Origin of the sequence: Asticcacaulis sp. YBE204 (assembly GCF_000495855.1) — a bacterium.
Taxonomy (GTDB): Bacteria; Pseudomonadota; Alphaproteobacteria; order Caulobacterales; family Caulobacteraceae; genus Asticcacaulis.
Window position 1 is genome coordinate 284,911 of sequence record NZ_AWGF01000001.1, and the last position, 57,671, is coordinate 342,581.

Sequence of the window (57,671 nt, forward strand, 5' to 3'; positions counted from 1 at the left end):
CGGCGAAAAGGTCGATGCCCTCGATGTGTTCGACGCCCGCCGCATCGCCGGTCGTATTCTCGGTCAGGGCGATGTCGTCGCGCTGGTCGAAAAGGCCTCGCAGGAGCTTGACGCGGCCAAGGCCGAGCAGATGGCTAAGAAGCTGTCGAAGGGTCAGTTCGACCTCGACGATCTGGCCGAACAGCTCAAGCAGATGAAGCGCATGGGCGGTATGCAGGGGATCATGGGCCTGCTGCCGGGCGTGCAGAAGGTCAAGAAGCAGATGGACGAGATGAATATCTCGGACAAGATGTTCGACCGTCAGATTGCCGTCATCTCCTCGATGACCAAGATCGAGCGCAAGAAGCCCGACCTGCTCAACGCCTCGCGCAAGCGTCGTATCGCGGCGGGGGCGGGCGTCGAGGTGTCGGAAATCAACCGTCTGCTCAAGCAGCACCGCCAGATGGCCGACGCCTTCAAGATGATGGCGCGCAGCGGCGGCAAGGGCCTCGGCAACATGGCCAAGATGCTCGGTATGGGCGGCGGCCCGAACATGGCCCAGATGCAGCAGATGGGCAAAAAGATGCAAGGCGATCCGGCCGCCATCGGTGACAATCTCGGCGTCGATTTCGAGCGCCTGAAACAATTGGGGGCCGGTCAGATGCCGACCGATGTCCCCGGACTTCCTAAAGGGCTCCCCGGTTTGCCCGGTTTAGGTGGCCTTCCCGGATTGGGTGGCGGCAAGCCGCCCTTCAAAAAATAACAAACTGAATTCAACGAACAAAGGATCTTATCATGTTGAAAATTCGTCTCGCCCGCGGTGGTTCCAAGAAGCGCCCCTACTACCACATCGTCATCGCTGACGCCGCCGCCCCGCGCGACGGTAAGTTCATCGCCAAGGTCGGTTCGTATAACCCGATGCTGGCCAAGGACGACGCCAAGCGCGTGACCCTGAAGGTCGAAGCCATCGCCGACTGGCTCAAGAAGGGCGCTCAGCCGACCGACCGCGTCGCCCGTTTCCTGTCGAAGGAAGGCCTCGTGAAGTGGGAACACGGCAACAACCCGAAAAAGGGTACCCCGGGCAAGAAGGCTCAGGAACGTGCCGCCGAGCGCGCTCAGCGCGAACAGGACCGTCTGGACGCCGAAGCCGCCGCCCGTGAAGAAGCGGCTGCTGCCGCTGCCGCTCCGGTCGTTGAAGAAGCTGCCGCTGAAGAGCCTGCCGTCGAGACCCCGGCTGAAGAAGCCTAAGTTTCTGCGATTTGAAACCGAGAAAGGCCGGGGCTCACGCTCCGGCCTTTTTTCTTTGCGCTGCACGAAGGCTGCTCTTATTCATACTCCCCCACTTGTGGGGGAGGTGGATCGGCGAAGCCGAAACGGTGGGGGGCCTTGCGGTATTTCCACCTGACTTAGCAATCTTCCTATCGCCCGCTTATGGCGTCAGTGCTTATCTCCCGTTAAAGGAGTCCTCTATGCGTAAATACCTGCTTGCCCTTGCCGGTCTTACCGTCGCCACGTCCGCCGCAGCTCTGCCGGTCTATCTCGACGACCGCTCCACACCGCAATCCCTGATCCAGTCCTATTACAATGCTATCAATCGCGGTGAGTTGGCGCGGGCTTATACCTATTACGAGCGCGACTACCTGCCGGAGTTTCAGAAATGGGCCAAGGGCTACGAAAACACCCGCGAAGTCTGGGTCGTGACGGGCAAGGCGACCTCCGATCCCGGCGCTGGGAACATCTATTATAATCTGCCGGTCGCCGTGCAGTCGGTCAGCAAGGACGGCACGAAAGAGGTCTTCGCAGGCTGTTACGTGCTGCACATCACCAATTACGGGATGCAGATTCAGCCGCCCTATCAGCCGATGACGATCCGCAGCGGCAAGCTGGTCAAGACCAATAAGTCCGTCAAGCAGGCGGTGCCGAAAACCTGCCAACCTTGATTAAACGACGCGCCTCAGCTATCCCGCACGGATGACGCAAAAATCAAATCTCATCTTCATAGCGCAGGTCGGTGCCGTGCACGGCGTGCAGGGCGAATTCAAGCTGCTCAGCTTTATGGACGATCCGGTCAGCGTGCTGGAATATAGCCCGCTGCTATCGCAGGACGGAAAACCGGCTCTGGTTATCACCGCTGCCCGGGCACACAAGGGGCAGCTTCTGGTGCGCGCCGAAGAGGCCCCCGACCGTACGGCGGCGGAAAAGCTGAAAGGCCTGAAGCTGTACATCGACCGGGCGGAGCTGCCGGAGATCGAGGACGAGGACGACTACTATATCACCGACCTGCTGGGGCTTGAGGTGCGCGGAACAGACGGGTCTGTCCTGGGGCGCGTCAAGGCCGTCGAGGATTTCGGCGCGGGGGATCTGCTCGATATTCAGCCGAAGGGTGGGGCAAGTTATTATCTGATGTTCACCCGCGAAAACGTGCCGGAGGTGAATATCGCGGATGGCTATGTGGTGATTTCTCCGCCTGTCGAGCAGGTGGTTGAGGGCGAAGAAAAAGAGAAATAAACCACGGACGGCCACGGAAAGCACGGAAAAGCTGAGGCGTCTTTCTGCCCGAAGGGCCTAATTCATTTTGTGACACGCTTTGTCAAAGCGCTTCGCGCGAGATCATAAAGCAATGAATTTCCGTGCTTTCCGTGTCTGTCCGTGGTAAATTATTACTTCCTTTAAAGGAACATGCCGCCCGACGCTTCGATGCGCTGGGCGTTGATCCAGCCGCTGCGCGACGACAGGATGGCCGCGACCGCGCCGCCGATATCGTCGGGCAGACCCGCCCGTCCTAAGGCCGTATTGTGCGCCACGAAGGCGTTCATATCGGCATTGTCGCGGGTGCGACCGCCGCCGAAGTCGGTCTCGATGGCCCCCGGCGCCAGAATATTGACGGCAATGCCGCGCGCGCCTAGTTCCTTGGCCTGATAACGCGTCAGCACCTCCATAGCGCCCTTCATCGAGGCATAGGCGGCGTAACCCGGCACCGAGAAGCGCGACAGACCAGTCGAGATATTGAGAATGCGTCCTCCGTCGTTCATCAGCGGCAGCAGAATCTGCGTCAGAAAGAACGGGCCTTTGAAATGGATGTTCATCAACTCGTCAAACTGCGCCTCGGTCGTTTCGCTGAACGCCGCATGGATACCGATCCCGGCATTATTGACGAGGTAATCGAAGCGTTCGACGCCCCATGCCGTCAGGGTCTCTTTGACTTTGTCAGCAAAAGCCGCAAACGTGCCGACCGCCCCGACATCGAGCGGCAGACCGACGGCCTTGCGTCCCAGTGCCTCGATCTCGGCGACAAGGTTTTGGGCCTCGGTCAGGTTCGAACGGTAGGTGAAGAGGATATCGACGCCGTCCTTGGCCAGATGCAGGGCGGCGTTGCGCCCGATGCCGCGACTGCCGCCGGTGATGATCGCGATGGTCATGAGTGTCTCCTGTGTGTGATCCGATGAACACCTTATCCCGGTGATATTTTTGGATAAATCCGTCAGATTTGATTAGACTGTTCATATAAATGAACAATAATGTGCCCATGTTTCGTCTCGATGCCCTTCTGATGTTCACGCGGGTCGCCGAACTGTCGTCCTTCACCAAGGCAGCGGACAGTCTCGGTGTACCCAAGGCCACCCTGTCCACCGCCGTGCAAACGCTTGAGGCCGGGCTGGGGACGCAACTGCTCTATCGCACGACGCGGCGGGTGCAGCTGACTCACGACGGGCAGGTCTTTTACGAACGCGCCAAGGATCTGCTGGCCGATGCCGACGACCTGTCCGGCCTGTTCGAAACGGCGGCGGTCAGCGGGCGTATCCGGGTCGATATGCCGCTGGGCATGTCGCAAAGCCTGATCCTGCCGAACCTGCCCGCGTTTCTCGATCAGCACCCCGACCTGCGCATCGAACTGTCCTCGACCGATCGCTTCGTCGATGTGGTGCGCGAAGGGTTCGATTGTGTGATCCGGGTAGGGGTGCTTGCCGATTCCGGCCTGATCGTACGGCCTATGGGGCATCTGACCCTGATCAATGTGGCCAGTCCGGCCTATCTGGCGCGGTTCGGAACCCCACAGACACTGGACGATCTGAGTGGACACCGGCTGGTCCATTATGTCAGCCAGATGGGAGCACCACCCGACGGCTTCGAATACGTCGACGGCAATGATTATCGTTCGGTGCCGATGGACGGCGTGGTGACCGTGAACAATTCTCAGGCCTATACCCAGGCGGCGCTCAGCGGTCTGGGGATCATTCAGGCCCCGCGCATCGGCCTGTCGCAGTCTCTGACCGAGGGGCGGCTGATCGAAATATTGCCGGACCACCGGGCCGCGCCTATGCCAGTATCGCTGATATATCCGCAGAGGCGCAATCTGGCGCGCCGCGTCCGGGTGTTCATCGACTGGGTGGCCGATCTGATGAAGGGTTACGCGGGATAATCCAAACCCTGCAAACGGTTGTTCTGTAACGATGTTAGGCGATAGTTTCCTAATAAAGCCACATTGACGTTTGATAAGATTAACCCAATAGTGTTGTCTGTCTTGGGGGCAAGGGAGTTGTTATGAGCATGCGTAGGTTGATATCCGGTGCCGTTCTGGCCGTGTCCGTCGTGACTCTGACGGCCTGTACCACCGCGACTCCTTATCAGCCCGTTACGGGTAATCCGGCTTCGTCGATGGCGCGTGGCTATAGCGACCAGAAGATCGAGACCAACCGCTACCGTTTGAAATTCGCCGGCAATTCGGCGACCTCGCGTGAGACGGTCGAGGACTATATGCTCTATCGCGCCGCCGAGCTGGCGCTGGAAAACGGTTTCGACTGGTTTACCCTGTCGGGCCGGAATACCAAGGAAGATAAATCGACCACGACCACCTATCGTGATCCGTTCCGCGGCCCCTATTACGGCGGCGTGTTCTGGCGCTACTATCGCGGCCCCGGCTGGGGTCCGTGGGGGGCGTGGGAAGAAGACGAGACGACCTTCTACCGCTACGAAGCCTCGGCTGAGGTCATCCTCGGCAAAGGGCCCAAGCCGGAGGGCGATCCAAACGCCTATGATGCGCGTGAGGTGAAGCAGAACCTCGATGGGCGCATCGTCAGGCCCGCGGCAAGACAATAAAAAAGGGCTCCAGCTGGAGCCCTTTTTTCTATTCCATACCTTCCATTTTTACCGGCTTGAGGCGGCGGCGGTTCATGTGGTCGGAAGGGGCCTCGGTCTGATCGGGCAGTTCGCCCTTGTGATAGAACTTCTGCCACGCCTGTTTGATGGCGGCAGGGTCGCGGTTGACGAGGCTTTCGTTGAAGGCGGCACGGCTGGTCGACCAGGTCTCGAACTGCGCCTTGAGGTCCGGATCGGACTCGATCGGCTTGATGACCGGCTGAATGTCGTCGAGTTTTTTGTGCTCGACGACATTGATGAAACAGAAGGATTCGCCCTTCTCGAAATGCACGATACCGGGGCGCGTCATCTTCCAGTTCATGGTGAAGGGGAAGGGCAGCCAGTCGGTTTCGACGAGCCCCGTCAAAGGCACGATGCCGTCCTTGACCTGATTGGGCGCGCCTGACGCCCACAACGCCCAGCCGGGCGGCGTGCGGAACAGGTAGCCGGTATGGAAAGTCACGATGCCGTGGCTGAAATGGCTCTGCACGAAGTGGTCGACATAGGCGCCGGGACGGTCGGCCGTAATGGTAATGTCGGTCGCCAGATGGCCGCCGTTCCACTCGATGGTGATGTCTTCGGGGACGATGAGTTCCCAGCCCGTCGAATTGGCCATGGTCAAGGGCAGGCAACGATAGGGAAAGCGGTTGGCGAAGGCGTCCATCCAGTCGCGGTCGGTGCGGCCGGGGATGATTTCGCGCGCGCCGTTCTGCACGATAAAACATTCCAATTCCATTGCGCCAAGACCTCCTGTAAACGCCAAGCTTATGAACTCCGATAAGACCTTTTATACGCAAGCCACCCTGCTTCAAGCCCTAAACGACTGGGGCATCGCATCGCGTACACTGGAACACCCGGCGGTGTTTCGCGTCGGCGAGGGCGACGAGATCAAGGCGGCGCTGCCGGGGGCGCATACGAAGAACCTGTTCCTCAAGGACGACAAGGGTCAGCTCTGGCTTATCAGCGCCGAACAGCAGACCCAGATCAATCTGAAAGCCCTGCCGAAGCTGATCGGATCGGGGCGGTTGTCGTTCGGCTCCGAGGCGCGGCTACACGACGCGCTGGGCGTCAGACCGGGATCGGTGACGGCCCTGGCCCTGATCAATGACCCGGAGCAAAAGGTGAAGTTCATCCTTGACCGGCGTTTGCATGACGCGGAGATCGTCAACTTCCACCCGCTGATCAATACGGCGACGACGGCTCTGACGCAGGCAGAGTTCCGGCGGTTCCAGGAGAAATTGGGTCGAGATTATAAAGTGGTAGATTTCAGCAATTTAGCGCCGGGCTAATCACCTGCTCCAGGTTAAGGGTGCAGGGTCCGTGACCCTGCCCCTGCCCTCATCTTCACTTAATCAATCGATCCATTCGATGAAGGCGCGCACCGTGGTGACGGCGGCGGCGACATCGGCGGGCATTTCGGTCAGGGTCTCGGTCAGGCCGTAGAGGTCGGTGATGGCGTCGGGGGCTTTCGGCTCGAAACCTAAAGCTTCGGTGACAAAGGCCGGGAACTTGGCCGGGTGCGCGGTCGACAGGACGATTTGTGGGGCGTCGCCTTTGCGTTCCAGCGCGGCGGCTAGCGCTACGGCGGTGTGCGGGCAGATGACCTGACCATATTTTTCGTAGGCAAGCTTGATCGTCGCCTTGGTCTGTTCTTCCGAGACGGTCGAAGCCGAGACTTCGGCTTTCAGTGCCGCTTGCAGGTCCGCGGACAGGGTCACGTCGCCGGTCTGGGCGAAGTCGTTGAACAGGGTGCGCGTTACGTCGGCGTCGCGGCCCGAGGCTTCGAACACAAGGCGTTCGAAGTTCGACGGCGCCTGCACGTCCATCGATACCGAGGCGGTCTCGGTCGCCTGACGGCGGACATATTTACCGTTGTTGATCGCCTGATTCAACGCGTCGTTGCGGTTTACGGCGGCGTGCAGGTGACCGACATTGCCGCCGATCTTGCGCGCCACCCATCCCGCGAAGGCATCGCCGAAATTGCCGGTGGGCACGACGAATTCCGGCTTATCGGCACCCGTATGGGCGGCGGCGGCCAGATAATAGGGCACCTGACCGAGCAGACGGCCCCAGTTGATCGAATTGACCGAGGAAATCAGGCCCTGTTGCTTAAGGACGGGTTCCGACAACAGCGCCTTGACGATGCGCTGGCAGTCGTCGAAATCGCCTTCGACGCCGACGTTCAGCACGTTGTCGGCCTGAACCGTGGTCATTTGCAAACGCTGAACCGGCGAGACGCGACCGAGCGGATGGAAGACGACCAGCTTGACGTGTTCGGACCCGGCAAAGGCGCGCACGGCGGCGGCACCGGTATCGCCGGAGGTGGCGGTGACCAGAGTCAGCTTTTCACCGCGCTGCGCCAGAGCCGCGTCGGTCAGCGGGGCCATCATTTGCATGGCCATGTCTTTGAAGGCGTGGGTCGGGCCGTGATACAGCTCCAGCAGCCATAGATTGTCGTCGAGCTTAGTCAGCGGCACTTCACCGTTGCGCAGGAAGGCGTCTTCGGTGCGCTGGGCGGCGGCCTTGACGGCGTGGTCGCCGAGGACATTGACACCGAACAGGTTGAGCAGCTTCACCGTCAGGTCGCCATAGCCGCCCGCCGAGGCGCTTTTCAGGTCGAAATCCGGGGTCGGCCAGTGTTGCGGCACGTACAAACCGCCATCAGGGGCGAGGCCGTCAAGTAAAGCGCCCGAAAAGGTACGATGTTCGTTGAAGCCGCGCGTGCCGATATAGTTCATTTTGTTACCATTTCTTAAAAGCATTCAAACGCTTCTTGCATGAAGAGGCGTATGTCCGCTAATAGGCGCAGGTGTTGGCCTGCGATAAAACTGTCGCGGGGGGCCTATCATTTTAAGCGGCGTTAGAAAAGACTTTCATGACTTCGGGCGGCACAAAATCGGTGTTTCCGGCGCATCTGGCGGCGGCGAAGCGCGTGACGCTGAAGATCGGTTCGGCGCTGGTCGTCGATCCGGCGACGGGGGCCGCCGACATGGCGTGGCTGCGCGGTCTGGCCGCCGATGTTGCGGCGTTGCGCGAGGCCGGGGCCGAGGTCATGATCGTATCTTCCGGGGCAGGGGCCTTGGGGCGGCGTTATCTGGGGCTCAAGACGCGCAATTTGCCGCTCGACAAGAAACAGGCGGCGGCGGCGGCGGGGCAACCGATCCTGATGCGCGCCTGGGACGAGGTATTCTCCGAACACGGAATTAAGGTGGCGCAGGTTCTGTTGACGCGCGAGGATACCGAACGCCGGAGGCGGTGGCTCAATGCGCGCGAAACGGCGGAAACCCTTCTGACGCTGGGCGTCGTGCCGATTGTCAACGAGAACGATACGGTGGCGACCGAAGAGATAAAATACGGCGACAACGACCGGCTGGCGGCGCGGGCGGCCATGCTGGTACGCGCCGAAGCGCTGGTCCTGTTGTCGGATATCGACGGGCTATATACCGCCGATCCGCGCCATGATCCGTTAGCGGAACATATCGCCGTGGTCGATACGATCACACCGGATATCGAAGCCATGGCGGGCGGCGCGAATGTTCATGCGGGCGTCGGCACCGGCGGCATGGCGACCAAGATCGCCGCCGCGCGCATCGCCGGATCGGCAGGCTGTTCGACGACGATCATGAACGGTCAGGCGATCCGGCCCCTGTCGAAACTGGCCGAAGGCGCGCGATTCACCCTCTTCACGGCGCAGGGTTCTTCGGGCGTGGCCTATAAGGCATGGATCGCAGGGACGGTGGTGCCTGCGGGACAAATCCATATCGACGCGGGGGCGGCCAAGGCGCTGACGACGGGCAAATCGCTGCTGCCGTCGGGGATCAGCGCCGTCACGGGCATCTTCGACAAAGGTGACTCGATCGCCATCCTCAGCGACGGACGCGAAGTGGCGCGCGGCATTGCCGCCTATGGTTCCGACGACATCGCGCAAATCAAAGGTCGGGCGAGCAAGGACATCGAGTCGATCCTCGGCTATACATCTGGTGATGTTGTGATTCATCGCGACGATATGGTGATGGTTTGAATTATGATATCGCCTGTGATATCATAATTTATGAAGATCGTTTTAGATACCAATGTCGTGGTTGCCGCGATGCGAAGTACGCAAGGCGGTTCATCTGAGCTTTTACGTCAAGCCCGTAAGGGACGTATTCAGCTACTGGCCAATGTAGCGCTCGCGTTGGAATACGAAGCTATTTGTTTAATGCCAGAGCATGTTTTGGCGGCTCAGTTAAGCCGGGCGCAGGCAGATATCTTCGTCACTGCGGTCATCGCTATGTGCGATCCAGTCGAGACTCATTTTCTATGGCGTCCTCAGCTACGTGATCCCGCCGACGAGTTTGTTCTTGAAGCAGCGGTCAATGGCGGGGCAAGCGCGGTGATTACGTTTAACCAGCGCGATTTCTTGCCTGCTGCCGGACGTTTCGGTTTGGACGTTATGAAGCCTGTAGATCTTATTCGGAGACTAGCCCTATGACTCGCGCGATACCTACTTATCCGCTCCGACTGCCCGTATCGGTAAAGTTGGAGGTCGAACGTTTGGCCAAAGAAGACGGGACGAGCATGAATCAATTCATCGCTACCGCTGTCGCCGAAAAGCTGGCAGCCCTAACCACGGCGGCCTATTTCACAGATAAGCGCGCTAAAGCCGACTTTGGTACTTTCGACGCTTTGCTGGCGCGCGAGCATAGCGAAGCCTCGCGTGACGACGATCGGCTTTGACCTGGGCCATCAAGGCACGTAAAGCGTTCAGACTTCAAAAGGACGGATACCATGGACACCGCTGCCAACCTCGACCTGACCCATCTGATGACCGATCTGGCCGCCAAGGCCAAGGCGGGAGCCGAGGCTCTGCGTCTGGCAGGGCCAGAGGCGCGGACGGCGCTCATCCTGTCGGCGGCGAAGTTCATCCGTGCGCGTCAGGCCGACATTCTCGCGGCCAATGCCGCAGATGTTGAAGCCGCCTCCACCAAGGGCCTGTCGAGCGCCATGGTCGAGCGTCTGGTGCTCAATGCCGACCGCGTCGAAGCCATGGCCAAGGGCCTCGAAGAGGTCGCGGCGCTGCCCGATCCGGTCGGCAGGGAACTGGCGCGCTGGACGCGCCCCAACGGCCTTGATATCGCACGCGTTTCGACCCCCATCGGCGTCATCGGCATCATCTACGAGTCGCGCCCCAATGTGACGGCGGACGCCGCCGCCCTGTGTATCCGTTCGTCGAACGGTGCGATCCTGCGCACGGGGTCCGAAGCGTTGAAATCGGCGCTGGCCATCTTCGCGGCGTTCGAGGACGCCTTTGCCGAAGCCGGGATCGAGGCCGCCGTGCAACTGGTCCCGACGCCGGATCGCGACGCCGTGGGCCTGTTGCTCGGCGGGCTGAACGACGCCGTCAATCTGATCATCCCGCGCGGCGGCAAGTCGCTGGTGGCCCGCGTCCAGCAAGAGGCCCGCGTGCCCGTGCTGGCGCACCTGGAAGGCCTCAACCACACCTATATCCACACCGCCGCCGATCCCGAAAAGGCGCTCAATATCACTTTAAACGCCAAGATGCGCCGCGTGTCGGTGTGCGGCGCGACCGAGACCCTGCTGATCGACAAGGCCGTCGCCGAAACGCTTCTGCCGGGCATCGCCAAGGCTTTGGAAGACAAGGGTTGCGAACTGCGCGGCGATGAGACGGCTCAGGCGATCTACCCGATGAAAGCCGCGACCGAAGACGACTGGCGCACCGAATATCTGGAGAAGATCCTCGCGGTGCGCGTCGTCGAAGGGCTCGAAGCCGCCATGGCGCACATCAAAACCTACGGCACCCAGCACACCGAAGCCATCATCACCGAAGACGCCGAGGCGGCTGAAATCTTCCTCAACGAGGTCGATTCCGCCATCGTCATCTGGAACGCTTCGACTCAGTATGCCGACGGTGGCGAGTTCGGTCTGGGCGCCGAAATCGGTATCGCTACGGGCCGGATGCACGCGCGCGGTCCGGTCGGGGCCGAGCAATTGACCACGTTCAAATATGTGGTGCGCGGCGCGGGCCAGACGCGGCCTTAATGGCATTGAGCTGTTAAACTTTTCGCACGGCGCGGAAACGTGTCGTGTGAAAACGTTTGCGTCCAAAAATCACATGTCAAAACGATTGCCATAGGCGAAATTCATTTGACGTACCGATATTCAATATATAATCATAATATATGACACGACGCATCGGATCTGTATCCCTCCAGACGTGGTGAAAGCCACGTCGCCCTTGAGGTCCGATATCGTCTCTGTCCCTTTGACGCATGGGCTTTGTGCATGGCCCTGTGTCGAGGGTGTACCATCCCTTCTGTGGACTACAGCTTCGCCCCTCCATCGCCTCATGGAGGGGTTTTTTTTGAACGAACACCAAAATACCATCTCGATAATCAGGATGATATTTTACAGGTTTGCGCAGGCTGGACTATAACCGGTCGCAAAACAGGGACAAAACACATGGCCAGATATCTCCGCGGTACCCTTCTGCTGGGCGCGCTCATGGCAGCGACCGCCTTGTCGCCCGTGGTGGTGACAGCCCAAACGACCGCCCTTTCGGCGACGCGCGGCCTGAGGCCCAATCTCGAAGGCCAGACCGCGACGCCATTGCGATATCGTCCGGACGGTGCGGATTTCGTCATCCGTAACGGCGAAGAGTTCTTCAACCGTGCGCTCTATGGCGGCAATACGGCCTTCCGCGTCGACGGCGGCGACAAGCCGGAACTGTCGCTGTATCTGCCCGGTCGCGGCGGCAATCTGCGACTGGGTGTGAAAACCGCACAGGGCATCAAATGGCTGAGCGACACGGCGGAGATCGTCACGCGCTACCGTCCCGGTGAGCTGCTCTACACGGTCAGCGATCCGATCCTGGGTAAGGGCAAACTTGAGATCGCCGTCCTGGCCTATCATCAGACCGAAGGCGTGATCGTTCAGGCGCAGGGCAAGGGCTTGCCCAAGGGCGCGGAACTGATCTTCGCCTATGGCGGCGGCAACGGTCAGCGCGGTACGCGCGACGGCGATATCGGCACCGAGAAAGTGCCGATCAGCGAATACTTCCAGTTCAAACCTGAATATGCCGTCGACGATCGCTATGCCCTGAGCGCCGGTGGCTTCACCGTGTCGGGCAAGGCCGCGCAACTGAACGGCGTGACGTCTGTTCCGGCAAAGATCGTTTGGGCGGATGCGGCTAAATGGGGCGATGCCAAGGCGTTGTTTGCGTCCTCCGCCGACGCGTCCATTAAGGTCGCCATCGGACATATTCCGCTTACGGACAATGGGCCGGTCTATATCTCGGTTCAGGTGACCGGACGGCCTGTGGCCGGCGATCTCGACACCTATCGCGCCGTCACCGCTCCCGGCGGCAATGCCGGGGCGACGGCCAAGGTCATCCCGCTCGATCCGACCTATGCGGCGGCGGAATTGCCGAAGCGTTTTGCCGCCACACGTACTCATTTCGCGGCCTTACGCGACCGCGTGAAGATCGAAACGCCGGACCCCTATCTCGATGCCGCCGTTGGGGCGCTGAACGTCGGGGCCGACGCCATCTGGGACGAGGCCCAGAGCGGCGTGATGCACGGGGCCATCGCCTGGCGCGTCAAGCTGCTCGGCTGGCGTGGCCACTATGCGCCGGATGCGCTGGGCTGGCACGACCGGGCGCGGCGGAATTTCAGCGGCTGGGCCGCGCGTCAGAACACCCGTCCGATCCCGGACAAATTGCCGCCCGCAGATGCCGACGCCAATCTGGCGCGCAGCGAAGCCGCGCTGCATTCCAACGGCGACATGTCCAATTCGCACTACGACATGAATGCCGGCTTTATCGACGCCCTGTTCCGCCACCTGCTGTGGACCGGCGACGTTGAGTACGCCCGCGAAGTCTGGCCGGTCATCGAGCGGCATCTGGCGTGGGAAAAGCGCATGTTCCGCCGCGAATACGGCCCGGACAAGCTGCCCTTGTACGAAGCTTATGCCTCGATATGGGCCAGCGACGACGTTCAATATAGCGGCGGCGGTGTGAGCTATCAATCGGCCTATAACCTCTATCACAATCGCATGGCGGCGCGCCTCGCCACCCTGATCGGAAAGGACCCCACGCCCTATGCGCAGGAGGCCGAACTGATCGGCAAGGGCATGCGTCAGTATCTGTGGATGGAGGATCGCGGGGCCTTTGCCGAATACCGCGATATTCTCGGCGAAAAGCTGCTTCACCCCAGCTATGGCCTGTGGAGCTTCTATCACACGATGGATTCCGGCGTGCCGGACGCCTTCGAGGCCGCGCGGATGGCGGCGGACCTGCAAACCCACCTCAAGCCCCTGCCAATCGCGGGTGAGGGCGTGCCGAAGGACCGCGACTACCACGTCCTGCCCAGTTCCGACTGGATGCCGTACAGCTGGTCGGTCAATAATGTGGTGATGGGCGAGAACCTGCATACCGCGCTGGCCTACTGGCAGGCGGGACAGTCCGAAGAGGCCTACGACCTGACGCGCGGCTCGGTCATGGCCAGCTTCTATATGGGGATCGCGCCGGGTAATATCGGCAGTCTGAACTATCTCGACGTCTACCGCCGCGAGGCCCAGCGCGACTTCGCCGACGGGGCCGGGGTCATGTCGCGCACCGTGGTCGAGGGCCTGTTCGGGGTAAAGCCCGACGCTTTGAGCGGCACCCTGACCCTGACGCCGGGTCTGCCGAAGGATTGGGACCACGCGAAACTGACTCACCCGGATCTGGGGCTGGCCTTCAAGCGCACCGACCTGAGCGAGCAATGGACGGTCAGCCAGACGGCGACGCGGTTCAAGCGCTTCGTGCTGGAGATACCGGCGACACACGAAACCGTGTCGGTCACTGTAGACGGCAAACCGGCCAAATGGATCGCCCTCAAAAGCGTGGGGGCGCCGAAACTGCGCATCGAAGCCCCATTGACCAAGGCGGCGGTGGTCAAGGTCACATGGTCCGGTGCGGCTATCGATCCCGAACGCAACCTCATGGCCATCGCCGGACCCGAGCCGGAGTTCCGGGCGCACAAACGGGGCGCGTTCGAGTGGTTCACATTGGTGGAACGCACGAAGGATACGCACCCGGTCTGTGTGCCGGAAACGCCGACATGGACGCAGGCAGGGGTAGCCGTCAAGGCCGAAGCCGTCGATCTGACGCCGTATTTCAACGATCGCGTCACGGAAATTTTCAAACCGAACAAATACCTGTCGCCGCGCTCGCCCTATGTGTCGCTGTCCCTGCCGTCGCAGGGCATCGGGGCATGGGCCGGTCACGTCAAGGCCACCGCCGAAATCGACGACAAGGCTCTGCGTGCCGGGGGCGGCAAGGTCACGCTGCCCAACGGCCTGAGCTTCGCGACCCCGGCAGGCGAGGCCAGGAACATCCTGTTCACCTCGCAGTGGGACAACTACCCGAAAACCGCGACGGTACCGCTTAATGGCAAAGCTAGCCATGCCTATCTGCTGATGGCCGGATCGACCAACCATATGCAGAGTCAAATGATCAATGGCGAGGTGGTCATCACCTATACGGACGGCAGCGAGGCGAAACTCGACCTGCGCAATCCGGAAAACTGGTGGCCGATAGAGCGCGACTATTTCATCGACGACTATCAGTTCCAGTTGTGCGGCAAGGCCCCGGTACGGCTCGATCTGAAAACCGGCGCGGTAACCGTGCCGGGCGAGGCTAGCAAAGGCCGCAAGGATCGCGAAAACATCGCGGGCGGTGCGGCCAATGTGCTGGATATCGCACTCGATCCGACCAAGACGCTGAAATCCCTGACCGTCAAGACTCACGTCAACGAAGCGGTGATCGGGCTGATGGGCGTCAGTCTGGAACGATAGGCCTTAGGGCTTGCTTACGTAGCCACTGCCTTACCGCACGGCTGATTTGCGCGGCGCGTGATAAGCATGGGTGTCTCTGAGGAGGACACTCATGCTTAAATCGACGATCAGTCTGATCACGCAGGCGTTCAAGGAGTGGAACGAGGACGAAGCGCCGCGTCTGGGTGCCGCGGTTGCGTTCTACAGCGTTCTGGCGATCGGGCCCTTGCTGCTGCTCGTCATCTCCATCGCCGGGCTGGCGTTCGGCACGGAAGCGGCGACCGGTGAAATATCCCATCAGATACGCGGTCTGGTCGGCGGCACGGGGGCAGCGGCTATCGAGGAGGTCATCGCCCATTCGCGCAACGAGGAACAGGGCCTGATCGCTGCGGCTATCGGATTGGCGACCCTGCTGATATCGGCGACCGGCTTTTTCGGCGAGCTTCAGGCGGCGCTGAACACCATTTTCGACGTCCCCAAAGCGAAGTTGAGCATCGGTAGTTTCCTCCGTCAGCGCGTCCTGTCGTTTGCCATGATCGTCGCCATAGCCGTCCTGCTCATGTTGTCTCTGGTTGTGTCCGCCGCCCTGTCGGCCACCGCCAACCTGTTCGGCAGCGACGACTCGATCGTGGCCTTGCAGGTGCTGAATATCGGTCTGTCCCTGATCGTGACGACCTTCCTGTTCGCGCTGGTCTACAAATATCTGCCGGATGCGCATCTGCGCTGGCGCGATGTGTGGGTAGGGGCGCTGATCACGGCCATCCTGTTCGCCGTTGGCAAGAGCCTGATCGGGCTTTATCTCGGTAATGCCGCCATCGGTTCGACCTATGGTGCCGCCGGATCGCTGGTCGTGCTGCTGGTGTGGATCTACTATTCGGTTCAGATCATCTTTTTCGGGGCCGAGATCACGCAGGTCTATGCCGGTCGCCATGCGGTGGCCCCGGAGATGGCTTCAGAGGTGGCTTCAGAGGCGGCCCCCACCCCGGTGTCGGCAGACCTGTCAGCGTCGTCATCAACATCATCGGCAATCGCTACGGCAACGGCGGTGACGGGCTCGCTTGCCCTGGCCGCCATCGCCTTCTTCACTCTGCGCGAAAAGCGCCCCTAACCCCTACAGGGACGGCAGCAAGCCCTCGACCTTGACCGTCCAGCCTTTCGGAAAGCCGGGGGCTCGGCGCGTTTCGCCGTCCCAGCCGCCTGCCATCAGAGCGACCGCCAGAAGCAAAGAGCCGTTCGACGGGAAATAGGTCTCGGCGGCGCGCTGATAACCGGGACCGTCGGGACCGGCATCCGCCTGAGCGCCCGCGCCGGTCGCGGTCGGCACGAAGGCCGCTGCGTGGGCGTCGAGATGGACGCGCGGGGTCATGCCGCTCTTGCCGTACTTGTTGTTTTTGGCGTCGAAAAACAGCCAGTTGACCGCCTCATCCGGGGCCTGAAGCCGCGCGGCGGTCATGGCGATCATGGCATAGTCCCAGCCCCAGGTCTGACGCAGGTCCCAGTCGCGTTTCATACGATCGAGCGTCCGGCGCATGGTGGGTTTGTCTACGCCCTTGCCGGGGAGCCAACCGAGCGGCATCAGGAACGACGGGTGGTCGCGGTTCTGACAGGTTTCATCAAGCGCATTGGACTTGCACGTCCCCGCCGCCTTGTCCCAGAAACCCGGCTCCGAAGCGACCGGCAGATAGAGCCCGTCCTTCTGCGGCAGGGCGGGCCATTTGGCCAGCACCGCATCCCAGTCGGCGCGCCGCTTAAGGCCGCGCCGCTCGCGCCAGATTTGCGCGGTTTCGATGCCCCAGCGGAAATAGGCGACTTCAAACATCGGATCGAAGGTGGTCAGGGGCGCGAAGTTTTCCTGCACCGGGATGATCGGCGGCCCCAGACGGTAACGGCCCGACGCCTGATCGAAATGCACGAACGAGGCCAGAAGCGCCGCCGACTGCTCGACCAGTTCGCCGTAACGAGACAGAACCGTCTTGTCCTTTCCGGCGCGCCACAAAAGCTCGCTCATATAGATCGGATGCGGCTGCTGCCACATGATGAAGGGCGAGACCTTGCTCGGGCTGTCGGCGCCGTCCGGGCCGATCATCTTGGGCCACCACGCGCCCTTGACGCCCTGTTGCGCGGCGCGGGCGCGGGCCTTTGGCAGGAAGTTCACGTACCAGCCGAGGCTGCGCTCCAGAAGCTGCGGCCGGCCCCAGAGGGCGAAATGCGCCGAATGCCACGGGTGCATCTCAAGGTGCGACTTGCCGTTCCAGCTGTTCGAGAACAGGCCTTCCTCCTGCGGCGGGAAATCGCCGGCGGCATTCACCGCCATCAGATATTGCGACAGGATGACCCGGCGTTCCAGTTCGCTGGCGCGGGGATCGACGCTGCCCTTGAACTCGACCATGCCGCCCTCGGTCCAGTAGTCCTTCCAGTGTCGGGCGGTATGCACGCCCGCGACGACCGTGGACGGCAGTTCCACATCCGGCTTCGGTGAAAAATGCGCCATCACCGCCAGGCCCGGCCCTTTGCCCGTCGCCCGCCACGCATGGGGCCCGGCAGGATCGACCTGCCCGCCCTCGGCGGAGATCGTGGCGTAATAGACCGTGGCGTCGATACGACGCTCCAGCCGCACCTCGGACGGTTTGCGCAGGCGCTCGGTCGTGGTGTGGCTATCGGTATTCGTCCAATCCGCCGGGTCGGGATTGAGCGTCTTCGACACACCCGGATATTTGACGATGACCGCAAGCCGTCCGTCGGCGACCAGCTTTGAGACGACCTCGACATAGACCGTGTCCTGATCGGGCAGGACGCGCGTGACGACCTTTACTGTTTCGCCGTCGAACACAAACTGACTGGTCAGGGCGCCGGTCCACAGGTCGAGCGTTTGCCGCGTGTCGCGTATATCGGCGAACGTCGCCGGTTTGCCGTTACGGTCTTTCAAATCGAACGCCACGCGCCCTAACGAAAAACGATGCGGATTTTCGCGAATCCAGGCGATCGCGGGGCGCGTATTGGCCTCGGCCCAGTCCTTGATATAGCCGTAGCGGCGCTTTTGCCCGCGGACGTCGATCTCGACCTGCGTATCGGCGACCGTGTAGCCGTTCGGATTGGGGAAGCTGTGCCACGCCCACTGGGCTTCGGTCAAAAGCGGCGCGATCTTGCTATAGGGCTCGGTGAAGGTCTGGAGGCCCGTGATATCGGCGGTAAAGCCCATATTGCCGTTACCCAGCATCAGCGGTGCCGACGGATCGACGACGGTCAGGGTCGGATTGTGCCGCGTGACCAGCGCCTTGCGGTCGATCGGCGCTTGCGCGGCCTTGAGCGGGCTCGCCACCGCTACCGCGGTAAGGGCGACAGAGGTCGTCAGCAGCCGACGTCGGGACAGGGAGGGGGTAAGGGACATTATTCAGTCTCCTGAGCAAGAGCGAGCCGGCTTGGATGGGCGTCGCGCGTTTCCTGAGCATCGATTGACAGCGATGTCGTATTTGTAAAAGTCGTATCTATATTCGACACAGGTACGGTTTCGGCGGGCATTTCCGCCATGACATAAAACCGCTTTGTGTTAGCGATCCCAAAACCTGACGCTGTTCACGTGGTAAAAATGCCGAATTACCGCTGCGTCATTATGAGGTAAACGCGATTTCGCCGCCATACTGGCAAGCCGTGACCGCAAAGTCGATGCGCAAAACTGAAAGATTGTGAGACATTTACAACAATTTTTCTCCTCACCGAAATTGATGCGACGCACACATTCACATATGAAAACTATTTTAAAAAATGCGTCAAAATCGAGCATTTCTGTTTACAAGGGCGTTATAGAGCAATATCATTTTTGAAATAACGATATAAAAAATAGGGACGATAATGGAACGGCATCATCTGGGACTGGCAGTTGCCATCCTGGCCTTTACCCTGCCAGCCTCGGGTTTCAGTGCGGTGATCGGCACCAACGAACCCGCGCCGTCGGTGACGATCGAACGCCTGTCGGTGCTGCCGATGAAGGACCGTGCCGCGTGGGCTGACTATATCAAGCGCTCCGACACGCAGATGAAACTGGACCGCGAGACACTGGCCAAAGAGCTTCAGCCCGGTGAAGCCCCGCCGCCGCCGCCCGTCGCCGGCAGCGGCAAGATGCCGTTGAACAAGGACGCCGCCTGGTACGGCTCTGCCGAAGCACGCGCCATCGCCGACACCATCGTCAGCTTCCAGACGCCTGCCGGAGGCTGGAGCAAGAATCAGGACCGCACCAAGCCGCCGCGCCTGCGCGGTCAGCGCTACGCCAACAATGCCGAGACGATGGAACTGGGTACGGGCAGCTTCGATGCGCCGCACGACCGCTTCTGGACCTTTGTCGGGACGCTGGACAACGGCGCGACCACGACCGAAATGCGCTTTCTCGCCCGCGTTCAGCAGCAATTGCCGGGCAAGGACGGCGATGTCTATCGCGCCAGCATCGTCAAGGGGGTCAACTACCTCCTGACGGCGCAGTATCCCAACGGCGGCTGGCCACAGAACTATCCCATCGAGGGCGGATTCCACGACGGCATTACCTTCAACGACAATGCCGTGGCCGAAGCCGCCATGCTCCTTGAAGACGTCGCCGAGGGTAAAGCCGAATACGCCTTTATAGCCAAGGATCTGCGTCAGAAGGCCGGGACTGCCAGCGCGCGGGCCATCCGTCCGATCCTCGACGCTCAGGTCGTCGTCGATGGCAAGAAAACGGTCTGGCCGCAGCAGGTCGATGCCCTGACGTTGGCTCCCATCTCGGCGCGCAACTACGAAATGCGCTCTCTGGCCAGCGCCGAAAGCACCGACATCCTGCTGTTTCTGATGCGTCAGCCGAATCCGTCGCCGGAAATCCAGGCCTCGGTCCACGCCGGTGTGGCGTGGCTCAAGGCGCATGCCATTTACGACAAGGCCTTCACCGAGGTTAGCAAGGACGAAGGCCGCAAGCTGATCGACAAGCCGGGGGCGGGTCCGACCTGGTCGCGCAACTACGACATCAAGACGGGTAAGCCGATCTTCGGTGACTGGGACAAGTCCATTCAGGACGACGTCAACAATATCTCCAAGGGGCGCCGCAACGGCTACTCCTGGTACGGTGCCGCACCGCAGAAGGCCATCGAGGCCTATACGAAGTGGGCCGCGGCCCACCCGGCCAAGAACTAAACCGGATGAAGGGGGTATCAGGGTCGGAAGGCATGAAGCTTGTCCGGCAATGATCTCGATATCATCCGATTGGTACGCATAACAGGAATAAGCCGCTCAAGCGGTCATCAAAAAGGGGTAAGGACTCATGATCACCAGAACATCTTTGAAATATCTGGCCGGGGCGTCGCTGCTGGCCATTTCGGTCGCTACCGCCGGTCAGGCGCAGACGACCGCGCCGGTCGCCGCCAAGGGCGATGAAGTCACCGACGTCGTCGTCGTCGGCGCCCGTCGTTCGGAACAATCGGCCATCCAGCGCAAGAAGCGCTCGGCCACCAATCAGGACTCGATTGTCGCCGACGACGTGGGTCAATTTCCGGATAAGAACATCGGCGACGCCATCGCGCGTATCGCCGGGGTGGCTATGGACGTTTCGGATTCGGGCGAACCGGGTGGCTTCGCTATCCGGGGTCAGTCGCCCGACCTGATCCGTATCGAAGTCGACGGCATGTCGATGATGTCGACCGGCCAGGACGGTCGCTCGGTAACGGCGCTGAGCGATATGTCCTCTGACCTGATCAAGAGCGTGGACGTGGTCAAGGGCGCGACCGCCGACATGACGCCGGGCGGCGTCGGCGGCACTGTGCGCATCGAACAGCGCACGGGTCTCGATTTCGCCAAGCCGCTGTACAAGTTCAATCTGCAATACCAGAAAAGCTCGCTGGACGGTGGCTGGTCGCCGCGCGCCAACATCATCGCTACGCGCAAGTTCTTCGACGGACGTCTGGGTGTCCTGTTCAACTTCACCTACGATCAGGTGGTCAACGTCTCCGACATCGCCCGCGTGTCGAACAGCTCGACGGGCTACGTCCCGCTGGGCGACTACGACAATTCGGCGGAAAAATCCTTTACCCAGGCCTTCGACCCGCTGGCTGCCGCTGTCACAACCAAGGCGGGTTGTACCGCTCTGTCGACGGTTCAGGGCATCAACAGTCGCCTGAACTGTTATGCTCAGTGGGAAGACTTCTTCCCCTCCCTGCCGCGCTTCAGCCGTGAATATCGTGACGATCGTATCACTTCGCTTCAAATTCGCGCCGATTATCGCGTCAATGAAAACCTGACCGTATTCCTGTCGTACAACCCCAACCTTCGCGATTTCAAGAATACAGCTTATAACCTTCAGATCGCCGCGCCGGCGGGTACGACCAACAACAACGGTGTGCTGGGCGCCAACAACGTTCAGAATGTAAAGGTCAACGAAAACCATTTCGTGACTCAGTACGACATGGTGCGCGGCACCACGGCGCCTAACGTTGCCAGCCTGGTGTGGGATTCTCAGGTCCGTAACCTGCACCGCATCACCGAACAGCACTATGTGCAGGCCGGGGCTGACTTCAAGTGGAACAACTGGATTGCCAAGGGGCGTATCCAGTACTCGGCCTCGACCAACGATCGTCAGGATGACACCGTCAAGATATTCGCGCAGCTGCCGTCAGTAACCTTCAAAATGGTTCCGGAAAGCGGCCTGTGGACCTATCAGGCACCCTCCAGTGTCGATATTTTCAATCCGACATCCTACTACCCGATCGCGGCCGCCAACGGCCTGAGCGCGACCACGGCGATGGAATATACGCCGTTTTATGACGAGAACAGCGAGTGGAACTATCAGCTCGATGTCACGCGCACGTTTGAGGACTTCGGCCCGCTGAAAACCATCAAGTTCGGCGTCCAGAAGCGTGACAAACATAACCAGACCTGGCGCTATGACGGTTTCCAGATCGCGCCCGGCGTGACATTGTTCCATGCGCGGGCCCTCGACGTCGTGCGCTGGTGCGATCCGGCGACTGCACCGTCAACGGCACCCTGCGTGTTCGGGACGACGCAAATTCCGCCGGGCACTTCGCCCGCGAACTCACTTTACATGAACCACACCATTACCCGGGCTCAATATAACGGCATCATCGATGCGGCCGTCGTGCCCCTTCCCGGCGCCAGGTACTTCAATGGTATCGCGGACCGGGGCGATCTGCTCAACAGCTGGATGGTGCCGAACTTCGATACCTTCTACAGCATGCTCAGCCAGTACGCCAATCTGAGCGGCCACAATCCTGACTGTCTGTATCGCTGTCTGGCTTCGGATGGCAAGGTGTACGAGCGCCCGACCTATTCGACAGAAGAAGGCACGTTGTCGGCCTATATCATGTCGGACTTTGAAACCAAGCTGTTCGGGATGGAGGTTCTGGGCAATATCGGGGTCCGTTATCAGAAGATCGAGGTTCAGGCCCAACCCTCGATCATCTTCTACGAGCGTGATGCGATACCGACGACGACCATCATTCCGGCTGTGGGTACGACGCCCGCCCGTACGGTCAAGAGCTATGCTTTTACCGATACGTTCGTGTCGCGCCGCGTCGGTGACGTGAATCGTACCTCGGAAGATATCCTGCCGAGCCTCAACCTGGCTGTCTGGCCGATCGAGGATCAAGTGGCCGTGCGCTACTCCATCGCCAAGCAACGCGCCCGCCCGAGCCTGACTCAGTTGACCGGAACTTCGGCGGCCAGCTGCTATAAGGTCGATCCGGCGGATCGTGAGGCCCTCGAAGCCTTCTTCGCGCAGAATCCGGGCGCGTTCGATGACGGCGATCCGACGACGGATGACAGCTCGTCCGATGAAAATTTCCTCGGCTCCTACATCAACCGCTGTACGGGCCGCATCGGTAACCCGGAGCTGAAGGGGTATGATGCCGTTGTGTCGAACCTGTCGCTCGAATGGTATCCGAACAAGGACAGCCAGTTCAGCATCACGGCCTATTCGATCGACGTGAAAACAGGTCGGCCCGAAGAAGTCACACTGAGCGGCTATGAATTGGAAAGCAATCAGTACACCGTTGCGACCTATGAAGATGGTGACGGCGGCTTGAAATTCACCGGCGTCGAACTCGCCGCCCGGACGGCCTTCACCTTCCTGCCGGGGCCCTTGCGTTATACCGGTGGTGGTTTCAACTATACCTTCGCGAAATCTTCGGGGTCGTCGAGCGACTATGACTACTTCTCGCAGCAATATCTGCCGCCGAAGAGCCTCTCGGAGAACGTCTATAACGTCAACCTGTGGTACGATGACGGCAAGCTGAACGCGCGTGTCGCCTATCAATGGCGTGACGACTACTATAGCCAGACCTCGGCTCTGGGCGGCAACCGCATCCCGACCGGATATGGCATCGACGGTACGACCTCGACGACGGCTTACTTCAAGACCGTTCATCCGGTCTTCAAGACGGGCGCTCAACTGCTTGACGCCCGCGCCTCGTACAAGGTCAATCGTTACGTGCAGTTCTTCGTCGAAGGCAAGAACCTGCTCAATGACAGCGTGACGCGCTACGCCCCGGAAGAGTACATCAAGCTCACCGATGACGGCAGCACGCCCTATGTCTATGACCAGGTCTATAACGGTCGCCGTTATTACATGGGCATCATCACGACCTTCTGATTTGTAAAGCGTACCCTTGTTGGAGACTTGTCCGGTCCTGCCACCTCTCAGGATCGGACTACTTACCCACTATTTGCCGTCCGGAGCGACTTTCCCTCGCGACGGACGGCGCTTTTATCAGGGACATAGATTCATGACGTCTAAGCGCGCCGCCCTATTGACGACCATCAGCCGCAACGCCATCCTCTCTCTGACCCTGATCAGTACGCTGACGATGCCCTTGCCGGTATATGCCCAAACGGCAGCCGCACCCAAGGTCGCCGGTATCGAAGCGTCATGGCAGGCGCCTCTGCCGCGTCCGAAGCTCGATTTCAACCCAAATGCCCTGCCGTCGCGCGAAGCCGTGATGGCCGCCGTAGAATACGTCAATTCGGCCCAGATCGCCGACATGACCAACCGCCCGCTGCAAATGGCGACCGGCAGCAATGTCACCGAAGCGTCGTCGAACTGGGTGGCCGCGACCTACTATGTCGGCGCGGCGCGTCTAGCCCGCGTCTCGGAAAACCGCAACACCCTGCGCTTCCTGACCGCCGTCGCCGAGCACTATAACTATAGCCTTCGCGGCGCGCGGTCCGACCGGACCATGCTCAATGCCGACGATGTGGCCATCGGCGACCTCTATCAGGAACTCTACAGCCGCCGCGGCCAGCAGGGCACCCTGATGCCGCTTCAGCAGCGCCTCGACTTCATGGTGCCGCACCTCAATCGCCCGCAAGAGACGGAGACCCTCGTCTGGTGGTGGTGCGACGCGCTGTACATGGCCCCGCCGATTCTGGCGCGCATGTCGGCGATCACCGGCGATCCGAAATATATCAGGGCCATGGACAAGGAATGGCGCCGCACCGCCGGTCGCCTGTGGGTCGAGAGCGACCGCCTGTTCCTGCGCGACGAACGCTTCAAGACCCGCATGGGCGACAGCGGCAAGCCGATCTACTGGGCACGCGGCAATGGCTGGGTCATCGGCGGTCTGGCGCGGACGCTGGAATATATGCCCGCCGATTTTGAAGGCCGCGATTTCTACACCGACATTTTCCGCAAGATGTCGAGCCGCATCATCGAGCTTCAGCAGCCCGACGGCCTGTGGCGCGCCGATCTCAACGATGCGAAGGCTTTCCCCGAAGCCGAAACCTCCGGCTCGGCCTTCTTCGTCTATGGTCTGGCCTGGGGCATCAATCACGGGCTGCTCGACCGCAAGACCTATTTGCCGTATGTGACGCGCGGCTGGGCGGCTTTGAACAAACAGGTTCTGCCGAACGGGATGCTGGGCGCAGCGCAGAAGACCGGCGATCGCCCGGTGCCGACCAAGGTTGAGGAAACCGGCCCCTACGCCACGGGTGCCTATGTGCTGGCCGGTCTGGAAGTCGCTGATCTCAACGACGAGGTGCAGGCTTTGCCCGAAGCGCCGCAGGGCCGCGATCATCCGGATACGGTCATGGCGACCACGCCGACACCGCCGCCGCCGGTAACCGTGGTCGGTGAAGAAGAAAAGGCCCGCCGCGAAGACGAAATGCGCTCGACGCGCGCTCTGGCCTACGATCCGGCGGTGCTGAAACGTCCCGCCGCCATCGAAAAGCTGACCCCGCCGACGGAAGTCGAGCAAAAACCGCGTGCCGTGGCTCGTTTCGCGCCGGACCGCCTCGACGACCTGCTGTGGGAAAATGACAAGGTCGCCCACCGCATCTACGGCCCGGCGCTGGAAGCGCGCGAGTCGCCGTCGGGGTCCGGCATCGATGTCTGGGCCAAGCGCGTCCGTTATCCGTTCATGGACCGCCAGTTGAAGTTCCCGAACTACCACACCGATCGCGGCGAAGGCCTCGACTATTACGACGTCGGTCGCGGTCGCGGTGCCGGGGGTTTGGGTATCTGGTTCGATAACAAGCTGTGGACCTCGCGCAACTTCTCGACCTATAAAATCGAGAAGACGGGCGGCGACGAAGCGAAATTCACCGTCGATTACCGTCCGTGGCCGGTCGACGTGGCGCGCAAGGTATGGGAGACGCGGACATTCTCTTTACCTCTGGGCTCGAACTTCACGCGCATGACCTCGACGATCCAGTCCGATACGAAAGAGCCGCTGATTGTCGCCGTCGGCATTTCCAAGCGCAAGACCGACGCCGGCAGCGGCGTGGTGTTGAAGGATGCCAAGACGGGTCGCCTCTCGTTCTGGGAACCGTCGAATCCCGAACACGGCAGCCTCGGGATCAGCATCCTCGCCGATCCGGCCATCGTCGAGGGCTTTGCCGAGGACGCCGACAACTATCTGATCCTGCTGCGCGTCACGCCGGGCAAGCCGTTCGTCTACTATATGGGTTCGGCGTGGGACGGCGGGCTCGACTTCAAGTCACGCACCGACTGGGACGCGTTCGTCGCCAAGCAGAAGCCCGACTTCAATCCGGCTAAAAAGTAGGAGTTCCCGATGACCACCCGTCGTACCGCGCTGAAAAGCCTGATCGGGGCCTCGTCCCTTTTGCCCCTGCTGATGCAGAGCCAAGCCAATGCCCAAACCGCGCCGCAACCGGCGGCCAAACCCGCAGGTCAGGCACCCAAGGAGTGGATCGACGCCAAAACCGGCCATCGCATTATCCGCGTCTCGACCGAGGATGCGTCGGGCGTGCTCTACTTCTATCGTCAGGCCTATACGCCGGAAGGCGATATCATGGTCATCAAGGCCCCATCGGGCATTCAGGCCGTGCGACTGAAGGACTGGAGCGTCTCGACCCTGATCAAGGGCAAGGAAAACGACCTGCTGTTCGTGATGCGCACGACGCGTGAAGTCGTCTATGCGGTGACCGATCCCGGCGAAGGCGAGGCCGAGGACCGGCCTAAAACCATCTACGCCATCCACGTCGACACCAAGAAAATCCGCAAGCTGGGCCGCATCAATAGCGGGCGCATCACCTCGTCCAATGCCGACGATACCCTGCTGCTGGGTCAGGTCGCCTATGGTGCCAAGCCGCTCCAGCCCAAGGACGCTGCCAGCGTCGAGAAGTTCGGTCAGGCCGAATATGCGGCTTTAGGGCCCGACGGCAAGCCGCTGAACTTCGCCCGCGCCAAGGGCGTGCGCATGTGGGAGCGCTGGTCGCAGCGCGTCCCGGCGGAACTGTTCACCATCAATATCAAAACCGCCGACCGCAAGGTGCTGTACAAGACCGAGGACTGGATCGGCCATGCGCAGTTTTCCCCGACTGACCCGACCCTGATCCGCTTCTGCATGGAAGGACCGTGGCATCGGGTCGATCGCATCAAGCTGATCAAATCCGATGGTACGGGTCTGACCAGCGTCCATACGCGCACCCAGAACATGGAAATCTTCGGCCACGAATTTTTCAGTCAGGACGGCAAGTGGATCTGGTACGATCTGCAAACCCCGCGTGGCCAGGTCTTCTGGGTCGCGGGCCTCGAACTGGCCACCGGCAAGCGCGTGTGGAAGCGCATGGAGCAGAACGACTGGGGGGTGCATTTCAACATCGCGCCCGATGGCGTGACCTTTGCCAGTGACGGGGGCGACGCCGACATGGTGGCCCACGCGCCGGACGGCAAGTGGATATCCCTGCTGCAAGGCGAAACCATCGTCGACGCCGATCTGTCGGGCTATGACGACGGGCTGATCACCATCGAAAAGTTCAAGGCGACGCGACTGGCCGACATGTCGGGTCACGACTACCGGCTGGAGCCTAATCTGCGCTTTACGCCCGATGGCAAGTGGCTGGTCTATGTCTCGAACCTGCACGGGGCCAACCACGTCTATGCGGTCGAGGTCGCGCCCGTGAAAGGCTGATTTTGCTTTTTAGTGGATTGTCACTATATTCGAGTCGAACACGATAAAACGAATGGTTTTGACATGCCGATAAAATCGGTATGTCCTGAAATACCTGTCATGGGTTGGAGCTGCGTACCTTGCCTAAGCTGAAACTTGCCGAACCGAAAGAACTGGACGCGGAGGTCGAGGACTTTGGCGAAAAGGAAAAGGGCGTGACCGGCGCCCTGACCCTGATGCGCGGCCTCGATGTGCTGAAATCGGTGTCAGGCGGCAATAATACCCTGCCCAAGATTTCCAAGGACCTGACATTGAACAAGTCGACCGTTCATCGTCTGGCAACGACCCTGGTCGATTACGGCTATCTGTCCTTCTCGCAAAAGGAGGGCTATGCGCTGGGGACCATGCTGCTCGAACTGGGCCACGCCGCGTCGCAGCAGATCACTCTGACCCGCGTGTCGCACGACTATCTGGTGCGTCTGGCCGCCGATACGGGCGACACGGTCAATCTGGGCGTCCTCGACGGCCATCAGGTTCACTATATCGATAAGATTCCCGGCACGCGCCGGATCGAGGTCCGCTGCGTCATCGGTGAGCGTCAGGCGATCCGCCCGACAGGGCTTGGCAAGGCGCTCCTGATCGATGCCGAGGAAGACAAGCTGCGCGAAGTCTATAATCGCGAAACGCGTGAGTTCCCGAACTATCGCTACGATATGAAGACCTGGCTTGAGGTCATGAAGCATTATGCGCAAGAGGGCTATGCGCTCGATATGGACGAGAACGAAGACCGGATTCGCTGCGTCGCCGCGCCGATCCGCGACGTATCGGGCCGTATCGTGGCCGCCGTTTCGATTTCCAGCGCCGCGCAATATATGGACGACAGCCGGATCGAAACCCTGAAAGGCTATGTGAAGGACGTCACGCTCCAGATCAGCCGTGAATTGGGCTATAAGGACTAAAACAGACCGGTCTGTCCGTATCTCTTTCTTATCGTCCTGTCACAACCTTGTCGTGAAATCTGCTTAGGGCTTTGTAGCAAAATACAGGGTGCCCAAGCGTATGGATAACAGGATATTAACGCACGCCAGCGTTCTATACTTGCCTCATTCGGATTATATCGACGGCGGCATGGCCCACAAACCCAGAAAAATCAGAGGCTATTTTCCCTTAAGTGTCGCCACGGGCATCATTGTGCTGATCGTGCTGGCTATCGTCGCGCCGCAGGCCCCCTGGCTGATCTGGGTGGCGCTGGCCGTACTGGCCACCTGCGCCTTTGCCATGAACCGCGACATCGAACGGGCCAAGCGCGACGCCAAACCGGCACCCGTCGCCACGGAGCCGGTGCGCGTGCAACCCGAAGGCCCCAGCTTTCAGGAAGTCCTGCGCGCCATTCCCGATCCGGTCATGATCGTATCGGGGGTCGAGCCCAACGACATCGCCGGTCGCTGGATCATCTTCGCCAATACGGCGGCGCGCGAAGAATTCCACATCACCGGCGAAAACGGCCTTCTGGTCTCGTCCCTGCGCAATCCCGAAGTGCTGGAAGCCGTGGACGAAGCCCTGTTCGGCGGTATCCGACGCGATACGGTGTTTGAGACCTCTGGTGCGCAGGACAAGTTCTGGCGCGCCTGGACCTCGCCCTTGCCGGTGCGCGAGGGTGCGCGTCGCCTCAGCCTGCTGGTTCTGCGCGACGAGACCGATATCCGCCGTATCGAACGTATGCGGGCCGACTTCCTCGCCAACGCCAGCCACGAACTGCGCACGCCACTGGCCTCGCTGACCGGCTTTATCGAGACCCTGCGCGGCCACGCCAAGGACGACATCAAGGCGCGCGACAAGTTCCTCAATATCATGGCGGCGCAGGCCGACCGTATGGGCCGGCTGATCCACGACCTTTTGTCGCTCAGCCGTATCGAGATGAACGAACACGTCCCGCCGTCGGGCGAGGCCGACCTGTCTCTGGCGGCGCGCGACGTGATGGACAGCCTGAGCATTCTGGCGCAGGAAAAGGGTGTCAGCCTGACCTTCACCGGCCCCGCGCCGGGCAGCCACCCTCTGATTGCTGATCGTGATCAGATATTGCAGGTGGTGCAGAACCTGAGCGACAACGCCCTGAAATACGCCCCGCGTGGCTCTCAGATCGAGCTGGAAATCCTGACCGACCGCACACTGGAACAGGCGATCGCCGCCCGTGATCCGTCGGCGTCGAAGCTGGTCCTGCTGCGCCCCGACCGGCGCGACGACTTCTATACCGTCATCCGTGTCAAGGACCACGGACCGGGCATCCGGCGCGAATTCCTGCCGCGTCTGGCCGAACGTTTCTATCGCGTCGAAGGTCAGAAGTCTGGAGACAAACTGGGGACGGGCCTCGGTCTGGCGATCGTCAAGCATATCATCAACCGCCATCGCGGCGGGCTGGTCGTGGAATCCGTCGCCCTGCCATCGACGACGGACAAAGACCTGCTGGCCTACGACCTGCCCGACACGGTGACCATCCCGTCCGACAATCTGATCACCTACACGGCCTTCAGCGCCTACTTCCCGCAGCCGCGCCGTCCCAAGGCCTAGTCTGGCTTGAATATGAACCCGTCAAACGGGAAAAATGACAGTTTTGCCGCTAAAACCTTGGGTGAGGCGTCGGGCTGTAATAAGCTTGTCACAAAATCCACATATGGGCTTTAGGCCAAGGACCCTGTCATGAACACGCATATCGTAAAAACCTACGGTGAAGAACTCGACCAGCTGTCGGCCGAAGTCGTCCTGATGGGCGGTCTGGCCGAGGCGCAAGTCGCCGACGCCGTCGAAGCCGTGGCGCGTCGCGACGTGGCGCTGGCCCAAAGCGTCGTCGTGCGCGATCAGAAGCTCGATGAGCTTGAAAAAGACATCGAGCGCAAGTGCATCCGCCTGATCGCCCTGCGTCAGCCGATGGCCGCCGACCTGCGCAAGACGGTCGCCGCCATGAAGATCGCCACCTCGCTGGAGCGTACGGGTGATCTGGCCAAGAACATCGCCAAGCGCTCGATGGTCATCGCCGAAGCCGAACCGATGTCGCCGCTGACCCGTTCGATCGAACGGATGGGCAAGCTGGTGTCGTCTCGTCTGCGCGACGTGCTGGACGCCTATAAGTCGGGCAAGCTCGACATGGCCATGGCTGTGTGGTCTTCGGATACCGAGGTCGACGAGCACTATAATGCGCTGTTCCGCGAACTGCTGACCTATATGATGGGCGACCCGCGCACCATTTCGGCCTGCACCCACATCCTGTTCATGGCCAAGAACCTTGAGCGCATCGGCGACCATGCGACCAACATGGCCGAACACATCCATTACGAGATCACCGGCGAAGACTACGTCGAGGATCGGCCCAAAAGTTCAACTTTCTAAATATTTAGCCGGAGCGGCTTTTTTCCCATGAGCGTGAAACCCTACATCATTGTCGCCGAAGACGAGGACGCCCTGTCCACCCTTCTGCAATACAACCTCGAAAAAGAGGGTTATGAGGTAGGGATCGCCGCCGATGGCGACGAAGCCCTGATGATGATCGAAGAGCGTCTGCCCGATCTTCTGGTCTGTGACTGGATGATGCCCAAGGTCTCCGGCATCGAGGTTACGCGTCGCCTGCGCGCCCAGGGCGAGACGCGAAATCTGCCGATTGTCATGCTGACCGCGCGTTCCGAAGAAACCGACCGTATCCGCGGCCTCGATACCGGCGCCGACGACTATGTGGTCAAGCCGTTTTCGATGGTCGAGCTGGTCGCGCGCATCCGCGCCGTCCTGCGCCGCATCCGTCCGGGCCTGAGCGAAGACCGGGTCACCTTCGGTGAGATCGTTATCGACCGACTGTCGCACCGCGTGCAGCGGTCGGGCCGCGACGTGCATCTGGGGCCGACGGAATACAAGCTGCTCGACTACCTGATGCAACATCCCAAGCGCGTGTTCAGCCGTGAACAACTGCTCGATGCCGTATGGGGCAACGACGTCTATGTCGAGGCGCGCACGGTCGATGTCCATATCGGCCGCCTGCGCAAGGCGATCAACAATGACAGCGAATTCGACCCGATCCGTACCGTGCGCTCGGCGGGTTATTCGCTCGATATGCAGGGATAATAGCCCTTATACCTCCCCAGTTTACTGGGGTATAGTGCAGGCGAAAGTATAGCTTTCGCCAAACGATGGGACCGCACGAGATCGCGAAGCGAGCGATCGGACCGCCGATGCGGATGTGGTGGTGGGGGCTAGGGAAGACACGGCAAGCGCATCTCTCGTTTATCTTACGCGAGCCCCCCTCCGTCTGCATCGCTGCGCTCGCATCCACCTCCCCCGGCACGCCGGGGGAGGTGGATTAAATCCCATATCCGAACAGCGCCGTGCCGTGGGTCTTTAGCCACTGGCGCGCCGGCCGGTAATCCCCGAACAGATGCTCGACCTCGGCCCAGAAGCGGTCGCTATGGTCGGGATGCTTGAGGTGCGCCACCTCGTGCGCGCAGACATAAGAAAAGACCGTCTCGTCCGACATGATCAGCCGCCAGCTATAGCGGATGGCCTTGCGGCCCGGCGTACACGACCCCCAACGCCCCTTGGCGTCGAACAGCGACACCGTCACGCCAGCCGTCCCAAGTTTTTGCGCATAAAGTTCGGTATGGGTTTCGGCGAAGTCTTTCGCTGCCTGGCGCAGGAAACGCTCGATGCGTCGGTGATAGGCCTCGCCGTCGCCCCCGGCGCTCAGCACCCCGCCGACCAGGCGCGCCGCGGCCCGGTCGCCGCTGTGGCTCAGGCGTAGTTGCGAGCCGAGGTAGGGAATGTCCATATCGGGCTGAAACAGCCCCGCGACGGTGCGCTTTTCCAGATGACCGAGTATCCAGTCACGCCGTGTCAGGGCGAATTCGACGGCTTGGCCCAGATCGCGCAGACGCGGCGCGGTGACCACCGCCTCACCGGTCTTGTTGTCGAGCCGCAGCGAGATGCGTTTGGCGCGGGCATTGACCTTCAGGCGCAGCTGAAACCCGTCGGCGTCGAGCACCTGACCGGCAGAGTAACCCGGCTTGGTCTTTAACCCAAACACCCTAGACCATGCTCCGTTTAGAAGGAAACGCAGCGTGGTCTGGACTCTTTAGTGGTCGCATGCTTGGCACGAAAAACCGGTTCCCACTTTTTCGTAGCATGCTCTAAAGTTTGTCTTCCGTGCGGGCGATGAAGTCGCGGATCTTCGGATAGATGCTTTCGCGGAAGCGCCGCCCGTTGAAGACGCCGTAGTGACCAGCACCATCCTGTACATAAAGCTCACGCATGTCGTCGGGGATATTCGGACACATCTTATGCGCGGCCTGGGTCTGACCGACGCCGGAAATATCGTCCTTTTCGCCCTCGACCGTCATCAGGGCGATGTCGGTCACAGCCTCAAGCTTCACCGGACGACCGTGATGGACCAGCTCACCCTTGGGCAGGGCGAATTTCTGGAAGACCAGATCGATGGTTTGCAGGTAGAACTCCTCGCTCAGGTCGAGGACCGACAGATATTCGTCGTAGAATTCCAGATGCTTTTCAACGCCGTCGTCGTCATCGGAGACCAGCGAATTGAAATAGGACCAGTGGGCGTCTTTGTGCCGCTCCTCGTTCATGCTCATGAACGAATAGAGTTGAACGAAGCCCGGATAGACGCGGCGACCGACGCCGGGATAGGGCGGCGGCACATTGTGGACCATGTTGGACTTGAACCAGGTGAACGGTTTTTCCTGCGCCAGATCGTTGGTGATGGTCGGGTTGAAGCGCGCGTCGATCGGCGACCCCATGAAGGTCATCGAGGCCGGGCGACACGGATCGTTGTCCTCGGCCATCAGACAGGCCGCAGCCAGAGTCGGCGGCCCCGGCTGACAGACGGCGACGACGTGGGTGCGCGCGCCGATCACCTTGAGCATGTCGCGGATGTGGTCGATGAAGCTGTAGAAATCGAAGCGGCCCTCAAGGACCGGCACCTGACGGGCATTGACCCAGTCGGTGACATAGACGTCGTGGTCGAGCAGGAACTCCTGCACCGTACCGCGCAGGAGCGTCGCGTAGTGACCGGATAAAGGCGCGACGATCAGCACGGCGGGCGAGGGCTTTTTCACACCGGCGCGGCGCAGGTCGGTGGCGTCGCGCTGGAAACGGACCAGCTTGACCCAGGGGCTCGACCAGTCCTCGATCGCCTGAACGCGGACGTCCTTGCCGTTGATAGTGACGCTGTTGATGCGCCAGTCGGGCTTGCCGTAACGGCGGGTAACCGTGCTGAACAGTTCCGCCGAGGCGAACATCTTCTTTCCGAACGGTGTCTCGGAGGCCGGGTTGGCCTTGTTGCCCCAGAAGTCGCGCGTCATCTGCGCAAGGCCGCGCATGGGGGCGGCGGAATAATAGGCCATCTCGTGGAGCAGATACAGCATGGGCGCACTCAATTACATAACCGAAGCGGTTACGTTAACATAAGAGTCCTGCGAATATATTACGAGTCAAATTCACCGTTCATTTCGCAAGTGCGAAACAAAAGTGCGTGAGGTTTTATTCCTTCATCGCACGACGTATCACATCGGCGCTTTTTTCCGGCGTCAGGCCGTGGGTGAGGGGGCTGACGAATTCGCCTTTCGGGTTCATCAGATAGATGACCGAGGTATGGTTCATCGTATAGTCCGGGCCGTCGCCGACCTTGTCATAGGTGGCGCGGTAGGCCTTGGCGGCAGCGGCGATCTGCTCAGGCGTACCCGTCAGGCCGATGACGCCCTTCGGGAAGCCGCCGCTGTCGAGATAGGCTTTCAGGATTTCGGGCGTATCGCGTTCCGGATCGACGGTAATGAAGACGAATTGCAGCTTGTCGCCGTCCTTGCCGAGCTTCTTCTTGGCCTGATCGAGCGTTTGCAACGTTAGGGGACAGATGTCCGGGCAATAGGTGAAGCCGAAGAAAACCGCCGTCCATTTACCGTTCAGAACGGCCTCGGTTTGCGGCTGACCGTACTGATCGGTGAGTGTGAACGGTCCGCCGATGCGCACCGAACTGTCGACCGTCGTGGTCGTTACGGGTTTGTTCAGCAACGACGACCAGTAGATCGCCGCCAGAGCCCCGAAGCCGACGACCAGCAAGGCGATGATTGTCAGGCGCATTCTGTTCATCTAGCTTACCTCTTAACCGCCGCGCGCAGATGTCGCATGGCGAAACCGTACCGATGCGCCTATAGCGGCGTTAAGTGCTTCTATAGGCGAACCCGCACCGTGCGCCAACGGATTAAAACCTTCCTGTCATCATTTGCCGCACCCCCGCGCGAGGGCGGACCTGCGTTCGACTGGGCGGGGTTTGCCCCGTCGCCCCTGAACCTCGACGGCGACAGCCTGCGTCTGCGCACCCTGGTCGGACTGCGCTGGCTGGCCATACTGGGGCAAGGCCTGATGGTCGCCGTGGTGGCGCTGGGCTTCGGGTATGAAATCCCCCTGTGGCCCTGCGTGGCCGTCATCGCCGCCAGCGTCTGGCTCAATCTGCTGCTGCTGCTCAATGACCGCCGCAAGCGACTGGACGACTGGGATGCGGCCTTGCAACTGAGCTTCGATTGCGGGCAGTTGGCGGTCCTGCTCGGCCTGACCGGCGGGCTGGACAACCCGTTCTGTCTGATGCTGATCGCCCCGGCAACCGTCGCCGCGGCCAACCTGCCGACGCGCTACGGTTTCGGCGTGGTCGCCGTCGCCCTGCTGGCCACCAGTGCGCTGGTGGTCTGGTCGATGCCGCTACCGTGGGCGGACGGTCAGGTCTTCGTCATGCCGCAGCTCTACCGGTTGGGTTTTCTGGCCGCCATCCTGATCGGCATCGTCTTTACGTCGGGCTATGCCTGGCATGCGGCGCTGGAATCGCGGCGTATGGCCCAGGCCCTGTCGGCGACTCAGGCCGTACTGGAAAAGGAACACCGCTTGTCGGCGCTCGGCGGACTGGCGGCGGCGGCGGCGCACGAGCTGGGGACGCCTTTGGGGACGATTCAGGTCGTGGCGCGTGAAATGATGCGCGCGGTCACACCCGGCACGGCGCTTTTTGAGGACGCCGAACTGCTGGTCTCGCAAAGCCAGCGTTGCCGCGAAATTCTGAAAAATCTGGCTCAGCGCCCCGAAACCCGCGATCAGGTCCACGACCAGATTCCCTTGCGCGCCTTTCTCGAAGAGGTTGCCCAGCCGTTCCGCCACGAAGGCAAGGCGATCCATATCGCCATCACGCTCGACGGGGCCCAAGATGACGCGGGCGATCGCATCAGCATCAAGCGACGGCCGGAATGGCTGCACGCCCTGTCGGCCTTTGTCGAAAACGCTATCGATTTCGCCCGAACGGCGGTGTGGATATCGGTCGATATCCGCGCCCGCCACGTCAGTTTGCGCATTCAGGACGACGGTCCCGGCTTTTCGACAGAAATCCTGTCGCGCATCGGCGACCCCTATATCTCGACGCGCGGTTTCGATTCGCGCCCTGAAACCTCGACGCATGGCGGCATGGGACTGGGCTTTTTCATCGCCAAGACGTTGCTGGAACATACGGGTGCGGCGGTGACCTACGGCAATGCCGACACCGGCGGCGCTTTTGTGCGCGCCTTCTGGCGGCGCGACCTGATCGATATCGTACCGACGACCGATGTGAGGGGGGATGATATCGCCCCGCTGAGCAAAGCTAATTGAGTAAGGATTTAGAGATGAACGACCAAGAGCAACCGGCCACCCTGAAAGCGTCCGACATCGAAGCCCATGTGGCGGCCCTGACCGACCGCAGCCTGATCCTGCTCGACGACGACGCGCCCTTTCGTCAGCGTCTGGCGCGCGCGCTCGAATCGCGCGGCTTCAACGTGACGGCGGTCGAAAGCGTGGCCGACGCCCTGAAAACCATCGAGGCCAGCCCCCCCGCCTTTGGCGTGATGGATATGCGGCTTGAGGACGGTAACGGTCTGAAAGCCATAGAGGTTCTGCATCAGAAGCGTCCGGACGCCCGCGCCATCATGCTGACAGGGTACGGCAATATCGCCACGGCGGTGGCGGCGGTGAAGTCGGGTGCCATCGACTACCTGTCGAAGCCCGCCGATGCCGATGATGTGGTCAAGGCGCTGCTGGCGCTTCAGGATCATACGCCCGCGCCGCCGGAAAACCCGATGTCGGCCGATCGCGTGCGCTGGGAGCACATTCAGCGCGTCTATGCCCTGTGCAACCACAATGTTTCGGAAACCGCGCGTCGCCTAAATATGCACCGCCGGACGCTGCAACGTATCCTCGCCAAACGCGCGCCGAAATAAATCTCTCCTCCCTGTCGCGTAGCGATGGGGAGCGGGGCGGCCCGTGCCGTGGCTCCGATTAAAACGAGGAGACGGAGGGGGATTACGCCAAGCTTTTCAGCGTGTTCAAATCTTCGGAGTCGCCCCCTCCGTCTGGCCTGCGGCCATCCACCTCCCCACTACGTAGGGAGGAGAGGCCTTATTCGTCCGGGATGATGATGTCGGGATTGTCCGGCGGAATGAACTCGAACAGGCCGATATCGAGCGCTTTCTGCGGGCGGTAGGCCATCAGCGGCGCGTGGGCCAGAGCGCGCACCTCTTCCGGCGTCAGCTCGATATCGAGTGCCTTCTTGCGCACGGCGCGTGCTTGTAAATGCGGCGTGACCGACGGCGGTTTGGGCCTGGCGCGGGCATGGCCGATCTTCCAGTAACCGATCGACAGCTTCCACAGCGGCACGGGTCCCACCGGCATGGCGGGCCAGCGCTTGCCCTCGGTCATGACCGGCGTCATCTGGGCGCGTGGTCTGGCGGTGCGCTCGAAGCCGCAAATCAAGGTGGCGAAGGCTTCGGTCAGCAGGACGGCATAGTGCGCCCGCGCGGCGTCTTCGCTCGGGAACCCCGGCTCCAGCGTTTCGCGGACGAAGGTCACCGGCCTGCCGCTCAGATCATGTGCTTCACGCTCGCGCGCGGCGACGCTCAGGCCGTTTTTCGGCCAGTTGAGCACGATGTCGAGCGCGTTGTGAGCGATGGGATAGGCGATGGCGGACATGGCCTCAGTCTATAGGATCGCGCCTCTTAACAAAACCCACTTGCGTCGATTTTACCCACAGGGCTTGACGAGGAATATTTAATTTGGTATTTGCCGAAATAGCAAATTTAAACCCTGCCCGGAAATGAGATGTCCGAAGTTTACAAAGCCCTCAGCGATCCGACCCGACGGCAGATCCTTGAAATGCTGCGCGACCGGGAAATGAGTGCGGGCGAAATCGCCGACCGCGTCGAGGTCTCGAAACCGACGCTTTCGGGTCATCTATCGACGCTGAAAGCCGCCGGTCTGATCGATGTGACGCGTCAGAAAACAACGCTCATTTATCGCCTCAACGTGTCGGTGCTCGAAGAGGCGGTTCTGGCGCTGATGAGCGCGTTCAAGATCGGACATACCGTTCCGTCTGCCGCAACCAAAGGGGAAGCCCTATGAAAACCTGGCCCATCGCCAAGATATTCAGCCTGCTGATCATTGCCGGTTTGGGAGGCCTCAGCCTGTGGACGCGCCGTGTTTTGCCCGATGTGCCGATCGCCACGCATTTCGGCCCTGACGGCGTGGCCGATGGCTTCATGTCGCGTGATGACGCGCTGCTGGCAGGACCGATGCTGGCCGTGATGCTGACCTTGCTTCTGTGGCTCCTGCCCTATTTTCAGCCCAAGAAGGGCAAGGTCGAACGGTCGGCGCGCGTCTATGGGGTGGCATGGATGTTGACCCTTGGGGTCATAACGGCGGCGCACCTGTTTATTGTCGGCAAGGCGCTTGGCGTAGAGATCGCCATAGGCTGGCTGACAGTGCTGCCGGGGCTGTTGTTCATCGTGCTTGGCAACTTCCTGCCGAAAACGCGATACAATTATATCGTCGGTATACGGACGCCGTGGACTCTTTCGGACGAACGCGTCTGGGACCGCACTCACCGCCTTGCCGGACCGGTATTCATGCTGATGGGTCTTGTCATGCTGATCGGGGCGTGGCTCGTGCCGGCGAACTATCAGCATACGGTCATTCTGGCTGGTGCGCTGGGCTCGGCCCTGATCCTGACCGTCGCCTCCTACGTCTTTGCCCGTCAAAACCGTACCGTATAAGGCCGGATTGCCATTTTATTGGGCGGTTGAATCAAGTTGCACTATTATGGCAGGCAACTGATTCGTTTTAGGCGACACCATGACGGTTGCAACCCTTGCCTTTGCCGCTGCGGCAGGCGCTACGGCGCTGGCGTTTTCGACCACCATACTGGCGTGGCGGATGCGCGCCCGACTGTCGCGCCTCAGCGACGGCTTTCGTAATCGCCTCGATGTGCAGCATACGGTTCTGGGCGAACTCGACGCCGCCACCTCGGCCTTCGACGAAGCCTTTCTCGCCATCGAAGGCGATACGGTTCGCCTCGTCTGGGGCGAAGACACCTTGAAAACCGTCGCGGAAGCCCTGCGCATCGCCGCCGCCGATACCGGCTCTGCGCCGCTGGTCATCGAGGCGCTGGCCGCTACCTCCAAAGAAGCCGCCGATGCACTCAAGGCCCTGATCGCCGAAGGGAAATCCTGCCGCTTCGAGGTTTTCGCCGAAGCCTCCGGCGGGCTGGTTTCCGCCCAGCCCAAGGGCATCACTCTGGTCGTCGAAGGCCGCTCGTCGGGCGCCACAGCCTGGGTGCGTCTGGCCATCGCCTCGGCCAAGACCTCGCTGTCGTCGGGGCCGTTCGCTCAGATGGCCAACCGCCTGCCGACGCCGTGCTGGGTCGTGCGCGATGCGCAGCTTGTCTGGGCCAATGACGCCTGGCTCAAGGCCGTCGAGGCGCAAAACCTCGAACAGGCGAAGACCGATCACCTCGGCCTCGACCGCTCGACCGACGCGCTGGTCAACGAGGCGGGCGAACAGAATATTCGCCGCGAAGGCTTCCGCTGGCTGACCATTGAAGGCCAGCGCCGCGCCTTTCAGGTCATCGCCGAGCCGCTGGCCGACGGCTATGTCTGCGCCTACGCCATCGATGTCACCGAAGCCGAGGAAAGCCGCGAAGCGCTCAAGCGCCACGCCAAGGCCCACGATGAGACGCTGGACCGCCTTGAAGACGCGGTCGCCATCTTCGGCCCGGAAAAGCGCCTGACCTTCCACAACAGCGCGTTCGAGAGTCTGTGGGATCTGGAACCGGCGTGGCTGGCCGAGCGTCCGACGCACGGCGAACTGCTGGAGCGTCTGCGTCAGAAGCGCAAACTGCCGGAGACGTCGGACTTCGTGCAGTGGAAGGCGCAGGAACTCGAATTCTACGGTCTGACCGAAGCCGCCCCGGACGAAATGTGGTCGCTGCCGAACGGACGGTCTTTGCGCGTCGTGCGTCAGCCGCACCCGCTTGGCGGGCTGCTGCTGCTGTTCTCGGACAAGACGGGTGAGCTGAAACTCAAGGCGCAGTTCAACTCGCTGATTCAGGTCCAGCGCGCCACGTTGGATCAGCTCAACGACGCCGTGTCGGTGTTCGGTTCGGACGGTCGCCTGCGTCTGCGCAATGCGGCCTTCGACAAGTTCTGGTCGCTGTCGAACGAGGACATGGTCGCCAATATCGACTTCGCCCAGATGGCCGAACTGTGCATTCCGCTGGTTCACGACCGCGGCTTCTGGAGCGAACTGAAAGCCCGCGTCACCGACACCGATCCGGTCGCGCGCGCACCGCAAACGGGGGAGGTCAAGACCTCCGACGGGCGTCTGGCGCAATGGCGGACCCAGCCGCTGCCCGACGGCGCGACTCTGGTGGCCTTCAGCGACATCACGACCCGTCGCGCGCTGGAGCAGGCCATCGAACAGCGCGACCTGGCCCTGACCGAATCGGTGCGTCTGAAGCGCGACTTCGTCGCCAATGTTTCCTACGAACTGCGCACGCCGCTGACCACCATCGTCGGCTATGCCGACCTGCTGCAACGTCAGGCCAATGCCGCCGAGGCCGATCCGGCCGAGACGCGTAACCGCACCTATCTCAACGCCATTCAATCCGCCGCCTCGGTTCTGGCGCGCTCGATCGACGACGTGCTCGACATGGCGCAGATCGACGCCGGCGAAATGTCGATGTCGCTGTCGGAATTCAACCTGTCGCGCACCGTGGCGGCAGCGCTGGGGCGTCAGGCCGACACCCTGAGCGCCAAGGGCATCCGTTTCGACTATACCGGCCTCGATATCACCGCTCTGGTCCGCGCCGATCAGGCCCGTCTGGGTCAGGTGCTCGATCACCTGCTCGACTACGCCCTGCGCAACGCCGCACAGGAAGGGCAGGTCGCCATCCGCAGTCGCAAGGACGGCGACACTCTGACGCTGGAAATCGGCTATACCGGGCGCGGAATTCCCTATCATACACAGGCCCATATCTTCGATCGCTTCGTCGGGCGTGAGCGCGGCGGACCGGGTTTGGGTCTGGCCCTCGTCAAGGCTTTGGTCGAACTGCACGAAGGCTGGATCACGCTGGAATCGGAACCCCAATCGGGGGCGACCTTCGCGATCCACCTGCCGCGCCAGAGCGGCGTGGGCCACGAAGTCCCGGAGCCGGTCAGGACGCCGGTTGCGGATCAACCTGTGGCCGAAGTCGCGGAACCCGAACCTGAATCGGCGGGGGAAGATCTGCCGCCGGAAGCCAGAGCGCTCGGCCTGACGGCGGAAACCTTCGCTCAGGCCAAGAAGATACTGGGCATGGCATAAGGCCGGGATATCCCGCTTTCGTCGCTCCAACATTATGACACACGCCTTCTTCCAATGGCTCGACGCGCTTAAGCCTAAGCCCCTGCCGGTGTCGGGGCTTGAAAGGATGCGCGGCGCGCTGGGGGCATTTATCGGCATCGGTATCACGGCCCTGACGTGCTTGCTGCTGTCCAGACAGATCGGTCTGTCTCCCTGGCTGGTGGCCCCCTTGGGCGCGTCGGCGGTGCTGGTGTTCGCTGTCCCCGCGTCTCCGCTCGCGCAGCCCTGGGCGGTCGTCGGCGGCAATACGGTTTCGGCCATTGTGGGTCTGATTTGCGCCAGTCTGGTGCCCGATCCTGTCATCGCCGCGTCGCTGGCCGTCAGCCTCGCTATCGCCGCCATGTTCGCCACGCGCAGTCTGCATCCGCCGGGCGGGGCTATGGCGTTGCTGGTCGTGCTGACTCAAACCCACAATCCGTGGTTCGCCCTGTTCCCGGCCTTTACCAATTCGCTGCTGCTGGTCGCGGCGGGCATCGTCTTCAATAGCGTGACGAAGCGCAACTACCCGCACATAGCCCCTGTACCTAAACCTGACACAAATACTCTCAGGCGCGTGGCACCGGGCGATATCGCGGCGGCGCTGGCGCAGATGGATCGCGTCATCGATATTGCGCCCGACGATCTGGAAACCCTCCTGATCCTGTCGGAAGCCCATGCCTATCAACGCCATATGCACCATATACGGGCCAAAGACATCATGACGGCGGACCCGGTGCATGTGGAATTCGGCACATCGCTTGAGGAGGTTCTGGTGATTCTGCGCACTCACGATTTCAAGCTGTTGCCGGTCACCGACAAGGCCCGCCGCGTCCTCGGCGTTATCACCCCCGACGACCTGTTTCGCCACGCCGTCGGTACACCGGCGACCTTGAGCGAAAATCTGAAACGTCTGGTTCGCCGCACGCCGTCGCCCCATTCGCACAAGCCCGAAGTCGCCGGTCAGGTCATGACCACGGCCTTCACCACCGCCGATCATCTGGCCAATATGACGACGCTGACGCCGCTATTCACCGACAGGGGGCGGCACCATCTGTTGATTCTCGACGATACGCGGCGTCTGACGGGCATCCTCAGCGCCTCCGACCTGATGCGCGCGGTCTATCACCGTCCGGCGGCGTGACTTAGGGAGATATTAAAGGCTGACGGGTTAAGATCATACATCTCCCGTTCTCGTACCGGCCCCATGTTCCGCAGACTGCGCACCAAACTTCTGATCCTGTACGGCGGCGTGTTCAGCCTCGCTTTGCTGTTCCTTGGCCTGACCGCGCAATTCGCCATCATCGCCTACGCCAAACAAAACGTGCAGAACGAGATGGGCGCGGCGACCTCGGTCTTCACGCGCCTGTGGAGCCAGAAATCCGACGCCATCACAACCAATGCCGAGCTTCTGTCGCGCGATTTCGGCTTCAAATCGGCGCTGGCCAATGGCGATGTGCCGACCCTTGTCTCGGCATTCGATAATCTTCAAAGCCGTGTTCAGGCCGACGAAGGCCTGATCGTCTCCAGCGACGGCGCGGTGCTGGCGGGGGCCGAAAGCCCGATCGCCAGCGACATTGCCGCCATCCTGATCGACACGCAGCCCACCGAAGCGCGCACCGGCATCGTTACTGTCAAAGGACAGGCGTGGTCGACGGTAATAGCCCCGGTGCTGGCGCCCGATCCGATGGGCTGGGTCGTCTTCGCTTCGCGCGTCGATCGGGCGCAGATGAAGGGGCTTGAGACCCTGTCGTCGATCCCGCTGGATGCGGCGATCCTGTCGCCCGACGCAAAAGGCGTGTGGCGTTCGACCTCCGGTGACCTGTCCGATGATGCGATCCGCGACCTGTCGGCCTTCGCGGTCCAACAGAAGGCCCGCACCCGCGCCGAGATCGTTTCCGGTACGAAAGGCCAGATCATAGCGGTAGGGACCGCCCTGCCCAGCCTGAACGACGGCGAACCGAGCCTGCTTCTGCTCTCCTATCCGCTTAACAAGGCCCTGGGTTCCTATCAGAACCTGTTGTTCGTCCTGATGGGGCTGGGCGTCGTGACCCTGTGCGTGGTCATTCTGGCCAGCCTGTTTCTGGCGCGAACCCTGACACGACCGATCCTGAGGCTCAACCGCGCTGCCGAAAAGCTGAAGGCCGGTGAAACGGAGCTGGTCACCCTGAATTCCCGCGACGAAATCGCCGATCTGGCGGCGGCCTTCAATGAAATGGCTGTGTCGATCAACGAACGCGAACAGCGCATCCTGCACATGGCGCGTCACGACCTGACCACGGACCTGCCGAACCGGGCAGCGCTGGAAGAGCGCGCGGGCTTGCTGACGTTGGACGGCGGGCAGCCGCTGATCTATGCCATCGGGGTCGAGCGGTTCAGCCACATCCGCTCGATCTGGGGCGTGAAGACCTCGAACGGGGTCATCAATGCCCTGGCCGATCTGCTGCACGGCCTCAATCCCGACGCCCTGATCGGGCGGCTGGGGCCGGATGTGATCGGCATGGTCATCGCGAACCCGCAAGGCGGGTTTGCCTTCGATCTGGCGCCGGATTTTGCCACGACCATCGCTCAGATACTCGATGCCCGCGTTCCTATCGACGATCAGATGGTCGATATCGGTGTCGTCATCGGCTATGACACCGCGCCCTCGGTCGGTCAGACCGCCGCCGAATATATCGAAAAGGCCCTGATCGCGCTTGATCAGGCGCGCACGGCCAAGCTCAAGACCGCCGCCTTCGACCCGAAGACCTATGACGAGCTGGCCGATAACGTCCTGCTGACCGATCAGCTGCATTCGGCGCTCGATAACGAAGAGCTGATGGTCTTTTACCAGCCGAAATACGATTACCGTCTGGGGCGCGTCACCGCCGCCGAAGCGCTGGTGCGCTGGAACCACGCCACGCGCGGCATGGTCTCGCCGCAACGCTTCGTCCTGCTGGCCGAGGAAACCGGCTTTATCCGCGACCTGACCCTTCTGGTGTTGAAACATACCCTGCGCGATCAGGCGCGTTTGAAGGCGCTCGGCCTCGATATCGCGATGAGCGTCAACTATTCCGGTCGCCTTTTGACCGACCGCGAATATACCGAACGGACCCTGGCCATCTGTGCGCAGGCCGCCGGTCAGGTCTGTCTTGAGATCACCGAAACCGCCGTCATCGAAGATCCGACCGTCGGCCTTGCCGCCATCGAGCGCTTCGTCGCTGCCGGGATCGAGGTGTCGCTCGACGATTTCGGCACCGGCCTGTCGTCTCTGTCCTATCTCAAGATGATCCCGGCGCAGGAACTGAAGATCGACCGCTCCTTCATCATGGAGATGGAAAAGGGGCAGCGCGAACGGCTTCTGGTCGCTTCGACGATCAATCTGGCGCACGGCCTCGGTATGAAAGTCACCGCCGAGGGTGTCGAAGACGACACAGCTCTGGCGCTGCTGGCCGGGATGGGCTGCGACATGGCGCAGGGCTACGGCATTGCCCGCCCGATGCCCGTCGATGCGCTGGAGATATGGCTGCGCGAGCGCGAAGCGACACCCGTTGTTGCTGAGGAAATGCCGCAAGCGACGCAAAGATAGACGACGCTCAGGGCACGGCCTAGGTTGGCCGGACGGTGGTTTGGAGGTAGCCAAATGACCAGATCGTTCGTTTTGCCGGTGCATACAGCCCCTTCGGGCTAAGCGCTTATTTGAGTCTGATACGCCATAATAACCTCTCGATGCCGCTGATAGACGGCATAATAGGCTTCTACCAGTTCTACAGACGTGTAGTAGCGCAGGCTGTGTAAGTCAGGGGTGAGGTTGGACTTCAGACTATAGGACCGATCCACAGGCGGGTTATCGAAGGTCAGGCCGAGCATCCGGTGGACAGCGGGGTGCGGCGCTTTGACGATATCCGACAGAGGGTCTTCCTGAATCACCTCGCGCATATCGTAATGCGCTATGCCCAGATGCGTAAGGATACGGTCGGCCAGTACGGATAGCAGATGGGCGGTGGGATGGTTGAGCGTATGGAACAGGCGCCGGTGCTTATAATGCTCGGCCACATAGTCGACCATCCTGATGTCGAGGTGAGCTTCGCGTCGGGTCAGTTCGATAAGAGACTGCTCGGCAGCCCCGGCATAGTTCTGCTGAAAAAAGGCATCGTCCGAGAAAAGCGCGGCGGCGCGATCCGGGGACCGGCCCTGCTGATAGGCATAGATGACCGACGCCAGATGGTAGTCCGTCATCGGCCCCTGGACGACGTGGCGCGAGCCGTCGGCGTGGAGATAGACCATGTCGGGCGTATAGCCGAGGAAATAAAGGTTCGGGATGAGGTGCAGGCGGTCGCCGCACAGCACCTTCAGATTGGAGGTGCGAAGCCACTCGACAGGATATTGATCGTGGATCGTGTGAGACAGCACGATATCGGCGGTGTCGATCAGGCGGGCGTAGTTCGCATAGGTGTTACGCGGAAAACTGGCGACCGATACGGCGCCCAGAATATCGGCCGACGGCACCATGGCCTTCAGCATCGGTACAAGCGCCTGCGCCTGACAGTTGCCCACCAGAGCGATACGGGGACTGCCCGTGGAGGGCGTGAGGGAAGCCAGAAGTCTTGAGGCCTTGCGGGCCGCCCGGACTATCAGGCTTCTATCTTGACTGCCTATCACACCGTCCCCCGTTTTATGTTTTAACCTCTTGTTTAGTCGCGATATTGTAGCCGAAAACCGCTTACACTTTTCGGCATATCGCTTTAGTGCTGATTTTCCGGCAGTCGCACGATCAGGCCGTCCAGCGCTTCGGTGACGCGGATCTGGCACGACAGGCGCGAGGTGGGTTCGACCTCCTGCGCGAAATCGAGCATCGACTCTTCCATCACCGACGGGCCGCCGGTTTTCTCGAACCAGTCCGGATCGACATAGACGTGGCAGGTCGCACAGGCGCAGGCCCCGCCACAGTCGGCGTCGATGCCGGGGATATTGTGCTTGATCGCCCCTTCCATGACGGAATTTCCCGTCCGGACCTCGATCTCGTGGGTTTGGCCGTTGGATTCGATATAGGTGATCTTGGGCATGGAAGGCCATTTCAAAAACACAGAGCCGAAGCAAAAGCTTCGGCTCTCAGGATAGAAAGCAAAAATTTGCGACGAGCCGTCTCTAGCAAATTTTTTCGATATCGGAAGGGGGCACATGGGGGAAACGCCGTTTCCCCCATGAAGGTGATTAACCCTTATTCGGCATCATCTTCTTGAGTTCGGCGATCGCCTTGGCCGGGTTGAGACCCTTGGGGCAGACCTGCGCGCAGTTCATGATGGTGTGGCAACGATAGAGCTTGAACGGATCTTCGAGCGATTCCAGACGTTGCTTCGTGTGGTCGTCGCGCGAGTCGGCGACCCAGCGATAGGCCTGAAGCAACGCTGCCGGGCCGAGATACTTGTCCTGGTTCCACCAGTAGCTGGGGCACGAGGTCGAGCAGCAGGCGCACAGGATGCACTCGTAAAGGCCGTCGAGCTTGTCGCGGTTGGCGGGGCTTTGCAGGCGTTCCTTCTGCGGGTCCGGCGTCGTCGATTGCAGATAGGGCTCGATCGAGGCGTACTGCGCGTAGAAGCCGCTCAGGTCGGGGACGAGATCCTTGACGACCGGCATGTGCGGCAGCGGCGCGATGGTGATCTCGCCATTATATTCGTCGTGACCCTTGGTACAGGCCAGCGTGTTGCGCCCGCCGATATTCATGGCGCACGAGCCGCAGATACCTTCGCGGCACGAGCGGCGGAACGAGAGCGTCGAATCGATGTTGTTCTTGATGTAAATCAAGGAGTCCAACAGCATCGGGCCGTGAGCCTTGGAATCGACCTCGTACTTGTCCCAGCGCGGGTTTTCGCCCGTTTCCGGATCGAAGCGGTAGATCTTGTACACGCGGACGTTCTTCGACCCCGACGGTGCCTTGTAGCGCTTGCCGGCCTTGATCTGCGAGTGTTTGGGGAGCGTCAGTTCAACCATGGTTTCATACTCCCCTTAGTACACCCGCGCCTTGGGCGCGATATAGGCGATGTCGTTGGTCATCGTATAGGTATGGACCGGACGATAGTCGGCGGTCACAGCCCCCGTCTTGGTGTCGAGCCACATCAGGGTGTGCTTCATCCAGGTGTCGTCGTCGCGGTTCGGGAAGTCTTCGCGAGCGTGGGCACCGCGCGATTCCTGACGGTTGAGCGCCGAATTGACGGTGATGACGGCCTGACCGATCAGGTTGTCGTATTCGAGGGCTTCGAGCAGATCGGTGTTCCAGATCATGCCACGGTCCTTGATGCCGATGTCCGACGAGGCCGTGTAGATTTCGGCCAGACGGTTGACGCCCTGTTGCAGGGTCTCGCCGGTGCGGAAGACGGCGGCGTCTTCCTGCATGGCGCGCTGCATGCGCAGACGCAGGTCGGCGGTCGGCGTCGAACCCGAAGCCGTGCGGAACTTGTCCAGACGCGCCAGATGGCCTTCGACGGCGGTCTTGCCGATGTCCTTGTGCGCTTCGCCGGCCTTGACCAGCTCAGGGGCGCGCTTGCCCGCCGCGCGGCCGAACACCACGAGGTCGATCAGCGAGTTCGAGCCGAGGCGGTTGGCCCCGTGTACCGAGACGCAGGCCGCTTCGCCGACGGCCATCAGGCCCGGCACGACGGCGTCGGGATTGCCGTCTTTCAGGGTGACGACTTCGCCGTGATAGTTGGTCGGAATGCCGCCCATATTGTAGTGGACGGTCGGGATGACCGGGATCGGTTCCTTGGTCACGTCGACGCCGGCGAAGATCTTCGCCGATTCCGAGATGCCCGGCAGGCGCTTGTGTAGCAGGTCGGGCGGCAGGTGGTCGAGGTGCAGGAAGATGTGGTCCTTGTCCGGGCCGACGCCGCGGCCTTCACGGATTTCCATTGTCATCGAACGCGAGACGACGTCGCGCGAGGCGAGGTCCTTGGCCGACGGCGCGTAACGTTCCATGAAGCGCTCACCCGCCGAATTGGTCAGGTAACCGCCTTCGCCGCGCGCGCCTTCGGTGATCAGGCAGCCCGAACCGTAGATGCCGGTCGGGTGGAACTGAACGAACTCAAGGTCTTGCAGGGGCAGACCGGCGCGCAGCACCATGCCGCCGCCGTCGCCGGTGCAGGTATGGGCCGAGGTCGCCGAGAAGTAGGCGCGACCATAACCGCCGGTCGCCAGAATGACGAGGTGGGCGCGGAAGACGTGGATCGTGCCGTCGTCCAGCTTCCAGCAGGTCACCCCGCGGCAGACGCCGTCATCCATGATCAGGTCGAGCGCGAAATATTCGATGAAGAACTCGACGTCTTCTTTCAGCGACTGACCGTACAGCGTGTGCAGCATGGCGTGGCCGGTACGGTCGGCGGCGGCGCAGGTGCGCTGCACCGGGCCTTCGCCGAAGTTCTTGGTCATGCCGCCGAACGGACGCTGATAGATCTTGCCGTCTTCGGTACGCGAGAAGGGCACGCCCCAGTGTTCGAGCTCATAAACCGCGTCCGGCGCGTTGCGGACGAGGTATTCGATGGCGTCCTGATCGCCCAGCCAGTCCGACCCCTTGACAGTGTCGTACATGTGCCACTGCCACTTGTCCTCGGACATGTTGCCGAGCGAGGCGGCGACGCCCCCTTGGGCAGCGACAGTGTGCGAACGGGTGGGGAAAACCTTGGTGATACAGGCGGTCTTGAGGCCGGATTGTCCGCAGCCGAGCGCCGCGCGCAGGCCCGCGCCACCGGCACCCACGACCACCACGTCATATTCGTGTTCGATGATCTTGTAGGTCATGGGTTACGCCTTAAAAGCCAGAAAGATGCCGCCGAGTGCCGCCACGAGCAGCACAAGGCAGAAGAGGGCGCTGATCAGTTTGAGTGCGCGCGCGTTCGGGAAATAGTCCAGAACATTGGCGGTCAGGCCCATATGGGTGTGCCACACGGTGATGACGAAGGTCAGGGACAGCAGGCCCGCATTGAGCGGCACCTTGACGAAGGCCAGAGCGGCTTCATAGCCTTGCCCCATCAGGCCGTAGGCGCTCCACAGCGCCCAGCCGGTCAGCACGATCAGCGCCACCGAGGTCCAGCGTTCGGCCAGCCATTCGCCCGCGCCGTGCTTTTCCGATTTTTTCCAGTCCTTCGAGGACCGCTCTTTCAGATACGAGTCGACCATTACAGCACCACCTTGCTCGTCGCCAACAACACCGCCCAGAAGGCAATCGTCAGAGCGATGCCGAGCAGCAGGCCCCACCACGACAGGGCGTTGGCCGACTTAAGCTGAAAACCAAGCCCCAGATCCCAGATCAGGTGACGAATGCCGCCGGTCAGGTGTATGAACGCCGCCAGAGACAGCCCGAACCACACGAACAGACCGAATGGCGACGCCGCAAAGGTCAGGAAGGCCGTATAGGCCTGCGGGCAGCACCCCGATGCCGTCAAACCGATGGCCAGCAGCCAGGCGGCGACAAGGACCGCACCCACGACCAGCGCCAGACCGGTCGCCCGGTGCAGGATCGAGGTGAACATGGTGATATGGAATTTCCACACCTGAAGGTGCGGCGACAGCGGCCGGTAGACCGTTGGCTTTGAGGGAGGCTGAGACATACTATATGGCCTTGATTACCCGGTGGTGTGGCGTGCCCCTCTTGACGTGGAACACGTTCGCCGGAGGCTTAACCTGATTGGGCGTGAAAAAGGTTAAATTTCCCGCGCCTTTGGGGTCTTTTAGACCCTGAGACGGATGTGTCAACAGACCGCACCCCCTGTCGGGGCGGTTTTTTGCGACCGCGAACATTTTGGCGACAGCATGGCCAATTCACAAATTCGCCATTTAAGGTGATTGGCGTCCAAATTAGGCCCCAGTTAAGATGCAGTACTTAACCTCTGTTTTATCTAAAGGTTTGTTCGCCTTTCAGGAGAACCGCCTTTCTCGGCCTTTGTTTCGGTACTGTAGTGCGGGTGGTTTTCAGCGTGATTCAGAACAAGATGTCTCTTCGCCTTTTGGTGTCTTCGGCCCTGGCCTCGATCCTGCTGCTTCAGGCGCCGGGTGCGTTTGCTGCCGCCGCCGCACGTGTCAATGCGCGCGCCGATGAACTGACGGAGACGAAAAAGCCCGCGACCGTTAAAAAATCGGCGGAAAAGGTTACGCCTTTCCGCGAAAAGGCCGACGAGAAATCGACATCCAAGACCAGCGCTAAAAAAGGCGATAAGGTCGTCGAAAAAGCCGGCAGCAAGACTACCGCCAAAAAATCGACGACGGCCAGCAAGAGCAAGGCCGACGACGAAAAGACAACCAAGACGTCCAAAGCGTCTGCGTCCAAGAAGGGCGATGCGACATCGAAAAAGGTCGTGGCCGATAAGTCTTCGACCAAAAAAGCAGACACAAAAACGACGGCCAAAAAACCGGTAGCCAGGGATGACGAAAAAGTCGTCGCTACCGCGTCGAGCAAGGGCACACTCTATGTTACGCCCGGCAAGGAAGACGCCTATGCCAATCGCAAGACCGGAAATCTGACGACGAAAGCGGTCGAAAAACCGGCCCCCAAGCCGGTCGATAAACCCGTAACGATCGCCAAGGCCTCGACCCCGTCGGTCAAGACCGCCGTACTCAGCGCCGACGCCGACAAGGCGGTGACGCAACTGTTCGACGCCGATCCGAAGCCTGTGGTTCAGACGGTCGCGCAAAAAGAGACCCCTAGGCCTGAAGCGAAAATCGATCTACCCGCCGCACCGATCCCTTATACGCCGTCGGTGAAGCCCGACGCTGCCCCCCAGCCGAAGGTCGATCTGGCTAAGGTGGACGTCGGCCCCAAACCGGTCGATCAACCGGAACCGAAAAAAGAGATTCAGGTCGCCGCTGTCTCGCCCTTGCCGGTCAAGGCGCCGGAGGTGAAGAGCGACCTCAGGCCCGAACCGACGCCTGCGCCGCAAATCACGCCGCAGGTCGTCGCCGTCGCGCCGAAAATCGTGCCGCAGGACGTGCCGCCGGTACCTTTAAAAGAGGTTGTTCCGGTTAAAGAGTTGCCACCGGTGAGGGACAAGGTGTTGGTGGCGGTCAAGGTCGACGCCTATGGTCGTGATTACGAAGACCAGCCGACGGGCTCGGAAACCCGTTACGATTCTGGCATTCGTGCCGGTCTGGCCAGCCGTCAGAACCAGATGAGCGCCTTGGAAGGTAACTGGATGGTCAGTTCCCTGACGGGAGACAGACTGGTCTCTCTCGCTTTACGCGGCGCGGGCGCACAAAAGCTGGAAGGCGCATGGCGCTCACTGCAAGGTGGGGTGGGCATGAATCGTTCGGGATTCGTGTCGGACGTCGTTCAAGCCGATGACAGGCTGATGATCGACTATCAGGCCGCATCGGCCAAGGGCCAGTTCCGCCTCGATCTGCGCAAGGAGCCCGATGGCCGCTGGCGCGGGCAGATGATCGACCCCAACGGTGCGGCCACGCCGGTGGTCATGTCGGCGCAGTAAAAGTCACTTTAAACGTTACAATCAACTTAGAAGTTGGTTTTGAGTGTCTGCACCAGCGCGTCGATCCGTTCCGGTGCGAACGGCTCCGCCTGACCGAAGCCCCAAACCGGGCCGGGCCATGCCGGGTCGCGGTCGTTGCGGGCGATGATGTGGATATGCAGTTGCGCGACGATATTGCCGAGATTGGCGATATTGATCTTAGTGACGGGGAAGCCCAGATGCGCCGCCGCCAGTCGGGCCAACTTTTCCGCGGCGCGGATATCGGCCCACAGCGCCGCGTCATCCTCAGACAGTACGTCCGTCAGTTCTATTAGCCCTGCACGCTTTGGCAGCAAAACCAGCCACGGAAAGCGCGCATCGTTCTGCAAACGCAGTTCACATAACCGGAGGTCGCCCAGCCTTATGGATGAGGCTTCGATACGCGGATCAACGATAAAGTCAGACATGGGTCGGTCTTTCCCGGAATATTAAGACATGTCCTTTATAGCCCCTGCGGGATTTTCGCATCACATTTCACATTGTTGCAGTGCGAGGTCTTGCGAACGGCTCCTATCGGGTTTAGAGGGCCGTTAATCTTTGTCGTCCCCTCGGCGGGGCTCTGGTTAAAAAGGGAATGCTCATGGCACGTGCCAAAATTGCGTTGATCGGTTCGGGTATGATCGGGGGCACGCTGGCCCACATCGCCGCGCGTGAAGAACTGGGCGACGTCGTCCTGTTCGACATCACCGAAGGCGTGCCGCAAGGCAAGGCGCTCGACATCGCCGAAGCTTCGGCCGTGTTCGGCAAGGACGTCGCCCTGAAAGGCGCCAACGACTACGCCGACATCGCGGGCGCCGACGTCTGCATCGTCACCGCCGGCGTGCCGCGCAAGCCGGGCATGAGCCGCGACGACCTGCTGGGCATCAACCTGAGGGTCATGAAGGCGGTCGGCGAAGGCATCAAGCAATATGCCCCGAACGCCTTCGTCATCTGCATCACCAACCCGCTCGACGCGATGGTGTGGGCGCTGCAAAAGTTCTCCGGTCTGCCGGTGGAAAAGGTCGTCGGCATGGCTGGCGTTCTGGACTCGGCGCGCTTCGCCTACTTCCTGGCTGAAAAGACCGGCATCTCGGTCGAAGACATCCACGCCTGGACGCTGGGCGGTCACGGCGACGACATGGTCCCGATGGTCCGTCACTCGACGGTCGGTGGCCTGCCTCTGCCGGAACTGGTCGCTCAGGGCTTCCTGACGCAGGACGAGCTTGACGCCATCGTGAAGCGCACCCGTGGCGGTGGCGGCGAAATCGTCGCCCTGCTGAAGACCGGTTCGGCCTTCTACGCCCCCGCCGAATCCGGCATCGCCATGGCCAAGTCGTACCTCAAGGACAAGAAGCGCGTCCTGCCGGTCGCCGCTTACCTGAACGGCGAATACGACCTGTCGGGCCTCTATGTCGGCGTCCCCGCCGTCATCGGCAAGAACGGCGTCGAAAAGATCATCGAATTCTCGACCAACGAAGACGAGAAGGCGATGTTCAAGAAGTCGGTCGAAAGCGTCCAAGGCCTGATCGCCGCCTGTAAGGAAATCGACCCGTCGCTGGTCTAAGGTCTGAGCCGGTCGGTTTTTCTTGACTTTTGTACATTTAAGATGTACATCTGATGTACGGAAAACCGACTGGCTGTGACAGTTTCCCCCGCCTGCAAGGGCTCGGTGCAAAGCCGAATAACCAAAGGGTTGCCAGATACTAAAAGGGTCTCTTCGGAGGCCCTTTTTCGTTATCGGCGTGGCGGAAATTTCGCTTTCTCACCGCGCAGGATTTTAGCCAAAGCCAGATCGAACTTCATGTCTCCGGTGTCTGCGGGTTTCTTTCCCGGTGCCAGAGGATAGGCGCTGACGACAAACAGATCGGCATGGTCGCGACCCTTGCGGCGCAAAGTGAAAAACACCGCATAGGTTTCGCCATTATCCAATTCCAGACGCACGAGGTTACCTTCGCGAGTCGAGGCGATGCGCTTACTGCCCAATGTCCGGATAATGTCGGGAAGGCGAAAGCTGAGTTCATACCGGATGCGACAGAAAACGCGCCGTTCGGTTCGAGCAGCATAGCTGGGCCGAATTAGGTCTTCGGGACTGTGCTGCTCAGGGTCAAGGGCTTTGGTGAAGCAATGATCGTTGAAGCGGACGCTGATTGCGGCGGGTGCAGCCCCATCTCTGGCCAGACATTCAAAGCTGAACGGTTCGAGATGCGTCAGAGACAGGTTGACGTCATCAATGATCAGTTTCGTCCAGTAACTCATGCGGGTATTTTTGAGCGATTCCCGTTTCTGGCAACGACGCCAAAACGGGCGGCTTTTTTATTTTCGCGGCGTTAGCCTTGGCGGAGAAGGAGTTCTGCCATGAAAGCCGCCGTGAAAATCGTTTTGCCCCTGATCGGTCTGGCCGTGCTGGCTGTGGCGTGCGGGCAGCCGCAGACTCCGGCGCGCGATGAGGCCATGCCGGAACAGGCGGTGGCTAAATCCGCAGCGGCAGCCCTGTCGGAAACACCACCGAATGAACGGCCTTCAGAAAGTGCGACCGCCCCGCGTCCTGGTCCGGCGGGGTTTGATTGCAAACGGGCGCGGGCCGGGGCGGACACCATCGTCTGCGGCGATATCAATCTGGCGGCGCTCGATCGCGAAATGACGAGGCTATATGGGTTGGCGGAAACACAGGGTCCGGCAGATACATTGCAACGGCTGCAAACCGGTTGGTGGGCCAAGCGCGAGGCCTGTGTCGAGGCCGGTGATCCCTCCGGGTGTCTGAAGGCCGCCTATGCCGGGCGCATCCACGATCTGCGGGCGGGGTACGAAACGGCACGCAACGATCCGGGTGGCACCAGCAAAGGTCAGGATTGGGTCTGTCCCGATGGCACGACGTTGAGCGCCACCTTCCTGAATACCTATGAGGCGGCGGTCTATGTGACGTCCGGCGACAATCGCGTCTGGATGCCGCGCGCCATCAGTACGTCGGGCGCACGCTACGAAGGCGGTGGTTATGAACTCTGGATCAAGGGCAAGGACGCCAGTTTCCGTCGCCCGGACGCGCCGGTCAGCACCTGCACAATAACGGCTTTGTAACTGGCTATCGCGACATCGTCCGGCTACATCCGGGGCATGACAAAATTGCCCCTGACCTCGTCGCTTGGCCCGACGCTTGAAACCGCCCGTCTGATCCTGCGTCCGCCGGTGGCCGAGGATTTCCCCGGCTTTTGCGCCTTTCAGTCCGATCCGAAGGTTATGGAACACCTCGGTGGCGTGACGTCTGATGCTGTGACGTGGCGGGTGACGCGCGCCATAGCCGGGGCATGGGCATTGGATGGATTCCATATGTTCAGCGTTATCGAGAAAGATAGCGGCCAGTGGATCGGCCGCATCGGCGCGCTTTATCCACACCAATGGCCCGCCCGTGAAGTCGGCTGGGGTGTCCTGTCCTCGGCGTGGGGCAAGGGTTTTGCGAAAGAAGCCGCCGTGGCCTGCGTCGACTATGTCTTCGACGTGCTGGGCTGGGACGACGTGATCCACACGATTGCGCCGGATAATGCGGGATCTCAGGGCGTGGCAAAGTCGCTGGGGTCTTACAATCGCGGGCCGGGACGTTTGCCGGAACCCTATGCCGATAGCCCGGTCGATATCTGGGGCCAGACACGCGCTGAATGGCAGGAAAACAGAAAGCGTTTTTTCGTTTAGAAAAGATGCTTGACTCCTTCGCATAACGCGCGTACTTAACCATAAAGTTATTTAACTTCATGGTTAAGTTAATGTCCGATCGTTTGTCCCTTACCCTGACCGCCTTGTCGGACCCGACGCGCCGCGCCATTCTGGCGCGTCTGGCGCTGGGCGAGGCGACGGTCAACGATCTGGCCCAACCCTTCGACATGAGCCTGCCGGCGGTGTCCAAGCACCTTAAGGTGCTGGAAAAGTCCGGCCTGATCAGCCGGGGGCGCGAAAAACAGTGGCGTCCCTGCCGGCTGGAGCCCGAGCCGCTTCAGGAGGTCGATATGTGGCTCAAGGATTATCGCCGCCTGTGGGAAGGTCGCTTCGACCGGCTCGAAGCCTATTTGCAGCAGTTGCAGGCCGCTGAAAAAACGGCCAAGGTCGCTTCAGATAGCGCGGATACGAAAGCCGCTGACGATCAGGGAGAGACGAAATGAAGCTCGCCACACGCCCGTCCGAGGTAATGTCCGGTTTCGAGGTTACGTTCCCCAGCGAGATCGACATCGTCATGTTCCGCACCTTCAAGGCCCCGCCCGCGCTGGTATTCAAGCTGTGGACCGCGCCGGAACACGTATTGCAATGGTGGGGGCCAAACGGCTTCGAGAACCTCGGTTGCGAGATGGATTTCCGCGTCGGCGGCAAGTTCCGCATCGAGATGCGCGCGCCCGACGGGACGCTGTGCCCGTGTGAAGGCACCTATGTCGAGATCGTCGAGAACGAACGCATCGTCTATGAAGGCGATCCGCATATCGACCATCCGTGCGGCTCGGGCCTGCCGCCCGAAGCCCTGGTGACGATCACGTTCAAACCGGAAGGCGAGGGCACGCGTCTGACCCTGCATTCGAAAATGATCTCGCCCGACATAACAAAGGCCGCCATCGAGATGGGCTTCTCGACCGGTTGGGCCTACAGCTTCGACCGTCTGGAGGCGGCTATGGATACGCTTGATCAAGACCGCTTTGAAATCGTCACCTCGCGCCGCTTTGCCGCCACGGCGGCGGAGTTGTTCGGTCTGTTCGCCGACCCTGCGCATCTGGCGCAATGGTGGGGACCGGAGGGTTTCACCAATACCATCCCGGTGTTCGAATTCCGCGAAGGCGGCGCGTTCCATATCACCATGCATGGCCCGGACGGGCGCGATCACGACAATCACAAGGGCTTTGTCGAGATCGTCGAGAACGAGCGCATCGTTTTCGACCACTATCAGCCGACGCACGAATTCCGCATGACCATCGAATATGTGCCAGCAGGCGATCATACTGACATGATCTGGCGCATGGATTTCGCACCGTCCGAACACGAGGCCATGCTGAAGGCTTTCATTCCGCAGGCCAACGAGCAGAACTACGACAAATTGGCCGACTATCTCACCAAGCACAGGGGACACTGATGCTGACGACGATTCTGGTTATTATACTGCTGGCCATCGCGGCCGTTCTGATCCTCGCCGCAATCCGGCCCGATCATTTTCGCCTTCAACGCTCGATGACCATCGAGGCTGCGCCGGAAGTCATTTTCGACGAGATTCAGGACTTCCGCAAATGGCGCAACTGGTCGCCATGGGAGAATATCGACCCCAACCTGCGCCGCACCTATACGGGTCCGGACTATGGCCCTGGCGCGGTCTATGAGTGGGACTCCGATAATAACAAGGCCGGTCAGGGCCGCATGGAAATCCAGCGCACCGAACCCGCGCGCAGCGTCGTCATCGAACTGAAATTCATCAAGCCGATCGCCGCCGTCAATACCGCCGAATTTACCCTGCAACCGCAGGGGACGGGTACTGTCGTCACATGGGCCATGTACGGTCCGGCGCCCTTCGTATCGCGGCTGTTCGGCCTGATCTTCAACATGGACAAGATGGTCGGCGGCGACTTTGAAAAAGGCCTGAAATCCCTGAAAGCCGTCAGCGAAGCGCCGCACGGCGTGGTTAGCGAACTCAAAACTGCCTGATCTTTTTAAGCACCAAAAGGAGTAGGACTATGCGTCTCGAAGCCCATTTGAGTTTCCCCGGCACCTGCGCCGAGGCCTTCGCCTTCTACCAGAGTATCCTGGGGGGCGAGATCACCGCCATGTTCCGCTATGGCGACGCGCCCGGCGATATGCAGGGCGACCCGGCCACCAAAGATTATGTGATGCACGCCTATCTTCAGATCGGCGATGCGGCGATCATGGGCGCAGACGCGCCGCCGCAGTTTCAGTCGAAACCGCAGGGTTTCTGCGTTAATATTCAGGCCGCTGACGTGGCCGAAGCGCAGCGCATCTGGGGCGGTCTGTCCGAAGGGGCGAAAGCCATTCAAATGCCACTGGCGCCGACATTCTGGTCGCCGATGTTCGGTATGCTGATCGACAAGTACGACCAGCCGTGGATGGTCAATACCACGCCGGACGAAGCCTTTATCGCCGCTAACGCGCCGAAATAATCCACTCTACCTCTCCACAAATCCACCGCCGGTGTCCTGGCGAACGAACCCCCATG

52 protein-coding genes (1 of these 52 running past the window's edge) are annotated in these 57,671 nt (G+C 61.0%); 36 read left to right on the forward strand and 16 right to left on the reverse strand.

Translation table 11 applies throughout. The annotated features are described in order from the left end of the window. The 4 genes from ffh to rimM form a co-directional block, all read left to right on the forward strand. Positions 1-742, forward strand: partial view of a signal recognition particle protein gene (gene ffh / locus AEYBE204_RS22240; RefSeq protein ID WP_023460573.1) — the end only. The gene continues 827 nt to the left of window position 1, outside the view; the window shows 742 of its 1,569 coding nt (coding positions 828-1,569); its start codon lies off the left edge, out of view; its stop codon occupies positions 740-742. Positions 743-774: 32 nt separating this feature from the next. Next, on the forward strand, positions 775-1,227 hold the full coding sequence (gene rpsP, locus AEYBE204_RS22245) for a 30S ribosomal protein S16 (RefSeq protein WP_023460574.1): 453 nt from the start codon (positions 775-777) through the stop codon (positions 1,225-1,227). Between the two features lie 221 nt (positions 1,228-1,448). Continuing rightward, on the forward strand, positions 1,449-1,919 hold the full coding sequence (locus tag AEYBE204_RS22250) for a hypothetical protein (RefSeq protein ID WP_023460575.1): 471 nt from the start codon (positions 1,449-1,451) through the stop codon (positions 1,917-1,919). 31 nt (positions 1,920-1,950) lie between these two features. Next, positions 1,951-2,487, forward strand: a complete 537-nt coding sequence (gene rimM / locus AEYBE204_RS22255; protein WP_023460576.1) for a ribosome maturation factor RimM — start codon at positions 1,951-1,953, stop codon at positions 2,485-2,487. Between the two features lie 161 nt (positions 2,488-2,648). On the opposite strand, the gene AEYBE204_RS22260 is transcribed toward rimM, so the two are convergent. After that, positions 2,649-3,398: an SDR family NAD(P)-dependent oxidoreductase gene (locus AEYBE204_RS22260; protein WP_023460577.1), complete on the reverse strand. Its 750-nt coding sequence runs from the start codon at positions 3,396-3,398 to the stop codon at positions 2,649-2,651. A gap of 107 nt (positions 3,399-3,505) precedes the next feature. Here AEYBE204_RS22260 and AEYBE204_RS22265 point away from each other — a divergent pair, with 107 nt between their 5' ends. Both AEYBE204_RS22265 and AEYBE204_RS22270 read left to right on the forward strand, forming a co-directional pair. Then, positions 3,506-4,399 (forward strand): LysR family transcriptional regulator, encoded by an 894-nt coding sequence (locus AEYBE204_RS22265; RefSeq protein WP_023460578.1) that lies wholly within the window; start codon positions 3,506-3,508, stop codon positions 4,397-4,399. Between the two features lie 128 nt (positions 4,400-4,527). Next, positions 4,528-5,076, forward strand: a complete 549-nt coding sequence (locus tag AEYBE204_RS22270) for a hypothetical protein (protein ID WP_369751790.1) — start codon at positions 4,528-4,530, stop codon at positions 5,074-5,076. A gap of 28 nt (positions 5,077-5,104) precedes the next feature. On the opposite strand, the gene AEYBE204_RS22275 is transcribed toward AEYBE204_RS22270, so the two are convergent. Beyond that, entirely contained in the window at positions 5,105-5,851 is a 747-nt protein-coding gene (locus AEYBE204_RS22275) for a DUF6065 family protein (RefSeq protein WP_023460580.1), read from the reverse strand. A gap of 31 nt (positions 5,852-5,882) precedes the next feature. Here AEYBE204_RS22275 and AEYBE204_RS22280 point away from each other — a divergent pair, with 31 nt between their 5' ends. Further along, the gene (locus AEYBE204_RS22280; RefSeq protein WP_023460581.1) at positions 5,883-6,404 is read left to right on the forward strand and encodes a prolyl-tRNA synthetase associated domain-containing protein; all 522 of its coding nucleotides are present in this window, start codon (positions 5,883-5,885) and stop codon (positions 6,402-6,404) included. Between the two features lie 63 nt (positions 6,405-6,467). Here AEYBE204_RS22280 and thrC read toward each other — a convergent pair whose 3' ends face one another. Continuing rightward, the gene (gene thrC, locus AEYBE204_RS22285) at positions 6,468-7,853 is read right to left on the reverse strand and encodes a threonine synthase (RefSeq protein ID WP_023460582.1); all 1,386 of its coding nucleotides are present in this window, start codon (positions 7,851-7,853) and stop codon (positions 6,468-6,470) included. A 137-nt stretch (positions 7,854-7,990) separates the two neighbouring features. On the opposite strand from thrC, the gene proB reads away from it, so the two are divergent. From proB to AEYBE204_RS22310, 6 genes are all read left to right on the forward strand, one after another. After that, entirely contained in the window at positions 7,991-9,136 is a 1,146-nt protein-coding gene (gene proB, locus AEYBE204_RS22290; RefSeq protein ID WP_023460583.1) for a glutamate 5-kinase, read from the forward strand. Positions 9,137-9,166: 30 nt separating this feature from the next. Beyond that, positions 9,167-9,589, forward strand: coding sequence for a putative toxin-antitoxin system toxin component, PIN family (locus AEYBE204_RS22295; protein ID WP_023460584.1), 423 nt, complete (start codon positions 9,167-9,169; stop codon positions 9,587-9,589). An 86-nt stretch (positions 9,590-9,675) separates the two neighbouring features. Next, a complete protein-coding gene (locus AEYBE204_RS40635; protein WP_023460585.1) occupies positions 9,676-9,834 on the forward strand; it encodes a hypothetical protein in 159 nt (52 codons plus the stop codon). Between the two features lie 51 nt (positions 9,835-9,885). After that, on the forward strand, positions 9,886-11,157 hold the full coding sequence (locus AEYBE204_RS22300; protein WP_023460586.1) for a glutamate-5-semialdehyde dehydrogenase: 1,272 nt from the start codon (positions 9,886-9,888) through the stop codon (positions 11,155-11,157). Positions 11,158-11,577: 420 nt separating this feature from the next. Next, positions 11,578-14,952, forward strand: a complete 3,375-nt coding sequence (locus AEYBE204_RS22305; RefSeq protein WP_023460587.1) for a DUF4450 domain-containing protein — start codon at positions 11,578-11,580, stop codon at positions 14,950-14,952. A gap of 91 nt (positions 14,953-15,043) precedes the next feature. Further along, entirely contained in the window at positions 15,044-16,039 is a 996-nt protein-coding gene (locus tag AEYBE204_RS22310; protein WP_023460588.1) for a YihY/virulence factor BrkB family protein, read from the forward strand. Positions 16,040-16,042: 3 nt separating this feature from the next. On the opposite strand, the gene AEYBE204_RS22315 is transcribed toward AEYBE204_RS22310, so the two are convergent. Then, positions 16,043-18,319, reverse strand: a complete 2,277-nt coding sequence (locus AEYBE204_RS22315) for a hypothetical protein (RefSeq protein ID WP_023460589.1) — start codon at positions 18,317-18,319, stop codon at positions 16,043-16,045. Positions 18,320-18,780: 461 nt separating this feature from the next. Here AEYBE204_RS22315 and pelA point away from each other — a divergent pair, with 461 nt between their 5' ends. The 8 genes from pelA (at position 18,781) to phoB (ending at position 31,415) form a co-directional block, all read left to right on the forward strand. Beyond that, a complete protein-coding gene (gene pelA / locus AEYBE204_RS22320; protein WP_023460590.1) occupies positions 18,781-20,085 on the forward strand; it encodes a pectate lyase in 1,305 nt (434 codons plus the stop codon). A 127-nt stretch (positions 20,086-20,212) separates the two neighbouring features. Beyond that, positions 20,213-23,551 (forward strand): TonB-dependent receptor, encoded by a 3,339-nt coding sequence (locus tag AEYBE204_RS22325; protein WP_023460591.1) that lies wholly within the window; start codon positions 20,213-20,215, stop codon positions 23,549-23,551. Positions 23,552-23,684: 133 nt separating this feature from the next. Further along, positions 23,685-25,958, forward strand: a complete 2,274-nt coding sequence (locus tag AEYBE204_RS39805; RefSeq protein ID WP_023460592.1) for a glycoside hydrolase family 88 protein — start codon at positions 23,685-23,687, stop codon at positions 25,956-25,958. Positions 25,959-25,967: 9 nt separating this feature from the next. Next, a complete protein-coding gene (locus AEYBE204_RS22330; protein ID WP_023460593.1) occupies positions 25,968-27,329 on the forward strand; it encodes an oligogalacturonate lyase family protein in 1,362 nt (453 codons plus the stop codon). Between the two features lie 119 nt (positions 27,330-27,448). Then, complete coding sequence (locus AEYBE204_RS22335) at positions 27,449-28,267, forward strand: IclR family transcriptional regulator (protein ID WP_235068033.1); 819 nt, start codon at positions 27,449-27,451, stop codon at positions 28,265-28,267. A 139-nt stretch (positions 28,268-28,406) separates the two neighbouring features. Next, positions 28,407-29,876 (forward strand): cell wall metabolism sensor histidine kinase WalK, encoded by a 1,470-nt coding sequence (locus AEYBE204_RS22340; protein WP_023460595.1) that lies wholly within the window; start codon positions 28,407-28,409, stop codon positions 29,874-29,876. Positions 29,877-30,005: 129 nt separating this feature from the next. Beyond that, positions 30,006-30,692: a phosphate signaling complex protein PhoU gene (gene phoU / locus AEYBE204_RS22345; protein WP_023460596.1), complete on the forward strand. Its 687-nt coding sequence runs from the start codon at positions 30,006-30,008 to the stop codon at positions 30,690-30,692. 33 nt (positions 30,693-30,725) lie between these two features. Next, positions 30,726-31,415 carry a phosphate regulon transcriptional regulator PhoB gene (gene phoB, locus AEYBE204_RS22350; protein WP_031229570.1) on the forward strand — a complete coding sequence of 230 codons (690 nt, stop codon included), beginning with the start codon at positions 30,726-30,728 and terminating at the stop codon, positions 31,413-31,415. A gap of 235 nt (positions 31,416-31,650) precedes the next feature. On the opposite strand, the gene AEYBE204_RS22355 is transcribed toward phoB, so the two are convergent. From AEYBE204_RS22355 to AEYBE204_RS22365, 3 genes are all read right to left on the reverse strand, one after another. After that, positions 31,651-32,370 carry a M48 family metallopeptidase gene (locus AEYBE204_RS22355; protein WP_023460598.1) on the reverse strand — a complete coding sequence of 240 codons (720 nt, stop codon included), beginning with the start codon at positions 32,368-32,370 and terminating at the stop codon, positions 31,651-31,653. Positions 32,371-32,473: 103 nt separating this feature from the next. After that, a complete protein-coding gene (locus AEYBE204_RS22360) occupies positions 32,474-33,724 on the reverse strand; it encodes a polyhydroxyalkanoate depolymerase (RefSeq protein WP_023460599.1) in 1,251 nt (416 codons plus the stop codon). A 115-nt stretch (positions 33,725-33,839) separates the two neighbouring features. Then, positions 33,840-34,436 carry an SCO family protein gene (locus AEYBE204_RS22365; protein WP_023460600.1) on the reverse strand — a complete coding sequence of 199 codons (597 nt, stop codon included), beginning with the start codon at positions 34,434-34,436 and terminating at the stop codon, positions 33,840-33,842. 108 nt (positions 34,437-34,544) lie between these two features. Between AEYBE204_RS22365 and AEYBE204_RS22370 the strand changes: the two genes are divergently transcribed. Further along, complete coding sequence (locus AEYBE204_RS22370) at positions 34,545-35,981, forward strand: ActS/PrrB/RegB family redox-sensitive histidine kinase (RefSeq protein ID WP_023460601.1); 1,437 nt, start codon at positions 34,545-34,547, stop codon at positions 35,979-35,981. A 14-nt stretch (positions 35,982-35,995) separates the two neighbouring features. After that, on the forward strand, positions 35,996-36,586 hold the full coding sequence (locus AEYBE204_RS22375) for an ActR/PrrA/RegA family redox response regulator transcription factor (protein ID WP_023460602.1): 591 nt from the start codon (positions 35,996-35,998) through the stop codon (positions 36,584-36,586). A 178-nt stretch (positions 36,587-36,764) separates the two neighbouring features. On the opposite strand, the gene AEYBE204_RS22380 is transcribed toward AEYBE204_RS22375, so the two are convergent. Further along, positions 36,765-37,334 carry a hypothetical protein gene (locus AEYBE204_RS22380; protein WP_023460603.1) on the reverse strand — a complete coding sequence of 190 codons (570 nt, stop codon included), beginning with the start codon at positions 37,332-37,334 and terminating at the stop codon, positions 36,765-36,767. A 129-nt stretch (positions 37,335-37,463) separates the two neighbouring features. Here AEYBE204_RS22380 and AEYBE204_RS22385 point away from each other — a divergent pair, with 129 nt between their 5' ends. The 5 genes from AEYBE204_RS22385 (at position 37,464) to AEYBE204_RS22405 (ending at position 44,583) form a co-directional block, all read left to right on the forward strand. Then, complete coding sequence (locus AEYBE204_RS22385; RefSeq protein WP_023460604.1) at positions 37,464-37,763, forward strand: autorepressor SdpR family transcription factor; 300 nt, start codon at positions 37,464-37,466, stop codon at positions 37,761-37,763. Further along, entirely contained in the window at positions 37,760-38,413 is a 654-nt protein-coding gene (locus AEYBE204_RS22390) for an SdpI family protein (protein WP_023460605.1), read from the forward strand. Before AEYBE204_RS22385 ends, AEYBE204_RS22390 begins: the two co-directional genes overlap by 4 nt. Before the next feature lie 79 nt (positions 38,414-38,492). Next, positions 38,493-41,000, forward strand: a complete 2,508-nt coding sequence (locus AEYBE204_RS22395; protein WP_023460606.1) for a PAS domain-containing sensor histidine kinase — start codon at positions 38,493-38,495, stop codon at positions 40,998-41,000. Between the two features lie 34 nt (positions 41,001-41,034). Then, positions 41,035-42,159 (forward strand): HPP family protein, encoded by a 1,125-nt coding sequence (locus tag AEYBE204_RS22400; RefSeq protein ID WP_023460607.1) that lies wholly within the window; start codon positions 41,035-41,037, stop codon positions 42,157-42,159. A 63-nt stretch (positions 42,160-42,222) separates the two neighbouring features. Next, positions 42,223-44,583 (forward strand): bifunctional diguanylate cyclase/phosphodiesterase, encoded by a 2,361-nt coding sequence (locus AEYBE204_RS22405; protein WP_023460608.1) that lies wholly within the window; start codon positions 42,223-42,225, stop codon positions 44,581-44,583. Positions 44,584-44,681: 98 nt separating this feature from the next. On the opposite strand, the gene AEYBE204_RS22410 is transcribed toward AEYBE204_RS22405, so the two are convergent. The 6 genes from AEYBE204_RS22410 to sdhC all read right to left on the reverse strand — a co-directional run bounded on the left by AEYBE204_RS22410 (position 44,682) and on the right by sdhC (position 49,594). Continuing rightward, on the reverse strand, positions 44,682-45,806 hold the full coding sequence (locus AEYBE204_RS22410) for a WcbI family polysaccharide biosynthesis putative acetyltransferase (RefSeq protein WP_255346415.1): 1,125 nt from the start codon (positions 45,804-45,806) through the stop codon (positions 44,682-44,684). After that, positions 45,740-46,060 (reverse strand): 2Fe-2S iron-sulfur cluster-binding protein, encoded by a 321-nt coding sequence (locus tag AEYBE204_RS22415; protein ID WP_023460610.1) that lies wholly within the window; start codon positions 46,058-46,060, stop codon positions 45,740-45,742. Before AEYBE204_RS22415 ends, AEYBE204_RS22410 begins: the two co-directional genes overlap by 67 nt. 148 nt (positions 46,061-46,208) lie before the next feature. Further along, a complete protein-coding gene (locus AEYBE204_RS22420; protein WP_023460611.1) occupies positions 46,209-46,985 on the reverse strand; it encodes a succinate dehydrogenase iron-sulfur subunit in 777 nt (258 codons plus the stop codon). Positions 46,986-47,000: 15 nt separating this feature from the next. Then, positions 47,001-48,785, reverse strand: coding sequence for a succinate dehydrogenase flavoprotein subunit (gene sdhA / locus AEYBE204_RS22425; RefSeq protein WP_023460612.1), 1,785 nt, complete (start codon positions 48,783-48,785; stop codon positions 47,001-47,003). Between the two features lie 3 nt (positions 48,786-48,788). Beyond that, positions 48,789-49,163, reverse strand: a complete 375-nt coding sequence (gene sdhD / locus AEYBE204_RS22430) for a succinate dehydrogenase, hydrophobic membrane anchor protein (protein WP_023460613.1) — start codon at positions 49,161-49,163, stop codon at positions 48,789-48,791. After that, positions 49,163-49,594, reverse strand: a complete 432-nt coding sequence (sdhC, locus tag AEYBE204_RS22435; protein WP_023460614.1) for a succinate dehydrogenase, cytochrome b556 subunit — start codon at positions 49,592-49,594, stop codon at positions 49,163-49,165. The genes sdhD and sdhC overlap by 1 nt, the downstream gene beginning before the upstream one ends. Positions 49,595-49,975: 381 nt before the next feature. Here sdhC and AEYBE204_RS22440 point away from each other — a divergent pair, with 381 nt between their 5' ends. Next, positions 49,976-51,463, forward strand: a complete 1,488-nt coding sequence (locus tag AEYBE204_RS22440; RefSeq protein ID WP_155908180.1) for a hypothetical protein — start codon at positions 49,976-49,978, stop codon at positions 51,461-51,463. A gap of 26 nt (positions 51,464-51,489) precedes the next feature. On the opposite strand, the gene AEYBE204_RS22445 is transcribed toward AEYBE204_RS22440, so the two are convergent. Beyond that, complete coding sequence (locus AEYBE204_RS22445) at positions 51,490-51,909, reverse strand: HIT domain-containing protein (RefSeq protein ID WP_023460616.1); 420 nt, start codon at positions 51,907-51,909, stop codon at positions 51,490-51,492. Between the two features lie 173 nt (positions 51,910-52,082). Here AEYBE204_RS22445 and mdh point away from each other — a divergent pair, with 173 nt between their 5' ends. Further along, positions 52,083-53,045, forward strand: a complete 963-nt coding sequence (gene mdh, locus AEYBE204_RS22450) for a malate dehydrogenase (RefSeq protein WP_023460617.1) — start codon at positions 52,083-52,085, stop codon at positions 53,043-53,045. Between the two features lie 170 nt (positions 53,046-53,215). Here the strand turns inward: mdh and AEYBE204_RS22455 are convergent, their stop codons facing one another. After that, positions 53,216-53,737: a hypothetical protein gene (locus AEYBE204_RS22455; RefSeq protein ID WP_023460618.1), complete on the reverse strand. Its 522-nt coding sequence runs from the start codon at positions 53,735-53,737 to the stop codon at positions 53,216-53,218. A 99-nt stretch (positions 53,738-53,836) separates the two neighbouring features. Here AEYBE204_RS22455 and AEYBE204_RS22460 point away from each other — a divergent pair, with 99 nt between their 5' ends. Genes AEYBE204_RS22460 through AEYBE204_RS22475 form a run of 6 tightly spaced genes read left to right on the forward strand, consistent with a single transcriptional unit; the run spans position 53,837 to position 57,615 of the window. Next, positions 53,837-54,556 (forward strand): MliC family protein, encoded by a 720-nt coding sequence (locus AEYBE204_RS22460; RefSeq protein ID WP_023460619.1) that lies wholly within the window; start codon positions 53,837-53,839, stop codon positions 54,554-54,556. Between the two features lie 36 nt (positions 54,557-54,592). Further along, on the forward strand, positions 54,593-55,165 hold the full coding sequence (locus tag AEYBE204_RS22465) for a GNAT family N-acetyltransferase (RefSeq protein ID WP_023460620.1): 573 nt from the start codon (positions 54,593-54,595) through the stop codon (positions 55,163-55,165). A 59-nt stretch (positions 55,166-55,224) separates the two neighbouring features. Further along, entirely contained in the window at positions 55,225-55,629 is a 405-nt protein-coding gene (locus tag AEYBE204_RS0119750; protein ID WP_200862151.1) for a helix-turn-helix transcriptional regulator, read from the forward strand. Further along, positions 55,626-56,582 carry an SRPBCC domain-containing protein gene (locus tag AEYBE204_RS39310; RefSeq protein WP_023460622.1) on the forward strand — a complete coding sequence of 319 codons (957 nt, stop codon included), beginning with the start codon at positions 55,626-55,628 and terminating at the stop codon, positions 56,580-56,582. Before AEYBE204_RS0119750 ends, AEYBE204_RS39310 begins: the two co-directional genes overlap by 4 nt. Beyond that, the gene (locus AEYBE204_RS22470; RefSeq protein WP_023460623.1) at positions 56,582-57,145 is read left to right on the forward strand and encodes an SRPBCC family protein; all 564 of its coding nucleotides are present in this window, start codon (positions 56,582-56,584) and stop codon (positions 57,143-57,145) included. Before AEYBE204_RS39310 ends, AEYBE204_RS22470 begins: the two co-directional genes overlap by 1 nt. Positions 57,146-57,174: 29 nt before the next feature. Continuing rightward, positions 57,175-57,615 carry a VOC family protein gene (locus AEYBE204_RS22475; RefSeq protein WP_023460624.1) on the forward strand — a complete coding sequence of 147 codons (441 nt, stop codon included), beginning with the start codon at positions 57,175-57,177 and terminating at the stop codon, positions 57,613-57,615. The last annotated feature ends 56 nt before the right edge of the window (positions 57,616-57,671 follow it).

Coding starts and splice junctions, on each gene's coding strand:
- AEYBE204_RS22300 (WP_023460586.1), top strand. CDS start 9,886: ATGGACACCGCTGCCAACCTCGACCTGACCCATCTGATGACCGATCTG.
- AEYBE204_RS22385 (WP_023460604.1), top strand. CDS start 37,464: ATGTCCGAAGTTTACAAAGCCCTCAGCGATCCGACCCGACGGCAGATC.
- sdhC (WP_023460614.1), bottom strand. CDS start 49,594: ATGTCTCAGCCTCCCTCAAAGCCAACGGTCTACCGGCCGCTGTCGCCG.
- AEYBE204_RS22420 (WP_023460611.1), bottom strand. CDS start 46,985: ATGGTTGAACTGACGCTCCCCAAACACTCGCAGATCAAGGCCGGCAAG.
- mdh (WP_023460617.1), top strand. CDS start 52,083: ATGGCACGTGCCAAAATTGCGTTGATCGGTTCGGGTATGATCGGGGGC.
- AEYBE204_RS22395 (WP_023460606.1), top strand. CDS start 38,493: ATGACGGTTGCAACCCTTGCCTTTGCCGCTGCGGCAGGCGCTACGGCG.
- AEYBE204_RS22380 (WP_023460603.1), bottom strand. CDS start 37,334: ATGTCCGCCATCGCCTATCCCATCGCTCACAACGCGCTCGACATCGTG.
- AEYBE204_RS39310 (WP_023460622.1), top strand. CDS start 55,626: ATGAAGCTCGCCACACGCCCGTCCGAGGTAATGTCCGGTTTCGAGGTT.
- AEYBE204_RS22465 (WP_023460620.1), top strand. CDS start 54,593: ATGACAAAATTGCCCCTGACCTCGTCGCTTGGCCCGACGCTTGAAACC.
- AEYBE204_RS22265 (WP_023460578.1), top strand. CDS start 3,506: ATGTTTCGTCTCGATGCCCTTCTGATGTTCACGCGGGTCGCCGAACTG.
- sdhA (WP_023460612.1), bottom strand. CDS start 48,785: ATGACCTACAAGATCATCGAACACGAATATGACGTGGTGGTCGTGGGT.
- AEYBE204_RS22470 (WP_023460623.1), top strand. CDS start 56,582: ATGCTGACGACGATTCTGGTTATTATACTGCTGGCCATCGCGGCCGTT.
- AEYBE204_RS22330 (WP_023460593.1), top strand. CDS start 25,968: ATGACCACCCGTCGTACCGCGCTGAAAAGCCTGATCGGGGCCTCGTCC.
- AEYBE204_RS22365 (WP_023460600.1), bottom strand. CDS start 34,436: ATGCGCCTGACAATCATCGCCTTGCTGGTCGTCGGCTTCGGGGCTCTG.
- AEYBE204_RS0119750 (WP_200862151.1), top strand. CDS start 55,225: ATGGTTAAGTTAATGTCCGATCGTTTGTCCCTTACCCTGACCGCCTTG.
- thrC (WP_023460582.1), bottom strand. CDS start 7,853: ATGAACTATATCGGCACGCGCGGCTTCAACGAACATCGTACCTTTTCG.
- AEYBE204_RS22400 (WP_023460607.1), top strand. CDS start 41,035: ATGACACACGCCTTCTTCCAATGGCTCGACGCGCTTAAGCCTAAGCCC.
- AEYBE204_RS22405 (WP_023460608.1), top strand. CDS start 42,223: ATGTTCCGCAGACTGCGCACCAAACTTCTGATCCTGTACGGCGGCGTG.
- AEYBE204_RS22455 (WP_023460618.1), bottom strand. CDS start 53,737: ATGAGTTACTGGACGAAACTGATCATTGATGACGTCAACCTGTCTCTG.
- phoU (WP_023460596.1), top strand. CDS start 30,006: ATGAACACGCATATCGTAAAAACCTACGGTGAAGAACTCGACCAGCTG.
- AEYBE204_RS22260 (WP_023460577.1), bottom strand. CDS start 3,398: ATGACCATCGCGATCATCACCGGCGGCAGTCGCGGCATCGGGCGCAAC.
- AEYBE204_RS22440 (WP_155908180.1), top strand. CDS start 49,976: ATGTCTCTTCGCCTTTTGGTGTCTTCGGCCCTGGCCTCGATCCTGCTG.
- AEYBE204_RS22475 (WP_023460624.1), top strand. CDS start 57,175: ATGCGTCTCGAAGCCCATTTGAGTTTCCCCGGCACCTGCGCCGAGGCC.
- AEYBE204_RS22315 (WP_023460589.1), bottom strand. CDS start 18,319: ATGTCCCTTACCCCCTCCCTGTCCCGACGTCGGCTGCTGACGACCTCT.
- rpsP (WP_023460574.1), top strand. CDS start 775: ATGTTGAAAATTCGTCTCGCCCGCGGTGGTTCCAAGAAGCGCCCCTAC.
- AEYBE204_RS22325 (WP_023460591.1), top strand. CDS start 20,213: ATGATCACCAGAACATCTTTGAAATATCTGGCCGGGGCGTCGCTGCTG.
- AEYBE204_RS22310 (WP_023460588.1), top strand. CDS start 15,044: ATGCTTAAATCGACGATCAGTCTGATCACGCAGGCGTTCAAGGAGTGG.
- AEYBE204_RS22295 (WP_023460584.1), top strand. CDS start 9,167: ATGAAGATCGTTTTAGATACCAATGTCGTGGTTGCCGCGATGCGAAGT.
- AEYBE204_RS39805 (WP_023460592.1), top strand. CDS start 23,685: ATGACGTCTAAGCGCGCCGCCCTATTGACGACCATCAGCCGCAACGCC.
- AEYBE204_RS22275 (WP_023460580.1), bottom strand. CDS start 5,851: ATGGAATTGGAATGTTTTATCGTGCAGAACGGCGCGCGCGAAATCATC.
- AEYBE204_RS40635 (WP_023460585.1), top strand. CDS start 9,676: ATGAATCAATTCATCGCTACCGCTGTCGCCGAAAAGCTGGCAGCCCTA.
- AEYBE204_RS22415 (WP_023460610.1), bottom strand. CDS start 46,060: ATGCCCAAGATCACCTATATCGAATCCAACGGCCAAACCCACGAGATC.
- AEYBE204_RS22460 (WP_023460619.1), top strand. CDS start 53,837: ATGAAAGCCGCCGTGAAAATCGTTTTGCCCCTGATCGGTCTGGCCGTG.
- AEYBE204_RS22250 (WP_023460575.1), top strand. CDS start 1,449: ATGCGTAAATACCTGCTTGCCCTTGCCGGTCTTACCGTCGCCACGTCC.
- sdhD (WP_023460613.1), bottom strand. CDS start 49,163: ATGGTCGACTCGTATCTGAAAGAGCGGTCCTCGAAGGACTGGAAAAAA.
- AEYBE204_RS22445 (WP_023460616.1), bottom strand. CDS start 51,909: ATGTCTGACTTTATCGTTGATCCGCGTATCGAAGCCTCATCCATAAGG.
- rimM (WP_023460576.1), top strand. CDS start 1,951: ATGACGCAAAAATCAAATCTCATCTTCATAGCGCAGGTCGGTGCCGTG.
- AEYBE204_RS22270 (WP_369751790.1), top strand. CDS start 4,528: ATGCGTAGGTTGATATCCGGTGCCGTTCTGGCCGTGTCCGTCGTGACT.
- AEYBE204_RS22280 (WP_023460581.1), top strand. CDS start 5,883: ATGAACTCCGATAAGACCTTTTATACGCAAGCCACCCTGCTTCAAGCC.
- proB (WP_023460583.1), top strand. CDS start 7,991: ATGACTTCGGGCGGCACAAAATCGGTGTTTCCGGCGCATCTGGCGGCG.
- AEYBE204_RS22390 (WP_023460605.1), top strand. CDS start 37,760: ATGAAAACCTGGCCCATCGCCAAGATATTCAGCCTGCTGATCATTGCC.
- AEYBE204_RS22375 (WP_023460602.1), top strand. CDS start 35,996: ATGAACGACCAAGAGCAACCGGCCACCCTGAAAGCGTCCGACATCGAA.
- AEYBE204_RS22305 (WP_023460587.1), top strand. CDS start 11,578: ATGGCCAGATATCTCCGCGGTACCCTTCTGCTGGGCGCGCTCATGGCA.
- AEYBE204_RS22360 (WP_023460599.1), bottom strand. CDS start 33,724: ATGCTGTATCTGCTCCACGAGATGGCCTATTATTCCGCCGCCCCCATG.
- pelA (WP_023460590.1), top strand. CDS start 18,781: ATGGAACGGCATCATCTGGGACTGGCAGTTGCCATCCTGGCCTTTACC.